Consider the following 57,671-nt stretch of genomic DNA (forward strand, 5'->3'; position numbering starts at 1 on the left):
GGTAGAGCGCGGTGTCGACGCCGCACGGGAGCATCTCCAGACCCGCCATCGGGCCGAAAGCGGCCGAAAACCGGGAGCGGGTGTACTTGCTGACGTACGTGATCACGTCGACGGTGTCGCCGATCCGCCGCAACGCCTGCCGGGAACCCGGGAGCATCGACCAGCCGACCTCGTGGCCGTGCGTCGACGCCAGCACCCGGCGGGCGCCCGCCGCCCGCAGCGGATGCCCCAGCAACGCGAGCGGCGCGGCGGCGCCGAACCAGACGGCCTCGCACTCGCGGGCCCGCATGATCTCCTTCGCCCGCTTGAGCACGTCCGGTGTCGGCAGCATCAGGGACGTCGGATGGCGCACCACCTCGAACGGCGCGGCGGCGTCGAACTCGCCGTGTGAACCGGTGCTCGATTCCCAGGACGGGGCGTAGACGACGAGGTCGTCCGCGGGCAGGCGGGTGGCCAGCGAGTTCAGGTAGTTCTGGATGCCGCCCGGCCGGGGCGGGAAGTCGTTGGTCACCAGCAGGGTCCTCAGCACCACTGCAGGCTACTGGGCGCCGGACACGCGAAAGGGGCGGCACCGCCTGCGCGGTACCGCCCCTTTTCTCGCTGTTCGTCAGGCCGTCGGGCGACGGGCTCCGACGTAGTTGTTCTGCAGCGGCGACACCTTGACGACGTCACCGGTGGTCGGCGCGTGCACCATCATGCCGTTGCCGACGTACATGCCGACGTGCGAAACCGGCGAGTTGTAGAACACCAGGTCGCCCGGCTGGAGCTGCGACCTCTGCACCGGGGCGCCGAAGGTCGACTGCTGACGGCTGGACCGCGGCAGGCTGACCCCCGCCTGCTTGTACGCCCACAGCATCAGGCCCGAGCAGTCGAACGACGACGGGCCGACATCGCCCCAGCCGTAGGGGCTGCCGAGCTTGCTCTTCGCGGCCGAGAGAGCCGACGCGGCGGCGGGACCCGGAGCGGGCAGGTTGGGGAACGCCCCGCCCTTGTCCTTCTGGGCGTTCTTGTCCGCGGCGCTCAGGTTGCCGCTGGCCCGCTGGATCTCCTTGAGCTGGTCGTCCAGCGTCTTCTTGCGCGCCTCGATGTCCGTCGTCAGCTTGGCGGCGGTGTCACGGGCGGCGGTGGCCGCGCCCTGAGCGTCCGACGCCTGCTTCGCGGCGGCCGCGGACTGGGCGACAGCGCCGCTCAGGTTGTTCAGGGCGGTGTTCTTGTTCGCGGCGAGGACCTCGAGCGCCGAGGAGCGCTCCAGGAAATCCTGGGTCGACGCGCCCGACAGCAGCGAGGACAGCTTGTTCAGCTGCACACCGCTGGTGAACGACGCGCCGGCGAACTTGTTCACCTCGGTCTGGAAGGTCTTCTCGTCACCGGCCGCCTTGACACCGAGGTCCTTGGCGGAGGCGGCGTCGGTGGTGGCCTTGTCGAGCTCACCCTGCTTCGCGGCGAGGTCGTCCTTCGCCTTGAGGAGGTCTTCGTTCGCCTTCTCGGCCTGTGCCGCGAGGTCGCGGTACTTGGCGAGGGCGTCCGAGCCGGAAGGGGGCTGCTGGGGGGCGGGGGCTGGGGCTGCAGTGGCAACAGGCTGGGCGACCGTTACTGCGGTGATCACCGCGGCCGCGGCCAAAGCTCCTGACACCACGCGCTTGACTGGATGCGACTGCACGGTCGCGCGTGTCTCCTTTGCTGTCGGCCACCGACGCAGAACCCGGGACGAAGAGGTCGGGGGCCCTCTTCCGCGAAGCCGCGTCGCCGACCGTGAGGTCCGCGCGGTTCCCCGCGTTCCCGCCTTGCGCCTGGCCGAGTGCTATCGCAACAGGTTTGGCGCACGGCTGGTTCTGGTGCAGCTCCCCGACAAAGCTGCTTCAGTGGCGATCCCGTGTCGTCGTCTGGCGACGACTTCCGGCCACGAGATCTCGGACAGGTTACGAAACCACGGGCACCGCGTCCACCATGGCAGGCGCAAAAACTCTCCGTGATGCGCCGAAACACCTTCGGACCAGCATGAGCGGAAAGTTGTGACGGGCGTTACATCCTGGGGCTGGTCGCGACTACCTACCGTTCACCCGATCGGATCGACCACTCGTCGAATGCCCCGGTCGCGGCGTGTCTCAGGCCGACTTCCGGCGCTCCTGCCCGACGATCTCGACCATCCGGAGACGCGGGACCATCCCGGCTTCCGCGAGCGCGTCGACCGCTTTCCGCTCGTCGGCGTCCCATTCGAGCGCGAGTGGCGCGCCGAGGAGGACACTGACGACACAGTCATGACATGCGTCACCGCGGACCGCGCATCGGTCGCAATCGATGACGAGTGTCTCTATGTCCGCTATATCGGCGATGGCCTTGTCGTCCATCTCGGGCTCCTCACTTTCAGTGGTGAGGTGCACATTAAGAGCGACCACCGACAGTTTCGGGCTCGTGAGTGGCAGGACGCTTCTAACCACTCACGAGACTTGAGTTGTCCACAACCGGCCCGTCCATCCACAACTTTCGCCCGCGGTCCCCTTTGGCCGCCTTTTCCGGGCCACCGTGGACGGGTGCCCCTACACAAACGCTGGTCGGAAGAAGCCATCCCGGCCGACCGAAGACCGAGCTGGCCGATCCTGCTGCGGGAGCAGCACGGGATCGTGACCAGAGCCCAACTCCTGGCCTACGGACACACCGGGGCGGACATCGTCGCCAATCTGCACGCGGGGCGCTGGCAGCGCGTGCTGCCGCGCGTCTACGCGACTTTCACCGGTCCTCTCCCGAGGGCGGCCGGAATCCACGCCGCTCTCCGTTACGGAGGCGGGCACGCGGTGCTGAGCCATCGCACCGCCGCCGAGGAATGGCATCTCCTCCCGGTCGCGGAGGGGCCGATCGAGATCACCGTGCCTTATTCCGGTTCGGCGATCTCCCAGCCTCCGCTGGTGAAGGTGCACCGGTCACGAGCGCTCCCGTACTCCGCCGCGGAAACCTGGCCGCCCCGCACCAAGCTCACGGACACGATCGTCGATCTGGCGGTTTCCCAGCACACCGCGCACGAGGCGGTGAACGTCGTCGTCGATCTGGTGAGCCAAAGCAAAGTCCCGGCGTCCGAGATGCGGGACTGCGTCTCGATGCGCCCGCCGTACCGCTTCCGCGCCGAAATCCGGCAAGGACTCGAACTGGTCGCCGGAGGTCTCATGCCGGCGCTCGAAGTGGAGTTCAAGAAACAGGTCGAGGAAAGGCACGGGCTGCCGCCGGGAGACCGGCAGACAGCCGTCGAGGTCGACGGGAAGACGTTGTGGGAGGACGTCACCTACGACACGCACGGGGCGGGCCTGACCGTCCGCCTGGACGGGCGGGCGACCCACGCGATGGCCGCCGTCGCGTTCCGGTACCGGCGACGGGACAACGCCGCGGAACTCGCCGGCCGGGCACGCCTGGTCTACGGCTGGCAGGACGTCCGGAACTCGCCGTGCCAGGTCGCGGCCGAGGTCCGCGAGGTCCTCGTCCGGGAGGGGTGGCGGCCGGCGGCCAACCGCGTCGTCTGCCTGACGTGCTCGTGAGGTTCTGTTGGGGTTAAGGCAAAGGTGTCGCGCGGGTCAAGTTGGTCGTGAGTGGCGATTCGGGTTAGCGCGGACCGGAATTTGCCTACCTACGCCTGACCTGCGCGAAGGTGGCGATTCAGGAGAGCGCCGGGCCGACGATGGAGGAATCGGGACGTTCAGCGTCCCAAATCCTCCACCGTCACGAGGACACCCGGCCGACAGTCGAGAAGGGAATATTCCGGACGTTCAACGTCCGAAATATTCCCCCGTCACACCTTCCACCCAGCACGAAGACACCGGATCCGAATCGCCACTCACGAGCCCAGACGCCTTGCCGCAGCCTTAAACCCGGCTGAGCCGCGACACCAGCACCGCGGAGGGCACCGGATGCGCGCCCTTCCGCCGCACCGAGTCCGCCACCGCCCGGTCCGTGCTCGCGACCACCATCGGCCGCCCTGGCGGCTCGGCCGCGACCAGGGAGCGGATGACGTCGTCCGCGAGGACGCCGCGTTCGGAGAACAGCACCCGCACCCCGCGCGGCACCGCGGCGGGCACGGAGAGCACACCGGCGCCGTCGAACACCACGGTCACCTCGGCCGAGGTCCGCGCGGCGAGCGCGGAAAGCTGGTGGATCAACCGGTCCCGCTGGTCGGAAAGCGCCATCTCCGGGTAGCCGGTCTTCGTGACGTTGTAGCCGTCGACGATCAGGTGCACATTGGGCAGTGCGAGATGCCTGTCGAGCGCGGTGACGTCCTGGATCTTGCCGCCCGCTCCCAGGCCCGACGTCGCGCCGCGGACCATGTCCGCCGGACGCTGGCCGTGGGCGCTCACCGAAAGTTCCCGGCGCAGCCCGCCGACTGCGCCTTCGATCGTGTCCAGCAGCAACCCGAGCCTGACTTCGTCCGCCTGACGCGCCTCACGGGCGGACTGACGGGCGATCTCGGCGTCCGTGACGGCCTTCTCCGCCCGCGCCCGCTCAGTCGCGACACGCTGCCTCTCACGGTCCAATTGGGCCTTCAGCGCTTTGATCTCCTCGGCGCGCTCGGCGCCGCCGCTCTCCAGTTCGGAGTGCGCCTCCGCGACCGAGTCCCTCGCCTGGCGCAGCTGGACACCTTGTTCCCGCAGGCGCTTCAGCAATTTGTCGACTTCGGCGTCGCGTTCGCCCCGCGCGCCACCGGCGATCTCCTTGGCCTCGCGCAGTTCCACGCGCAGTTGGGCCAGTTCGGTTTCGAGCCGCTGGTTGCGGGCCAGCGCGGCGTCGCGTTCGGCGCGCAACGCCGTCTCCTCGGCGTTCTTCGCCACCAGCCGGACCCGTCCAGCCGCACCGGCCTCGCCCAGCAGCACGGCGGCGGCCGCGGCGGCGACGGAATCGGGGGCGTTCGGGTCGAGGGCGTCCTTGCGGTGGTCGCGCAGCCATTCGGTGACCGCGACCCGGAACTGCGAGGACTCCCCCAACGCGGCGAGCAACGCCGTCCCGCCGAGTTTCGCGCGTTTCGCCGGGGCGAACTTGGCGACCGGGCGCAGCTGCCTCGGCACATCGGCGATCGGCAGCTTGCCGACGGCGGCGGCCGCCAGCTCGGCGATCCGCTCCCGCACGGTCTCCGGCAAGGCCGTCCAGCCCTCGGCCGGCACCTCTTCCGACGTCTCCTCCGCACCCGCCGACGCCACGACACCCGAAGGGCCGCCGGTGGCGTCCTCGGGCGATTCGGGCACTGCGGGCTGCGGTTGCATCGCTCCAGCGTAGGCCCCATGGGCTCGGGCCGCGCTCAATGGGACGGCGTGTGCGGATCCCGGGATTGTCGGTGCCCACCCCTACTGTGCCCGATCATGGACACCGGACGGCGGCCCGGCGCGGCGCAACTCGCCTTCGACGAGCTGGGAACCCCTTTGCGGGACATCACTTTCGTCGTGTTCGACCTGGAGACCACCGGGACGAAACCCGGCCCGGACGGGATCACCGAGATCGGCGCGGTCAAGGTCCGCGCCGGCGAGATCGTCGGCGAGTTCGCCACCTTCGTCAACCCGGGGATGCCGATCCCGCCGCAGATCGTCGAGCTCACCGGCATCACCGGCGCGATGGTCTACGACGCTCCCCGCATCGAGCGCGTGCTGCCGGCGTTCCTCGAGTTCATCTCCGGTGCCGTGCTGGTGGCGCACAACGCCGCCTTCGACACCGGCTTCATGCGCGCGGCCTGCGAGGGCCACGGCTACCGCTGGCCCAAGGCCGCCGTGGTCTGCACGGTCCGGCTCGCCCGCCGGGTCATCTCCCGTGACGAGACGCCCAGCTACCGGCTTTCCGCGCTGGCCGCGTTGTTCGGGGCGCGCACGACGCCCAACCACCGCGCGCTCGCGGACGCGCGTGCCACCGTCGACGTCCTCCACGCGCTGCTCGAACGCGTGGGCAACCTCGGCGTCCACACCCTCGAAGAGCTGCTCGACTACATGCCCGAGGTCACCCCGGCCCAGCGTCGCAAACGGACGCTGGCCGAGCACCTGCCGTCGAGGCCCGGCGTCTACCTGTTCCGCGGTCCCAGCGACGAGGTCCTCTATGTCGGGACGTCGTCCGACCTGCGCCGACGGGTCCGGCAGTACTTCACCGGATCGGAGAGCCGCGGGCGGATCCGGGAGATGGTCGCGCTGGCCGAACGGGTCGACGCGGTCGAATGCGCGCACGCGCTGGAGGCCGCGGTCCGGGAGCTGCGGCTGATCGCCGCCCACCGGCCCATGTACAACCGCCGTTCCAAGAACCCACGGCACGCCTGGTGGGTCGCGCTGACCGAGGAGGCCTTCCCACGCCTGTCGGTGGTCCGCATGCCACGAGACGGCATGCTGGGGCCCTTTCGCAGCCAGACCGACGCCCGGTCGGCCGCGGACACCCTCGCCGGCGCCTCGGGGCTGCGGACGTGCACCCAGCGCATCTCGTCCACCGCGCCGAACGGGAAGCCCTGCGTCCTCGCCGAACTCGGCCGCTGCGGAGCGCCGTGCGACGGCACGCAGACGATCGAGGCGTACCAGCCCGGCGTGCTGGCGGTGTCCGGTCTCATCGCCGGGACGGACGGGCGGCCGCTGCGGGCCGCCGCCGATCAGCTGGCCCGGCTCGCCGAGGCCGAGCACTACGAACAGGCCGCCCAGCACCGCGACCAGCTGGCCGGGCTGATCCGCGCGGTCGGCCGGGCGCACCGGCTCTCGGCGCTGGCGGGCATCCCGGAGCTGATCGCCGCCGGGCCGGACGGGAAAGGCGGCTGGGAGCTGGCGGTGATCCGGCACGGCAGGCTCGCGTCGGCGGGTGTCGCGCGGCGCGGGGTGCCGCCGATGCCGGTGGTCGAACTGCTCGTGGCGTCGGCGGAGACGGTGATTCCCGGCCCCGGGCCGCTCTTCGGCGCGATCTCGGAGGAGGTCCGCATCCTGCTGCGCTGGCTGGCCCGCCCCGGCGTCCGGCTCGTGCGCACCACGCACCCCTGGGCGGAGCCCGCCGCCGTGGCGGGCGGCTGGCGGGAGTGGCTCGACCTGGCGGCGAGCGCGACGGCGCTGGAGCAGGTGGCGGGATAGGATCGCGGCACCGGATTCACTGAAGTAGGAGGCGCTGTAGTGATCACCGCGATCGTGCTGATCCAGGTCGAGGCCGATGCGATCCCCGAAGCGGCGCAGGCGATCGCGGACATCGAGGGCGTCCGCGAGGTCTACTCCTGCGCGGGCGACGTCGACCTGATCGCTTCGGTCCGCGTCGCGGCTCATGAAGACCTCGCGGATTTGATCCCGGCGAAGATCGGCAAGGTACCCGGCGTGCTGAGCACGGTCACGCACATCGCGTTCCGCTCGTATTCGAAGGCCGACAGCGAGTCCGCGTTCGACATCGGCGTCGAGGGCGCCTGAGCTTCCCTCGCAGATACGTGAAAGGCCCCCTTCCCGCGGGAAGGGGGCCTTTCACGTACTTCTGTCGAAGCTAGTGCCCGGAGGTGATCTCCTTGCGCTCCTGCGAAGGCTCACCGCCGATGTCGTCGACCTTGCCGTTGCCGTTCGAGCCGTGCCCGTTGGACCGGGCGCGCTCCAGCGCGATGGTCTCCTCGACCGGGTCCGGCGACCAGGTCGAACCCGCGACGGCGTGTCCGGCCGAACCGAGCTTGTTCATCTTCTTCGGGACCGACGCGCCCTGGTACTCGAGCGGGATCGCGTGACCGTGGTCGTCCACCGGGCCGAGCGGCTGGTGGATCTCGATGAACTCACCGTGCGGCAGGCGCTTGATGATGCCGGTCTCGACACCGTGCTCCAGCACCTCGCGGTCGGCCCGCTGGAGGCCGAGGCAGATCCGGTATGTGATGTAGTACGCGATCGGCGGCAGCAGCAGCACGCCGATCCGGCCCGCCCACGTCGTCGCGTTCAGCGAGATGTCGAAGGCGAACGCGATGATGTCGTTGAAGCCCGAGAGCATGATGACCGCGAAGAACGTCAGGCCCATGATGCCGAGCGAGGTACGGACCGGGACGTCGCGCGGACGCTGCAGCAGGTTGTGGTGCGCGGTGTCCTTGGACAGCTTTCGCTCGATCCAGGGATACATCACCAGCAACCCGATCAGCAGCGGCATCCCGACCGCGCCGGGGAAGAACACCGCGGGGACCGTGTAGTTCCCGAGGTAGAGCTCCCAAGCGGGCCAGATCCGCAGCATGCCGTCGGCCCAGGCCATGTACCAGTCAGGCTGCGAACCCGCCGAGACCTGCGCCGCGTTGTACGGGCCGATGTTCCAGATCGGGTTGATCTGGAAGAGGCCCGACATCAGCGCGATGATGCCCGTGACCAGCGCGAAGAACGCACCGCCCTTGAGCGCGAAGACCGGCATGATGCGGACGCCGACGACGTTGGTCTCCTTGCGGCGCACGCCCGGGAACTGCGTGTGCTTCTGGTACCAGACCAGCGCGAGGTGCGCGCCCACGAGCGCGAGCATGATGCCCGGCAGCAGCAGGATGTGGATCGTGTACAGGCGCGGGATGATCTCGTTGCCGGGGAACTCCCCGCCGAACAGTGCCCAGTGGAGCCAGGTGCCCATGACCGGCACCGAGAGCACGATGCCCGACAGGGTCGCGCGGATACCGGTACCGGAAAGCAGGTCGTCCGGCAGCGAGTAACCGAAGAAGCCCTCGAACATGCCCAGGACCAGCAGCAGCGCGCCGATGACCCAGTTCGCCTCACGCGGACGGCGGAACGCTCCGGTGAAGAAGATCCGGAACATGTGCACCATCATCGACGCGACGAAGATCAGCGCGGCCCAGTGGTGCAGCTGGCGGACGAACAGACCGCCGCGGACGTCGAACGAGATGTCGAGCGTGGTCGCGAAGGCCCGCGACATCTCGACGCCCTGGAGACCGGTGTAGCTGCCGTTGTAGACGACCTCCTCCATGGAGGGGTCGAAGAACAGCGTGAGGTACACACCCGACAGCAGCAGGATGATGAAGCTGTAGAGCGCGATCTCGCCCAGGAGGAACGACCAGTGGGTCGGGAACACCTTGTTGATCTGGTGCCGCATGCCCTTGGCCAGGTGATACCGGTCGTCGGCCCACTTGGCACCCGCACCCGCGGCCTTCTCGACCGGGTTCGTCCCCTTCGTCGGGGTGGTGAGTGAACTCATGACTTACGCTCCCAAAAGGCCGGTCCGACGGCCTCGTTGAAGTCTCCGCGCGCGATCAGGAAGCCCTCTTTGTCCACTGTAATCGGAAGCTGGGCCAACGGCCGTGTCGCCGGACCGAAAATCGGCTTGGCGTAGTGGAGCGCGTCGAACTGCGACTGGTGACAGGGGCAGAGGATGCGGTTGGTCCGCTGCTCGTACAGGGAGGTCGGGCAGCCGACGTGGCTGCAGATCTTCGTGTACGCGTAGTAGTCGCCGAAGTTGTAATCCTCCTGCTTCGCCCGCTTGACGACCTTGGCGGCGTCGGTGGGGCGGAGGCGGATCAGCATGACCGGGTTGTCGACCCGCTTGAAGGCGGCGGACAGGGCGTGCTCGTCCTCCCGCTCCGACTCGCGGAACGGGAACACCGTCTCCATGGCGCCCGCGTCGAGGTCCTCGACCCTGACCAGGGAGACCTCGTGCGGACGGCCGGTGTTGCGGCGCAGGTAGACGACCTCGTCCGGGAAGTTCTTCTTCCAGCCCGAGTGCCACAGCGAGTCGCGGCCGTCGGTGTCCTTCCAGGGGTCCTTGATGAAGGACGCCACCGGCAGGGCGGCCACGGCGAGCCCGAGCACACCGGCGCCGGCACCCGCGGACCGCTTGATCAGCGAGCGGCGCGCGATGGTGCTGTGGCTGCCCGAGTGGGCCAGCTGGGCGAGGATGGTGGCCTTGTCGACCTCTTTCGACCCGCCGTCCCCGCGCTCCTGCACCGCGACCTCGGCCGGGATGAACTTCTTGGTGTAGAGGACAGCGCCGATGCCGATGCTGAGCACGGCGAGGCCGAGCGTGATCCCGAGCAGCGGCGTGTACAGCGTGTACTTGGTGTAGCCGGTCGTACCCGGCTCCTTGTACTCGAACCAGTGCGGCCACGCGATGAGGACCACGAACGCGAGGCCCGCGATCGCGGCCAGCACGAACCAGAGGGCGACAGCGCGCTCGGCGCGCTTCTCCGCCTTCGTCCCCTCGACCGGCCACGGCGTCGGGTACTCCACGATCTCGACACCGTCGAGCGCGGTACCCAGCTTGACCAGCTGGTCGCGATCCATGTCCGCCAACTCCGCCTCTGTCGGCGGCTTCGGCCCTTCGGCGCTCATGCCTTCGATCCAATCCACAACGTCACGCCGATCAGCGCGGCGATCCCGACGATCCACGCGATCGCGCCCTCAGAGGCCGGGCCGATACCGCCGAGCGAGCTACCGCCGGGCGAGTTGTTCCCGTCACTCACGGACTTCACGAACGCGATGATGTCCTTCTTCTCCTCCGGCGACAGCTGCCGGTCGGAGAACTTGGGCATGTTCTGCGGCCCGGTGAGCATCGCGGTGTAGATCTGCTCTTCCGTGGCCGGGTCCAGGTTCGGGGCGAACTTGCCCGACGAGAGCGCGCCGCCGCGGCCGGTGAAGCCGTGGCAGGAGGCGCAGTTGAGGCGGAAGAGTTCGCTGCCGCGCGCGACGTCCTCGCCGCGCAGCGCGTCACCCTTCTCGGTGGGACGCTGCGCGCCACCGCCGTTGGCCTGGATGTAGGCGCCCAGCGCGTTGATCTCGGCCTCGGACAGCTTCGGCGGCTTCCGCTGCGCCTGGGCTTCCTGACGCACGGCGGGCATGCGGCCGGTCGAGGTCTGGAAGTACACGGCCGCGTCGCCGATGCCGATGAGGCTCGGGCCACGGTCGGTGACACCTTCGAGCTTCGGCCCGTGACATTCGATACACGTGTTGTTGTAGAGCTTCTCGCCCTCGCGCAGGAGGGCGGACTCGCCCTGCGCCTGCGCGGTCTGCGGCTCCGGAGCGAAAACGGCGTACAGCCCGCCCACGCTCAACAGCGCGATCCCGAGCGCCAGCGCGCCGGCGAACCGCTTGCGCGCCTTCGAGCGCTTGCGGAAGCGGCGCTCCGTCTTGTCCTTGCTGGAGGTCATCTTGCGGCAACCCTTGCTGTCAGTTCAGGCCGATAGGTCGTGGTGGCGGCTTGGTTCACGGAAGGATGTAGATCACCGCGAACAGGCCCACCCACACGATGTCGACGAAGTGCCAGTAGTACGACACGACGATCGCCGAGGTGGCCTGGGCCGGGGTGAACTTGCTCAGCTTGGTGCGGATGAGCAGGTACACGAACGCGATGAGCCCGCCGATGACGTGCAGGCCGTGGAACCCGGTCGCGAGGAAGAAGACCGTGCCGAACGGGCCGGACGGGATCGTCATCCCCTCGTCGATCAGGTGGAGGTACTCGTAACCCTGGCCGCCGACGAAGATCGCGCCCATGATCAACGTGATGATGTACCAGCGGCGCAAGCCGAAGACGTCACCCTTTTCGGCGGCGAACACGCCGAACTGGCAGGTGAACGAGGACGCCACGAGGATCACCGTGAACGGGATCGCCAGCGCGACGTTCAACTCGAAGGGCTCGCCGTGCAGTGGCGGCGGCCACTGACCGGTGGCGTTCTGCGCCTTCACGGTGAAGAACATGGCGAACAGTCCGGCGAAGAACATCAGTTCGCTGGACAGCCACACGATGGTGCCGACGCTGACCATGTTCGGCCGGTTCAGCGAGTGGACCCGCTGGCTGATGGTGGGAGCTGCCGTTGTCACGCGTCGCATTATGTCCTCTCACGCATGGGGCCCGCCGGGTGGGTCCACGGCAAGTCGCGTGCGTGTCGGGTCACATCTGAACGAAAGTGGGAACAGGGCTACTCATGGGTTTACTAGATCGGCTCCGTGACCTGGTCAAGAAGCCGAAGATCCCAGGTCTGACCGTCGACACGCCCGGCGTGGAGATCGTCGCGGAGGCCTTCGATCCGGCCGAGGCGGACTCTTCCGTGCTCGCGAGATCACCCGCTTGGGTCGCCGAAGCACCCGCGATCCTGCGCCATCACTTGAAACTTCCGCCCGAAAAGGTGGCGGAGGCGGCCGCGATCCTCGCCCAGGACGGCTGGGAGCTGCGGGAACAGGGTCCGGACGGAGACTTCACGACGGCGCACGCTCTGCGCGTCCAGACCCTCGACGCGCTGCACTGCGCTCAGGAACGGTCACGGATGGCGGGCCTCGCGCAGCGGTTCGGCGGGGACTCGCTGGGCTGGGACGCGCTCCAGCCGTCGGGGGCGGCCACGTGATGTCGGTCATGGCGGATAACATCGCGGGGTCGACACGACTAAACGAGGCGGAGGCGCGCTCATGGGCGAGCAGGCGATGCGGATCCTGGTGTTCAGCCACAAGGCGGAGGTACGCGAGGCGATCATCAACGCCGTCGGCCGCCGGCCCGCCGCCGACCTCGGCCGGGTGGACTACACCGAGGCGTCCGGCATCTCCGAGGTGCTCGTCGAGATGGACGCGGGCAACGTGGACCTGGCCATCCTCGACGGCGAGGCGCAGCCGACCGGTGGCATCGGGCTGACCCGCCAGCTGAAGAACGAGATCGAGGACTGCCCGCCGATCGTGGTCGCGGTCCGGCGCAAGGACGACCGCTGGCTGGCGACCTGGTCGCAGGCCGACGCGGTGCTGATCCACCCGCTCGACCCGCTGACCGCCGCCGAGACGGTCGCCGACGTGCTGCGCGCCCGCCGGGTGCCGGCCGTGCACGGCTGAGCCGATGAGCGCGGCCGCGAAGACTTGGCCGTCCCTGCTCAACCAGCTCATCGCGCGCGCGGATCTGTCCGAGGAGGACACCGCGTGGGCGATGGACCAGATCATGAGCGGGGCGGCGACGCCCTCCCAGATCGCCGGGTTCGCCGTCGCGCTGCGCGCGAAGGGTGAGACACCGGCGGAGATCTCCGGGATGGCCGACGCCATGCTGGCGCACGCCAAACGCGTGACGATCGACAGGCCGTCGGTGGACATCGTCGGCACCGGCGGCGACCGGTCCAACTCGGTCAACATCTCCACCATGGCCACGGTGGTGACGGCCGCGGCCGGCGCCCCGGTGGCCAAGCACGGCAACCGGAGCGCGTCGTCGAAGTCCGGCGCCGCCGACGTGCTGGAGGAGCTGGGCGTCACCATCGACCTGCCGCCCGAGACGGTCCAGCGCAGCGTGAACGAGCTGGGCATCGGCTTCTGCTTCGCGCCGAAGTTCCATCCCGCCCTGCGCCACGCCGGTCCGACGCGCGGCGAGCTCGGCGTGCCGACGACGTTCAACCTGCTGGGCCCGCTGACCAATCCCGCGCAACCGCGCAGTTCGCTGATCGGCTGCGCGTACGAGGACAAGACCCGCGTGCTGGCCGAGGTGTTCGCGCGGCGCGGGATGACCGTGCTGCTCGTCCGCGGCGACGACGGGCTCGACGAGATCACCACCACTACCACCAGTTCGGTGTGGGTGGTCTCCGGCGGCGAGATCACGGAGCGGAGCTTCGACCCTTCGGCACTGGGGATCGCCCGGGCGACCGCGGACGACCTGCGCGGCGGCGACGCGGCGCACAACGCCGAGGTGTTCCGGCAGGTGATGGCCGGGAAGGCCGGGCCGGTGCGGGACGCGGTCCTGCTCAACTCGGCGGCCGCGCTGGCGGCTTTCACCGGATTCTCGGGGTCGCTGGAAGACGATCTGGCGGCCGGGCTCACGCGGGCGGCCTCGGCGATCGATTCGGGTGCGGCGGCCGACCTGCTGAACCGGTGGATCGCCTTCGCTTGACCCTCCGTCCCCTCTCGCAAGTGTCATGAAGTGGTCGTTCAGGACAAATTTTGTCCTGAACGACCCTTTCATGACATCCAGAGGGGCGCTACGAAGCGGTACTGAACCGCGCCCGGTAAGCCGTGGGCGTCAGCCCGGTAGCCCGCCGCAGCTGGGTGCGCAGGTTCGTCGCGGTACCGAAACCCGAAGCCCGCGCCACCGAGTCCAGCCGCTGCTCCCCGCGCTCGATCAGCCGGCACGCCAGCGCGATCCGTTCCGTGGTGAGCCAGGCCAGCGGCGTCGTCCCCAGTTCGGCCCGGAACCGCCGGTGCAGCGTCGCCTGGCTGGCCGCCGCCCGCGCGGCGAGGTCGGCGACGGTGAGCGGCCGGTCCAGCCGTCCGCGCGCCCATTCGAGCACCGGCGCCAGCGAGGTGTCGGGAACCGGCGGCAGCGGGCGCTCGACGAACTGCCGCTGGCCGCCGTCGCGGTGCCCGGCGAACACCAGCCGCCTGCTCACCGCGTTGGCGATCTCGGCGCCGTGGTCGCGGCTGATCAGGTGCAATCCCAGGTCGAGCGCGGCCGCGCTGCCCGCCGCGGTCAGGATGTCGCCGTCGTCGACGAAGAGGACGTCGGGCTCCAGCAGCACGTCCGGATACGACTCGCGGAACCGCTCGGCCCATTTCCAGTGCGTCGTCGCGCGCCGCCCGTCCAGGACGCCCGCCTGCGCGAGGGTGAAGGCGCCGGTGCAGAAGCTCACCAGCCGGGCACCCCGGGCGGCCGCGGCGCGGATGGCCGCCAGCACCGGCTCCCGCGCCGGGCTCTCCGGATCGGGCCGGTTGGGCACGATCACCGTGTCCGCGGCCTTCAACGCTTCGAGCCCGGCGACCCCGGTGAGGGTGAACATCCCCAGGTGCATGCGCACGGACGGCTCGGCCGCGCAAAGCGTGAAGCCGTACCAAGGCCGGCCGAGTTCCGGCCGCCGCAGGCCGAAGAGTTCGGTCGCGACGCCCATTTCGAAGGGATTGGACCCCTCGTCGACCAGGACGGCGACCTCGTGCGAGGAATCATGCGACATATGCGATTCCTAGCACTCACCGCTCGACCGGTCCAGTGGCCAGGATCGGCTCATGAGCAAGCAGCCGATCGACCTGAAGACCGTGTTGGCCGGATTCGACGAGATCTGGAGCCCGCGGATCGTCGCCCACGTCAACGATTACGACGTCCGGCTCGCCAAGGTCGCGGGTGAGCACGTCTGGCACGTCCACGAGAACACCGACGAGTTCTTCCTCGTCCTCGACGGCACCTTGGACATCGCGTTGCGCGAGGCGGCGGGCGAACGGGTCGTCACGCTGCCGCGCGGCTCGGTGTTCGTCGTCCCGCGCGGGACCTTTCACAAACCGTCCTCAGTGGAGGGTGCGGAGCTGTTGCTGTTCGAGCCGACGGGGACGCTCTCCGTCGGCGACGAGCACGACGAGGTCCCCGATCATGTCCAGGTCACCGTCGGACAGGAGATCTCCTTCTAGCCGACGGAAAACGTCTTGCGGTAGGCGCTCGGACTGGTTCCGCGCAGCTTGCCGAACTGGTGCCGCAACGCCGCGGCGGAGGCGTATCCGCACGCGACCGCGATGTCCTCAATGGACAGTCGACCCTCTTCGAGCAACGACTGCGCGCGATCGAGACGGCGTTCGGTGAGCCACCGGTGCGGGGTCGTCCCGGTGGCCGCCGAGAACCGTCGCAGGAACGTACGTTCCCCCAAACCGCTGCGACGGGCGAGCTCCGCGACGGTGAACGGCTGATCCAGCCGCCGCTCGATCCATTCGAGCGCCTCGGCGAGCACGGTGTCGTCCGGCGCGGCGGTCTCGGGCACCGGCGCCTGCACGAACTGCGCCTGCCCGCCGACCCGATGCGGTGCCGCGACCATCCGCCTGGCCAGCGTGGTGGCCGCGGCGACCCCGCGCAGTTCGCGCACCAGATGCAGGCAGAGGTCGACGGCGGCGACGGTCCCCGCGCTGGTGAGGATTCCGCCGTCGTCGACGTACAACGCCTTCGGGTCGACCTTCGCCGTCGGGAAGCGCGACCGGAACTCCTGCTCGTAGACCCAGTGCACGGTGCAGTTGCGCCCGTCGAGGAGTCCCGCGTAGCCGAGCGAGAAGACGCCCGCGCAGAAGCCCGCGACCCAGGCGCCCCGGCTCGCCGCGTCGCGCAGGACCTCGACGACCGGTTCCGGCGGGCTCGCGCTGCGCGGCGCGCAGGTCGGGACGATCAGCAAATCGGCGGACGCCGCGAAGTCCAGGCTCTCCAGCCCGTCGAGCCCGAAACCGGACCAGCTCCGGACGTTGCCGCCGCCGGGCGAGCAGACCGCGAAATCCCAGCCCTCGATGCCGTCGGCGCTGCGATCGGTGCCGAAGACCTCGCACGCGACACCGAGTTCGAACGGCGAGACCTGGTCGGCGAGCACCACCGCGACCTTCTTCACATCCATCCGGGCAGTGTGTCACAAGTTTTGCGGCCACTGTCATCTCTGACACTGGTCGAGCGCGGGCGCGAGGGCGAAAGTGGTGCCCATGAACAAGAACAACCCCCTGCTGCAGTGGACGGCCGCGATGGCGCTGTCCGGCACGATCGGCGCCGTCGTCCTGGAAAGCGGCGCCGACGCGCCCGCCGTGGCGTTCGCGAGGAGCCTCGTCGGCGGCCTGCTGCTCCTGGTGTGGAGCGCCGCTCGCGGCTGGCTCCGCCCGTGGACACTCACCCGCCGCGACCTCCTGCTCGCCGTCCTCGGCGGGCTGTTCCTGGTCGGGAACTGGGTGCTGCTCTTCGCGTCGTACGCGCTGTCGTCCATCTCGGTCAGCACCGTCGTCTATCACACGCAACCTTTGATGCTGGTCGGTCTCGCGGCAGCGTTCCTCGGCGAGAAGATGGCGAAGAGCCAGCTGATCCGGGCGCTGATCGCGTTCGGCGGAGTGACGCTCATCTCACTGTCCGCGCACGGCGCCGACGGCGAGCCCGTGCGGCTGGAGGGGATCGCGCTCGCCCTCGGCGCGGCCGCGCTCTACGCCGGCGCTTCGTTCGTCGCGAAGCAGCTCAAACACCTGCGCCCGCACGTCCTGGCGGCCGTCCAGCTGGTGACGGGCACGATCGTGCTGGCGCCTGCGCTGCTGGTCACGCCGTTGCCCACGGACACCTCGGGGCTGCTGTGGCTGGTCCTGCTGGGGACGGTGCACACCGCGCTGATGTACGTCCTGATGTACGCGAGCATCGGCAAGCTGCCGACCACGACGGTGGCGCTGCTGTCCTACATCTATCCCGTGGTCGCGGTGGTGGTGGACATCCTCGCCTACGGGCACCGCCCGACCTGGCCGGAGGGCGTGGGGATGCTGGCCGTGCTGGCGGCCGCCCTGGCGCCGAAACGCGCGGCCAAGCCCGAAGCCACAGATGCGGAGCGAGAAATGGGGCAGGCGGCGGTGGCCGGTCGGTCCAGCGGGTCGTGAGTGGCGATTCGGGTAAGGGCCAAGCGTGTCTCAGCTACCTACAGTCGGGCGCTTTCGCGTGATTGGACGGGCAACTCCCGTGACTGGACGGGTCACACGCGGCGAGACCCCGGCCGCGCGTGTGTGGCCCGTCCAATCACGCGTGTGGCCCGTCTGATCACGAGAGTTGCCCACCCAGTCACGCGAAGTACCGAGTTGAAAGGCCACGCACCGACCCCATCCGGCCCAGCCCGCCCGCGTTCAGTTCACTGAATGCGAAAAGCGGCGCCCCGGTCCGAAGACCAAGGCGCCGCTTCAGGCGTCGGAACGTCAGTCGTGGTTAGGACCGGTGTGGTACTCGAACACCAGCCCGCCGATGGCGACGATCACCAAGCCCAGCGCGATGATCAGCAGCCAGACGTGGAAGAACGCGAGCGCGACACCGGTCAGCGCGGCGGCCGCCGCGAGGGCGATCGGCCAGTAGCTGCCAGGGCTGAAGAAGCCCAGCTCACCGGCACCGTCGCTGATCTCGGCGTCTTCCCGGTCCTCCGGCCGCGGCTCGATGCGCCGCGCCACGAACTGCAGGTAGCTCCCGGCCAGGAAGGCCAGGCCACCGGTGAGGATCAGGGCCACCACACCGACCGGCTCGACGCCGTCGCGGGTCATCGTTCCGGTCATGTACGCGTAGATACCCGCGACGATGACGGAGAAGACCGCGACGAGGAAGAAAATCCGTCCTTCGACCTTCATGGACGTTGCCTCACTCCTGTTTCGGGCTCGAACAGCCGGGTCAGTTGGACGCGACCCGCGCGGTGCGGTCGGTGTTGAACGGGGTGGTGGTGACGGCGTAGGGCGAGCACAGGTCGCCGCAGTTCATCGCCGTCAGCGCCTCGGAAGCCGTGTTCGGCTTGCCGCTCTTCGGGTTCACCGTGCCGCGAAGCTGGATGTACTGCGCGTACTTGTCCGGCGACAGGGCCCTGACCTCGAAGTTCATCCCCGAGTGGTAGGTGCCGCACAGTTCGGCGCAGCGGCCGACGAACGAACCTTCCTTGTCGATCGAGTTCTGGAAGGTGAAGTCCTGGTTGTTCTTCTCCGGGTCCGGCATGACGTCCCGCTTGAAGTGGAACTCCGGCACCCAGAAGGAGTGGATGACGTCGGCCGACCGCAGGTTGTACTGGATCGTCTTGTTCGTCGGCAGGACGAGCAGCGGGATCTCGGTCGAACTGCCGACCGTGGTGATCTCGGGGTCGTCGTGGTTCTTGGAGTCGCTCTTGTACTTGAACTCCCAGTTCCACTGGAACGCGACGATGTCGACCGTGACGTCCGGGTTGTCCGTCTCGGCGAGCACGCGGTTCTCGGTGGTCGCGGTGAAGAAGAACAGCACGCAGACCATGATCGTCGGGACGACGACCGTGAAGAGCTCCAGCGGGATGTTGTACTGGAACTGACGGGGCAGTTCCTCTTCCGCGCCGTCGGCGTTCTTCTTCTTGCGGTGGAAGATCGCGGTCCAGAAGATCAACGCCCAGACGATGACACCGACGGTCAGCGCCGCGACGACGGTCCACGTCCACAGGGTGCGCATGTCGTGCGCCTGCGGGGTCACCCCGACCGGCCAGCCGAAGCGGAGGATCTCGTCCCCGGAACAGCCCGTCGCGGTCAGCATCACCAGCGCCGCGAGCGCTGCGATGCGACCAGCCCGTTTAACGGGGGTGCGCTCTGGATTTCCCACTGCGCCTTGCCCTTTCACCCAGAGCCTCCTAGACCGATCTTCGTGTTCACGCGGAGCCTAGCCGAGTTGCGGCGCCACGCTGACCAAGGGGTAACCCCAACTCGCGTATCCCCCACCACATCCGGGTGTATCCGCACCCGGGCATACTGAGCCCTTCTCCCCCGCTCGGCCAACAAGAGGTGTGTGAACTAGACGTGTGCGGCCTGCTTGGACTGATCTGTTCGACCGAAGCCGACGCTGCGAGCGCCCGTGACGCCGTCGACGCGGCCATGCGCTGCCAGCGGCACCGCGGCCCCGACGAGCACGACACCTGGGCCGACGCCGAGGTGGTCTACGGCTTCAACCGGCTGGCCTTCATCGACGTCGACCACGCCCACCAGCCGCTGATCTGGGGTCCGCCGGAAGCGCCCGAGCGCTACACGCTGAACTTCAACGGCGAGATCTACAACTACAAAGAGCTGCGCGACGAGCTGGCCGCCGAGCACGGCGCGAAGTTCGCCACAGAGGGTGACGGCGAAGCGATCGCCGCGGCGTACCACTACCTCGGCGACGACGCGGTGAAGAAGCTGCGCGGCATGTTCGCCTTCATGATCTGGGATTCCCAGGAGAAGGTCGTCTTCGGCGCGCGCGACCCGTTCGGCATCAAGCCGCTGTACTACGCCGCCGGCCCCGGCAAGGTCGCCTTCTCCAGCGAGAAGAAGAGCCTGCTGGAGCTTTCGAGCGTGCTCGGCGTCGAGGACGAGCTGGACAAGACGGCCCTGCAGCACTACCTGGTGCTGCAGTACGTGCCGGAGCCCGAGTCGATGCACACCGGGATCCGCCGCGTCGAGTCCGGCACGTCGTTCCGGGTGGTCCCCGGCGGCGACGTCGAGTTCACCCGCTACTTCCACCCGCAGTTCAGCGCGAAGCCGGTCAACGGCCAGGCCGAGGCCGACGCGCTGTACGAGCGCATCGCCGATGTGATGCGCGACTCGGTCGGCAAGCACATGATCTCCGACCCGGACGTCACGGTCGGCGCGTTCCTCTCCGGCGGCATCGACTCGACCGCGACCGCGACGCTGGCCAAGGAGCACAACCCGAACCTGATCGCGTTCACCACCGGGTTCGAGCGCGAGGGCTACTCCGAGGTCGACGTGGCCGCCGAGACGGCCGCCGCGATCGGGGTGAAGCACGTGGTCCGCACGGTGTCGCCGGACGAGATGATGGAGGCGCTGCCGCTCATCGTCTGGTACCTCGACGACCCGGTGGCCGACCCTGCGCTCGTACCGCTGTGGTTCATCGCCCGCGAAGCGCGTAAGCACGTCAAGGCCGTGCTGTCCGGCGAAGGCGCCGACGAACTCTTCGGCGGCTACACCATCTACAACGAGCCGATCTCCCTGGCGCCGTTCGAGAAGATCCCCGGCGGGATGCGGAAGATCCTCGGCAAGGTCTCCACGAAGATCCCCGAGGGCACCCGCGGCAAGGACCTGCTGCGGCGCGGGGCGCTGCCGCTGGAGGACCGCTACTACGGCAACGCCCGCAACTTCCGCGACGACCAGCTCCGCAAGGTGCTTCGCACGTATGAGGAAGGTGTCGGCTTCAAGGACGTCACCGCGCCTTGGTACAAGATCTCCGAGGGCTGGGACCCGGTCGCGCGGATGCAGCACGTCGACTTCTACACCTGGCTGCGCGGCGACATCCTGGTCAAGGCCGACAAGGTCACCATGGCGAACTCGCTGGAACTGCGCGTGCCGTTCCTCGACTCCGAGGTGTTCAAGGTCGCCGCGAGCATCCCACTCGACCAGAAGCTCGCGCACGGCACCACGAAGTACGCGCTGCGCCAGGGGCTGGCGAAGATCATCCCGGCGCACGTGCTGAACCGGCGCAAGCTGGGCTTCCCGGTGCCGATCCGGCTGTGGCTGCGCAACGAGATGTACGACTGGGCCAAGGGCATCATCGCGGACTCGCAGACCGACGCGCTGCTCGACAAGAAGGCCGTCCTGGCGCTGCTCGACGAGCACAAGGCCGGGCAGCTCGACCGCAGCCGTCAGCTCTGGGCGCTGCTGGTGTTCATGCTGTGGCACGGGATCTTCGTCGAGAACCGCATCAAGCCCGAGGTGCCGGAACCCGTCTACCCGGTGAAACTCTAGTCACGACTCGACATGCCGGCCTTCACCGTTGACCCGGTGAAGGCCAGCATGGACGGATGGACTTCGTCCTCGTGCACGGCACGACGCAGAGCCCGGCGGGCTGGGACCGGGTGGCCAAACTGCTCAGGGCCGCCGGGCACCGCGCGATCGCGGTGGACCTGCTGACCCCATCGGACCTGCCTGTCGAGGGTTACGCGCAGCACGCGCGGGACCAGTACGACGGCGAGCGGCCGGTCGTGGTGGCCCATTCCGGGGCGGGTGTCCTGCTTCCCTCGATCGCCGAAGCGCTCGACGCGCGGGCGATGGTGTGGGTCGCCGCCTACATCCCCGACTTCGCCGGTGGGCGGAGCCTGCGCGACGAGGTCCCGGCCCTGTTCGCCCCCGAGTGGATCGGGGTGGACCCGACAGCGGATCCCGCGAAGGCGTCGGAGTTCCTTTTCCACGATTGCGATCCCGAGACCGAACATCTGGCGTTGGACAGCCTGCGGCTGTTCAGTCCCGCGGTGCTCGCGGCACATCACGCCGGACCCGCGCCGGAGATCCCGTCGACGGTGCTCGTCCCCACGCGCGACCGCACGCTGAAACCGGAGTGGATGCGCCAGGCCGCCAGGGAGCGGCTCGGCGTCACCGCGATCGGGATCGACGCCGGGCACTGTCCCCACATGTCCCGCCCGGCCGAGGTCGCCGCCATCCTGACCGGACGAGGCTGAAGGGGCCCTTTACCGCGTCTCACGCGGTGAAGGGCCCCTTCGCTGCATCACATGCGGGGAAAGTCCCCTTCAGGTCCCTCAGGCAGGCAGGATCGCCGCGATCTCCTCGGCGGGCTCCGGGCCGAAGGCCTCCTTGAGACGGCCCAGGACGTCGGCGCGATCGAACGCCCACTCCTGCGTGCCCACGGTCTCCAGCACCAGCACGGCGATCAGCGAACCCAGCTGCGCCGAACGCTCCAGGCCGAGCCCGCCGTCGAGGCCGGCGATGAACCCGGCGCGGAAGCCGTCGCCGACGCCTGTCGGGTCGACCTTGCCCCGCTCCGGGACGGCGCCGACCTGCAGCGAGAGGCCGTCCTTGCCGATGATCTCGACGCCCTTCTCCCCGAGCGTGGTGATCCGCATGCCGACGCGGTCGAGCACGTCGGCCTCGGTCCAGCCGGTCTTCTGGAGCAGCAGTTCCCATTCGTAGTCGTTGCTGAACAGGTACTTCGCGCCTTCGATGAAGGCACGCACCTGCTCGCCGTCCATCCGCGCCAGCTGCTGCGAGGGGTCGACGGCGAAGGTGTAGCCACGCTGGCGGCACTCCTCGGCGTGCCGGACCATGCCTTCGGGGTCGTCCGGGCTGATCAGCACGAGCGACAGTTCCCCGGCGTGCGCGGCGACCGGCTCCAGCTCGATGTTGCGGGATTCGGACATCGCGCCGGCGTAGAAGGTGGCGATCTGGCAGAGGTCCTCGTCGGTGGTGCAGACGAAGCGAGCGGTGTGCGCGACGTCGGAGACCAGCACGCCGGCGGTGTCGACGCCGTGCCGCTCGAGCCACGAGCGATAGTCGGCGAAGTCGGAGCCCACGGCGCCGACCAGGATCGGGCGCTTGCCGAGTACGCCGAGGCCGAAGGCGATGTTCGCGCCGATCCCGCCCCGCCGGACAACGAGATCGTCGGCCAGGAAGCTCAGGGACACGCGATGCAGCTGCTCGGCGATGAGCTGCTCGGCGAACCTGCCCGGGAAGTGCATGAGATGGTCGGTTGCGATACTGCCGGATACTGCGATCCTGGCGCTGTCTGCCACCGGTTCTCCTTGATCGGTCGGCCTCGCGAAGGCGAGGACGGCTAAGTTACCCGCAGGTCATGCCCCATACGGGTTGCTTCAGGCACGGCCATCAACACTACCGGTTGGTAGTGGTGTCCTACTCGAACATGAGTCATTAACTTGTCGTTCGTGACCACTTCCGCGTATCACCTCGAACCGGAATCGATCGGCGAACTCATCGCCGACTGCGCCGGCATCCCGTCGTCCCTCCAGGCCGAGAACCTGCCCCTGCCCCGGCAGATCGCTCCGCCCTGGACCGTGGACGAGCGGTGCCTCGCCCAGGTCGCGGATCTGGACGCCTACGTCTGATCCCGCTCCGTCATGAAGAGGTCCGTCATGAAGAGCTGCGGGCATGAAGAAGGGCCGCGACCTGGGTGAGGTTCGCGGCCCTTCTTCATGCCTCGACGCGCGTCAGTGGAAGCTGTCGCCGCAGGCGCAGCTACCGGTCGCGTTGGGGTTGTCGATCGTGAAGCCCTGCTTCTCGATCGAGTCCACGAAGTCGATCACGGCGGTCGACACGTACGGCGCGCTCATCCGGTCGACGGCCACGCGGAGCCCGTCGAAGTCACGGAACAAGTCACCGTCGAGCGTGCGCTCGTCGAAGAACAGCTGGTAGCGCAGGCCCGCGCACCCACCGGGCTGGACGGCGATGCGCAGGTGCATGTCGTCGCGGCCCTCCTGCTCGAGCAGGGCCTTCGCCTTGACGGCGGCGGCGTCGGTCAACGTGACGCCGTGGGTCTCCTCGGCGGCTTCGGCCTGAGCTGCGGCTGCCTGCTCAGCGGTCGTCATGGTTCTCCCTCTGGTCGAACTCGCTGCGGGTACTCGTCTTGCACATGGTCCAACACGTCGGAGTCCCGATCTGTTCCCCTCCATGGTGACATATCGCTCGGCCTGGTGCGTGGCACCGTGACGCCTGCAACTACCCTGGTGAGGTGAGGTTCCTGCGCCGTAGCACCACAGACTCCGCCACGACGGACACCGAGACGCCCGACAACGAGGGTGTCGAGGTCCAGGCCAAGGCGTATACGCCCGGAAAGGGCAAGGCCACGCCCAAGCGGCGTGAGGCCGAAGCCAAGCGCCGTGGCCCGGTGGCGCCCCCGCCGACCACCATGCGGGAGGCGATGAAGCGCAACAAGGAACTCCGCAAGTCCGCGAAGTCCGACCCGGAGTACAAGTCGAAGCAGCGCAACGCCGCCAAGGAACGCCGCGAGCGGATGATGGCGGGCGAGGACAAGTACCTGCTCCCCCGTGACCGCGGTCCGGTCAAGGCGTACATCCGTGACCTGGTCGACTCGCGGCGCAACCTGCTCGGCCTGTTCATGCCGCTGGCGATCCTGGTGTTCGTCGCGCTGATCCTGCCGTACCCGGAGGTGCAGCGGTACGCGACGCTGCTGTGCACCGTGATGCTGCTCGGCATGATCGTCGAGGGCTTCCTCAGCGGGCGCCGGATCGCCAAGATGGTCCGGCTGAAGTTCCCGGACGAGACGGTCAAGGGCACCTCCGTCGGCTGGTATTCCTTCATCCGCGCGAGCCAGATCCGCAAGCTGCGGGTCCCCAAGCCGCGGGTCAGCCCCGGCGCCAAGGTCTGACCTCTCACCAGGCGAAACCCAGGTCGTTAGCCTGCCTAACGGTCTGGGGTAGAGTCGCGCCATGGAGTTTCGACGCCTAGGCCGCAGCGGCCTCAATGTCAGTGAGATCTCGTACGGCAACTGGCTCACCCACGGGTCCCAGGTGGAAGAGGACCAGGCCCAGGCCTGCATCAAGGCGGCGCTCGACGTCGGCATCACCACGTTCGACACCGCCGACGTGTACGCGAACACGGCCGCCGAATCGGTGCTCGGCCGCGGGCTGAAGGGCCTGCGCCGCGAAAGCCTGGAGATCTTCACCAAGGTCTACTGGCCGACCGGTCCGAAGGGTCCCAACGACAAGGGGCTCAGCCGCAAGCACATCATGGAGTCGGCGAACGCTTCGCTGAAGCGGCTCGGCACCGACTACGTCGACCTCTACCAGGCGCACCGGTTCGACCGGACCGTGCCGCTCGAAGAGACGTTCCTCGCCTTCGCCGACCTCGTCCGCCAGGGCAAGGTGCTCTACGTCGGTGTCTCGGAGTGGACCGCCGAGCAGATCACCCGGGGCGCGGCGATCGCGCGTGAGCTGAAGGTGCCCCTGGTCTCGAACCAGCCGCAGTACAACGCGCTGTGGCGGGTCATCGAGGCGCAGGTCGTCCCGGCTTCCGAGCGCGAGGGGCTCAGCCAGATCGTCTGGTCGCCGATCGCGCAGGGCGTGCTCACCGGCAAGTACAAGCCCGGTCAGCCGCTGCCCGAGGGCTCCCGCGCGACGGACGAGAAGGGCGGCGCCAACATGGTCGCCCGCTTCCTCAACGACGACGTCCTCGAGCGCGTCCAGCGGCTTCAGCCGCTCGCGGACAAGGCGGGCCTGACGATGGCCCAGCTGTCCGTGGCGTGGGTGCTGCAGAACCCGAACGTCGCTTCGGCGATCATCGGCGCTTCGCGGCCGGAGCAGGTGCACGAGAACGTGAAGGCGGCCGGCGTGAAGCTGGACGCGGATCTGCTCGCCGCCATCGACGAGGCCCTCGACGGCGTCACCGAGACCGACCCCACCCTGACCCGCTCGCCCTGACCCCCTGCACGCATTTAGTCGACTAATTGCGGACGCTTTTCCCGCAATTAGTCGACTAAATGCGACGGTCTCCGTGCGTCAGTCGCCGTGGACCCGAGCCTGATACGCGATCTGGCCGTCGAGGTCGAGGGCGTCGCCGGGGGCACGGAAGGGGTCGATTCCCAGGCCCCGCAACAACCTGCTCGCGCCGGCGACACGGTCACCCGTCCGGCCGTCGAGCCGCTCCGGCCGGTGGCCCCGCTGGATCAGCAGGCCCTCGACGTCGTCGATCAGCCGATACGGGTCGTAGACCTGCTGTTCAGGCATGGTCACCGCCGGATACCCAGGTCTTCCCGGTGATCCTCTCGTAGACCTCGGTGTAGCGCTTGCGGGTCGCTTCGACGATCTCGTCCGGGATGGCGGGGCCGGGTGGTGTCTTGTCCCAGCCGGTCGTCGTGGACCAGTCGCGGACGAACTGCTTGTCGAACGCGTGCTGCGTCCGGCCCGGCTCGTAGTCGTCGGCGGGCCAGAACCGCGACGAGTCCGACGTGAGGACCTCGTCCCCGAGCGTCAGCACGCCGTCGGCGTCGAACCCGAATTCGATCTTGGTGTCGGCGATGATGATGCCGTTCTTCGCCGCGTGCTCCGCGCCCTTGGTGTAGACCTCCAGCGTCAGGTCCCGGATGCGGTCCGCGGTCTCCTGGCCGATCTCGTTCACGACGTCGGCGAAGGTCATGAACTCGTCGTGGCCGGTGTCGGAGATCTTCGTGGTGGGCGTGAAGATCGGCTCTGGCAGCTTGTCGGCCTCGACGAGACCGGCGGGCAGTTCGACACCGGAAACCTTGCCGTCACGCCGGTACTCGCGCATCCCGAGACCGGTGAGGTAGCCCCGCGCGATGCATTCGACCTGGATCATCTTCAGCGGCTTGCAGCGCGTGGCGCGACCGGCGAATTCCGCCGGGACGTCGGTCGTGGAAATGACGTGGTTCGGCACCACGTCGGCCATCTTTTCGAACCACCAGGCGGAAAGCTGGTTCAGCAGCGCGCCCTTGTCCGGGATCGGGGTCGGCAGCGAGACGTCGTAGACCGAAACGCGATCCGACGCGACGAGCAGAATGTCGCCGTCGATTTCGTAAAGGTCCCGGACCTTACCCGCGTGAATGTGCTTCATGCCCCGTCCTCGATGTTGTATTCGTAGAAAATCCAGTGGTCCGGCAATGCCGCCGATTCGCCGTACTCGAGTACGTCTCCTCCGGCGGACAAGAACCTGTTACGGCTCAACAAAATCGCCGAACCTTCGGCCACACCGAGTTCCTTCGCCTCCGCAGCACCCGCCAGCCCCGCGGCGTGCTGAGAATGAGTCGACGTCAGAACCCGGCCCGTCCGGTCCGCAACATATTTGACCGTGCCTTCGACGATCCGCACCGGTTCGAACAGCAACGGCGCCTTCGCCGCGACAGCGCCGTCGAACCACGAGACGGACGTCGAAACCGGCACGTCCTGTCCCGCGTACGTGGTCCGCCGCCGCCGGATCGCGGGAGCGCCCTCTTCGATGCCGAGGGCGCCGGCCACCCGCTCCGGTGCCGGGACGAGCCCGGCCTCACGGATTTTCGCGTAGTGGCCCGGTGGATAGACCTTGCCGGTTCGCGCGATCGAGATCGTCCGATCGTGCGCGGAGCGGTGCAGCGCCCTGGTCTGCACCACTGTCCCGATCCCGCGGACCGCGCGGACCAGACCTTCGGCCCGGAGCGTCGAGAGCACCTTCATCGCCGTCGCCATCGCGACGTTCCAGTTCCTGGCGATCTCCCGCGCGGACGGGACCGTGTCACCTTCCTTGAGCCTGCCCGAAACGATGTCGTCACGAATGTTTCCCGCGATCTGGAGATACGGCGGTTCAGGTCGGTCGACGGCGGGCAAGGTGACTCCTCACAAGGTCGCGCGGTGCGCACAAGCGTTCTAGCACACCAATGGGCGAGCACCAAGGATCCTGCTCACACCCCATTATTACGTACTAGTACACATTCTGGACGGTGCTCTAGTACACCTGTTACTCTCCGCAGAGTTCCCGAAACCCGTTGGGGGGCTCGATGAACCATCTGAGCATCGACGAACTGCTCGAAGAGCTTCGAAGACGCCGGTGGGTCGTCTACATCTTCGGCCCCCGGGAGGAGCCCGAAGTCTGTGCCGCGGTGTTCCAGTGGGACACCTGCGCCGACGTCCTCATCCTGCGCGGTGAGGAACGGGCGACCGCGTACCGGGTCGCCACCCTCGCCGACACGGACGTCTTCCGGCCGGCGCTCGTCTCGTGGCAGTACCACTCGACGGCCGACTGGACCCTGCGCGCGGTGCTCACCATCCCGGCTCCCGGCGAAGCCGCCGCGCCGATCCAGCTGCTGCAACCACATCCGGACTGCGTGATCCCCATGGAGGCGCGCCAGCCGGTCACCATCTTGCCCGCCAACGGGACCAAGGCCGGCCAGGGAGATCCCTAACCTCGGCCGATCACCTGCTCGGCGACAACGAGGTCGTGCGGGTAGGTGATCTTGAGGTTCTCCGCGCTGCCTGGAACCCACCGCACCGGCAGCGCGGAGAACCTTTCCATGCACGAAGACGTGTCCGTGCCGACGAAACCGTCCCGTTCGGCCGTTTCGTACGCCTCCAGCAACGGGGCGGCGCGGAACCCCTGCGGCGTCTGCACCCGGATCGCGCCCGGGAGCGCACCGGAAACGGTGTCGCCGTCGACACGCACGATGTCGTCGGCCGCGACCCCGGGCACCGCTCCCCCGTACCGCCGCGTGTCGGCGAGGACGTCCGCGATCAGTCGCGGGGTGACGAGCGGGCGGGCCGCGTCGTGCAGCAGGACCGCGTCGATCTCGCCGCTCTCGATGCGGGAAGTCAAGTGGCGCAAGGCGTTCAGCTCCGAACCCTGGCGCGTCGCACCGCCGTGGACGAGTTCGACCTCGCCGGGATGCGCGGCGAGCACCTCTCGCGCGAGTTCGGTGTCCTGCGGCCGGATGACCAGCACGAGCACGTCGATACCGGGCACCCGGGCGAAGGCGTCGAGCGACCACGCGACGACCCGCTTGCCCGCCACCGGCAGGTACACCTTGTTGAGTTTGGCGCCGACCCGGGTGCCCGCTCCGCTCGCGAGCACCACCCCGGCGGCCTTCGTCTGAGCCACAGGCAACTCTGGCACAGGCGGGTGGGTAGGTTGGGCGCGGCCACCGAAGCGATCCGAAGGGGCAGGGCGTTGGACGACGAAATCCTCGAGTTCGCCGAAGTCGAGCAGCCGGATGAACACGCGCGTTCGGCAGCGATCGCGCTGCACTCGAAACTGATCAAGCCCGCGGGCTCGCTGGGCAGGCTCGAAGAACTGGGTGTCTGGGTCGCGGCCTGCCAGGGGCAGTCGCCGCCGCGTCCGTTCACGCGGCCCCGGGTCGTGGTGTTCGCCGGAGACCACGGCGTCGCCGCGAAGGGTGTCTCGGCGTATCCGGGCGAGGTCACCGCGCAGCTCGTCGGCAGCATGCTGACCGGCGGCGCGGCCATCAACGTGCTGGCGGCGTCGGCGGGCGCGAGCGTGCGGGTCGTCGACATGGCCGTCGACAGCGACGCCCCCGCCACACGATCGATCGGCGAGTTCAAGGTGCGGCGCGGATCCGGCTCCATCGACGTCGAGGACGCGCTGACCGATGACGAGGCACGGGCCGCCCTCCGCGCGGGCCGGGCGATCGCCGACGCCGAGGTCGACGGCGGCGCCGACCTGCTCATCGCGGGCGACCTCGGGATCGGGAACAGTACGCCGGCCTCGGTGCTGGTCGCGGCGCTGACCGGCAGCGAACCGGTGGCCGTCGTCGGCCGCGGTTCGGGGATCGACGACAACGCCTGGATGCGCAAGGCCGCTGCGGTCCGGGACGCGCTGCGGCGGGCGAGGACCGTGCTGGCCGACCCTGTCGCGCTGGTGCGCACCTCCGGCGGCGCCGACATCGCCGCGATGGCGGGCTTCCTCGCCCAGGCCGCGCTCCGGAAGACCCCGGTGATCCTGGACGGCCTGGTCGCCTCCGCGGCCGCGCTGGTCGCCGAGGAACTCGTCCCGGGCGCTCGGCAGTGGTGGGCCGCAGGGCAGCGTGGCGGCGAACCCGCGCACGCGCTGGCGCTGGAGCACCTCGACCTGGAGCCGATCCTGGATCTGGACGTGCGCCTCGGTGAGGGGACGGGCGCCGTCGCGGCGCTGCCGCTGCTGTTCATGGCGACGCGGGTGCTCGCGGAGATGGCGACGCACGAGCAGGCCGGGGTGAGCGGGCCACTGATCGAGGCTCCCGCTTCCTGACGCCCTCCCGCGTTTAGTCCTCTGAATGCGGAAGAGAGAGGCGCGGCGGTGGCGCCTCGGTACAGGACCTCGTGAGTGGCAAGTGGGGTTAGAACGACACTTGCCACTCACGAGGTCTGAGGCTCAGGCCAGCGGGTACATCCAGCCCTCGGGAGCGGGCCGGGTGCCCTCCTGGATCCCGGTCAGCGCGCCGCGCAGCTTCATCGTCAGCTCGCCGGTCTGCCCGCCCGCCACGGAGAACTCGCCGCCCGCGTGCTTCACGTGCCCGACCGGGGTGATGACCGCCGCGGTGCCGCAGGCGAACACCTCGGTCAGCTCACCCGAAGCCGCCGCCCTCTCCCACTCGTCGGTGGAGATGCGTCGCTCCTCGACCTGGTGCCCGAACGACTTCGCCAGCTCCAGCAGCGACTTGCGGGTGACGCCCGGCAGCAGCGACCCGGTCAGTTCCGGGGTCACGACGCGGGCCTCGTCACCGGAGCCGAAGACGAAGAACAGGTTCATCCCGCCCATCTCCTCGATCCAGCGCCGCTCGACGGCGTCGAGCCACACGACCTGGTCACAGCCCTTTTCCACGGCCTGCGCCTGCGCCACGAACGACGCCGCGTAGTTGCCGGCGCATTTGGCCTCGCCGGTACCGCCGGGGACCGCGCGCACGTACTCGGTCGAGAGCCACACGCTCACCGGCTTCACGCCGCCGGAGAAGTACGAGCCGGCGGGCGAGCCGATCAGCGCGTAGAGGTACTCGTTCGCGGGCCGGTTGACGCCTAGCCCGGCTTCGGTGGAGATCATGAACGGGCGCAGGTACAGCGACTCGCCCGGCTTCGTCGGGACCCAGCGGCTGTCGACCGCGATGAGCTCGCGGATCGAGTCGAGGAAGACCTCCACCGGCAGCTGCGGCATGGCGAGGCGCTCGGCCGAGTTGCGGAACCGGATCGCGTTCGCGTCGGGCCGGAACGCGGCGATCGTGCCGTCGGGCTGGCGGTAGGCTTTGAGGCCTTCGAAGATCGCCTGGCCGTAGTGCAGCACGGAGGTCGCCGGGTCGAGCGTCAAGGGTGCGTACGGCCCGACGGTCGCGTCGTGCCAGCCCTGCTCGGCGCTCCACTTCACGGTCACCATGTGGTCGGTGAAGTGCAGCCCGAAGCCGGGTGCGGCCAATACGTCCGCGACGCGTTCCGGGCTCGCGGGGCTCGGGTGCGGGAGGTGGCTGAACTGCGTCGAGGTCGTCATGTCTAAGACGATAACGCTTGGTCGGACCCACGTTAGTCGGACGTCCGCATATCTTTACCGCCGTCGAACTGTCCGTCAGGACGAACACGCGAGGGCCCGCGCCCCTAGGATGGCGGCGTGACGTACAACCAGATGCAGCCCGCCACCCCGGCCCAGCCCGCCACCCCCGGCGCGGGGGCCGACGTCAAGACCTTCGCGACGGCGGTGCTGCTGACCTTCGGCACCGGCCTGCTGATGATGGACGGCTGGGCCCTGCTGGACAGCGGCTTCGGCGCGTTCCTCGGCCTGGTCGGAGGCGGTTTCGGCATTTTCTGGTGGCGCCACATCCACGGCAAGGCGTTCCCGCGCGAGCTGTCCACCAAATCGGTGGTCGTCCTCGCGGTGATCAACGTCGCGCTCGCGGCGCTGCTGCTGCTCCTCGTCGGCTAAAGCAGCCCATCGGGCAGACCGGGCGCCGGCCAGCCCGGGTCCGGCCGGAAGTCGGTCCACGTCCCGTCGAAGGGGAACCGCCCGGCCGTCGCGAGCGCCCCGATCCGCTCGCCCTCGGCACGCAGCCTCTCCAGCTGACCCGCGGTGATGCGCCCGGCCAGAACGGCCTCCTCGGCCTCGTCCTCGTCCTTCCACTGCCAGCGCCCGCCGGGCTCGACGGCGACGTCCAGGATGCCGTCGATCCGATCCGGCCCGGACGGTGTGCGCCCCAACGGGACCTCGAGGTTGACGTACCAGTTCAGGAAGTCGCCGCCGGCGTCGAAGAACCACCAGACCGACGACCATTCGTCGTCGGCGATCCGGCGCAGCGTCGAGGTGTCTCGCCAGAAGTCGGCCACGCGCACCCGCGGCACCCGGAACCGCTCCTCGAGCGGCGCCTCACGGAAGAGCCGCCCGTCGGCGAGCCTGCTGCCGATGATCGGGGTGTCCGCGGGAAGCCAGCCGAGCAGCACGGCGCCGTCGTCGGCGATGACTCGCAGCGGATGATGCTGGCCGATCGAGCCGTCCGGTCGCAGGAACCGCTCGACGACCGTGTCGCCTGGAGCCCAAAGAGGATCACGCACACCTTGAACGGTCACTCCTCGAACGGTACCGACGGGCGCGGACCCGCAGAACCAGTTCGGCGAGCGTTCCCACTCCCGCGAGCCCGAGGGCCACTACCGGCCCAGCGAAGGCGGCGGCGACGGCCACGATCAGTCCACAAGCGAGTGTCGTCTTCGGACGTTCCGGGGAAAGCCGTTCCCGGCCGTCGGTGAAGGCGTCCACCGCGACGGGGACGGTCGCCACGGCGACGATCACGGTCAGGACCGGCAGTAGCGAGACCGCGTCGGCCGCCGCGAGGAGTTCACGGAACGACGTCGCCGAAAGCCCCAGCCGGACCGGTCCCAACTGGTAGAGGGCGACGGCGATGATCGCCACGGCCACAGCGCCCACCGCGGCCGCGCGGCCGGCGCCGGGACGGCGGGGCACCAGGAACGGCAGCAGGACCAGCACGGCGAGGCCGAGACCGGGTACGGACGGCGGATCCGGTGCGATGAACTGCGCCAGGGGCGGGATGCCGACGCAGATCGCGATCAGGGACGCGGCCGCGACCAGCAGGAGCCCGGTGACCCAGCGGGCGGCGTAGTCACCGAGACGGACCCCGGCGAGGTCGGCGGCGCCCACCACCACGGCGAACACCGCGGCGGCGACTCCCGGGGCGGCGGGGAAGACGTACTGCCCGAACGTCGTCGCGAAGACCACGACCAGGCCCAGGCGCGAAACGGAGCCCGCGATCCGCTCGGGCCCGGTGTCCCCCAGCGGCGGCAGCAGTGCCTCCGACGCGACGGCGAGCAAGGCCGCCACGACGGCGGCGAAAAGTACCCAATAGTCCGCTCCGGAGGTACCCACCGCCAGTGCGATGAGCAGACCGCCAGCCAGCCGCACGCCGTCTCCCTTCCTGTACACCGAGTGACCCCGTCGGCCCCGCTGTTCCCCCTGGTCCCGCTGTCATTAGCATGGCTCACGATCCAACCGGGCGGACGCCCGGTACCACCGCGAACGCGCGAGGAGCCAGAAGTGACCGTGCCGAAGCTTGCCCTGACCGAGAACGCCGAAGCGGCGCTGGCCAAGACGCGCGCCGACGTCGTCGTCATCGGCACGTGTGAGGGCGAGGACGGTCTGGCGCTCGCCGCCGGTTCCTCCGTTGCCGACACCGCCTTCGACGGCAAGCTCGCCGAGGTCCTCGGCACGCTCGGCGCGTCCGGCAAGGCCGACGAGGTCGTCAAGGTACCGACGCTGGGCAAACTGTCCGCCGGCGTCGTGCTGGCCGTCGGCCTCGGCAAGGCGGGCGCCGACGGCGTCACCGCCGAGCAGGTCCGCCGGGGCGCCGGTGCCGCCGCGCGGGCACTGAACGGCACCGAGCGCGCGTTCGTCACGCTGTCGGCGATCGACCTGCAGGCCGCCGTCGAGGGCACCGCGCTCGGCGCGTACTCCTTCACCGAGTACCGCTCCGAGAAGGGCGACGGCCCGGTCGCCAAGGTCGACTTCGTAAGCCCCGAAGAGGGCACCGCCAAGGACCACAAGGCGACGCTGAAGGCCGCCACCCTGATCGCGGAGTCGGTCATCATCGCCCGCGACCTGATCAACACCCCGCCGAACGACCTGTTCCCGGCCTCCTTCGCCGACCGCGCGAAGACCCTGGCCGAGGCGAACAGCCTCGAGTTCGAGGTCCTCGACGAGAAGGCCCTCAAGCGCAAGGGCTTCGGCGGCATCCTCGGCGTCGGCGGCGGTTCCTCGCGGCAGCCGCGCCTGCTGCGCGTCGCCTACAAGCCCGCGAAGGCGGTCAAGAAGGTCGCGCTGGTCGGCAAGGGCATCACCTTCGACTCGGGCGGCATCTCGATCAAGCCCGCCGCGAACATGGACCACATGACCTCGGACATGTCGGGCGCGGCCGCCGTGCTCGCCTCCGTGGTGCTGGCCGCGAAGCTGAAGTACCCGCTCGAGGTCGTCGCGCACATCCCGCTGGCGGAGAACCTGCCTTCGGCCACCTCGTACCGGCCGGGCGACGTGCTCAGCATGTACGGCGGCAAGACCGTCGAGGTGCTCAACACCGACGCCGAAGGCCGTCTCGTGCTGGCCGACGCGATCGTGCGCGCGGGCGAAGAGAACCCCGACTACCTGATCGAGACCTCGACGCTGACCGGCGCGCAGGTCGTGGCGCTGGGCAACCGCACCGCGGGCGTCATGGGTTCGGACGAGTTCCGCGACCGGATCGCCGGCATCGCGCAGGCGACCGGCGAGGGCGGCTGGGCCATGCCGCTGCCGGAGGAGCTGCGCGCCGACCTCGACTCGCGTCTCGCCGACCTGGCCAACGTCACCGGGCACCGCTGGGGCGGCATGCTCGCCGCGGGCATCTTCCTGCGCGAGTTCGTCACCGAGGGCCTGCCCTGGGCGCACATCGACATCGCGGGCCCGTCGTTCAACACCGCCGGACCGTGGGGCTACACCGGCAAGGGCGGCACCGGTGTCCCGGTCCGCACCATCGCCGCGGTCCTCGCGGACATCGCCGCGAACGGCTGACCTCTGGTCAGGTCGGCGCACGTAGGCATCGGTCCAGGGTCGTGAGTGGTAAGTCGCGTTAGAACGACACTTATCACTCACGACCCGCCGGACCGAACGGCCACCGGCCCGCCGCGCGTCACGGCATCGGAGTGTCCACCACCAGGTCGAAGGCCAGCCCGCTGGAGCCCTCTCCCCGGCCGACACCGCGCCGCGCGCTGAGCCAGACGACGGCGCGCCCGTCGTGCCAGCGCGTCCGGTTGTAGGCGAGGGTGACCCGCGTGCCCGCGCGGGTCACCTCCTCCTCGTGGAGGAAGTACTGCGGCTTCTCACCGGCCTGCCGTTCGTCGAGCCCCACCCGGAGCAGGCTCGTCCGCGGCCTCACCGGCGTCGCGTCGACCACGCTCGGCATCGCCGCCCGCTGCAGCCGGATCTCGCGGTTGTCCCCCGGTTCGTGCACCGGGATGAACGGGATCCAGTGTCCGGGCACGGAGTTCATCGCGAAGTACGAGATCGGCGCGCGCGGCGGGTCCGCGTCGGCCGTGGCGGGGGCCGCGTCGTGCAGCCGTTGCCGGAACGTCGTGACCTCCGCGGCCGCCTCGCTTCCCCGGCGCGGTTCGCCCAGCGGCGTGCTCACGGTCTGCTCGATCCCCCAGACGAGGTTCGCGTTCTCGTCCCGGATCAGCAGGACCTCCTCCAGAGCGGGTCCCTCGGTCACCTTCGGCACGCTCGGCGGCAGGAAGAGGTCCGTGTCCGCCCGGACGTCTTCGGGGCCGAGGGTGTCCAGGGTGAACATCGACCACCGCTTCCATTCCTCGTCGCGTCCGTCGCCCGCCGGGGTGATCCACTGTTTCTCCCCGAACACGTCGGTGACGACCAGCCCCTGGATCCTGGACAGCGTCCCCGCGGGCAGGTCGCACGGCACCTGGTACCAGTCGTTGGAGAACACCAGGGCGAATTCGAGGAAGACCAGCCGGGCGAGATCGGTGCTGTCCGGGCGGACGGCGGCGAAGTTGGTCTTCCCGTCCTCCTGTGCCCACCAGCGCGGCAACGGCATCCCGGAATAGCGGACCGGCGCCGGGAACACCGTCCGGGTGAGCGTCGGCTCCGTCGGTCTGGTCCCGCCGAGCGGTTCCTTGGGGTCGACCGAGAACGCGTGCCACTCCAGGGTGCCGCCGGGGTACTCGGGGGCGGCCAGTTTCTTCTCCCCGCCCGGCGTCGAAGCGGCGACCGAGAACCGGTGCTCGAGCCTGCCCGGATCCCAGGTCGCGTCGGCGGGCGCGGGCTGGTCGACGAGTTTCCCGTACCAGGCCACCAGCCGCTTCCCCAGTTTCCGCAACGTTTCGCGGAGCGAGGGGATGAAGATGGTGAGCCCTTCGTCGGCGTCACGTCCGGCCTTGAGGTGCAGGTAGAACAGGTAGCCGTCCATCCGGCGCCCGGAGATCGCCTGCATCGTCGACCAGACCTCGGGATGCGCCAGCTTCGCGACGTCGTCGGCCTTCGCGGGATCGGGCAGCGCGATGGGGTACCGCTCGATGTAGAACTTCTTGAACCCCAGCACCTGACCGAGCACGCCGGCGGCGGAGTCCAGCAGCTTCAGCCACTGGCGGCCGATCGCGAGCCGCAGATCGAACCCGATCGTCTCGCCGCCGGAGGTGCCATAGGCCAACGGCAGCCGTCGCCGCTCCGCGACCGTCTCCAGTGGACGGTCCGACGCCAGGTCCTGCGGCGGCCCTTGCGGCGACTTGAACCGGGTGGGCCGCGAGGGCGAGACGGCGTAGGTCACGGTGACCGGGCTCCCCGCGTTCGCGCCGTGGAACTCGCCCAGCTGCCACTGCCGCGTGAGCATCCACAACGGATCCCGGACCTCCACGCGCAGCGCCCGGTCGAAACCGACGGTGCGGGGTCTGCCCTCCAGCCTGGTGAACGACGGCGTTTCGGTCATGACGTGGCCTTCCGACGCAGGGTCTCGGACAGCTGGGTCTCGGACAGCACCGTCGCCGGGAGCAGATGCCCCAGCTCGGTACTCGCGAGGTGATCCGGTTCGACAGCGCGCGTCTTCGCCAGGCCGAAGGTTTCCGTGATCGCCTCGACGAGCAGTTCCGGGGTCCAGTTCCCGCCCGGTTCCAGCACCGGCGGGACGACGAGCAGCATGGTCTGCGGCGGTTCGGAATCCGGGCCGTCGTAGTGCAGCGCGATCCCGGTGGTCTCGCGGACGGCGGGGATCACCTCGGTCCATTCGTCGAGCAGGAGCCCGCACTGGCTGTCGCCGCCCAGCGAGGTCTTGTAGTGCGCGGTGTACAGCAGCCTGTCCTGGCCGAGCTGGTCGCCCACCTTGGCGGGGTCGAAGAACTCCATGGCCAGCCAGTGGTCTTCCTCGACGTACGGCAGCTGCACGGGGGTCAGTTCCGGCTCGTTCCAGCCGAGGATGTCGGTGCCGAGCAGTCCGCCGGGGGCGAGCAGCGCGCCCGCCAGCTGCACCGTTTTCTCCCACAGGCGCGGCTTTTCGCGGACCCGCGCCATTCCGTGCAGCCAGTCGTCCACCGGGAAGTCGCGACCTCGGAGGTCGTCGAGGTCCCTGGGCTTCAGATGGGCGATGAGGTCCCGGCTGTCGGCGCGCGCGTCCCGCCAGCGGTCGAGGACGTCTTCCGACGGTGTGAACTCGGGGACGACCAGGACGTCCTCGCCGAGCAGTGCCTTGAGGACGTCGATCCCGGTTCGCACCCGGTCCGGCCCGGTCACGGCCTTGTCGCGCAGCGCCAGCAGCTTCTCGGCGGCCGGTTTCCGGCCGCCTTCGCCGACGAGCTCGGCCTTGAGCTTTCCCGCTCGTGCCAGCAGTTCCCGGCCGTAGGCGACGGCCTGATCCTCGAACGGCTTCAGCGAGAGACCGGCCGGGTCGATGTCGGCCAGCGGCAGCTGACGCGCCACGTCGGCGAGCAGTCCGCCCAGGGTCGGTTCCGACGTCTCCTTGAACCCGGTCAGCCGGTCGAGGCGGATCTTGAATCTGGTGCGGGCCTGCCGCACCCGCGCCCGCATCCCGAACGGCGTCTGCTCACGCGGCACCGGTTTGGTGACGAGCAACCGTTCCGCCTGCTCCAGTATCCTGAACCGCTCACCGTCCGTTGTGGACGGAGGCAGGTTCTCGTACCGGTCCAGCAGGAGGTTCGCGGCCGTGAGCGCGCGTCCCATCCGGCCGGCGATCTCCGCGACGGCGGCGAGGACGGAAGCGAAAACACCGCCCCGCCACAGCGAAAGCTCACCCCAGCCGCTGACCACGACACCGAAGTCACCCGCGGCTTTGGCCAGTTTCGCGTACCGGGCGAGGAAAGCGTCGATCCCGTCGAGGATTTCGGCGCGGGCCGGTTCGCCTGTCGCCGGGTAAAGCGCGCCGAGATCGGCCAGGAACTCAGTGACTTCACCACCTAGATCCGTCAGGGATTCCAGTACGGCAGCCTGCCGTTCCCGGCTCAGCGACACGGCGTCGTCCGCCGCGCGCTCGATCCGCGCGGTCCCGGACGCGGGGATCAGGTCGGTCGGCCGCAGCGGCCGGGCCGTCGTCAGCAGCGACCGCAGGGCACCGATGAGCGGGGACAGTTCGAAGAAGCTGACCTTGCGATCGACCCTTCGCGTGTAGTGGATTTCGAGTTTGGCGTCCGGCCGCGGCCGCGACTTCTCGATGACCACGCCGAGGATCCGGTCGTCGAGGTCGGTCGCCTCGGCCTTCTCCGCCGGGGGCACCGCCCACAGCAGGTCGATCCGTTGCAGTCCCGCCTCGGCCTGGGTCACCACGCGGCTGCGCGGCTCGGCCTCGGGCGGGCGCGCCGGATCCTTCCAGGTGACCAGCGCGGCCACCTCCGACGGCGACGGCAGCACGTCGGCGAGCCACTGGTTCACCGCCGGTTCGGCCCTGGCCCTCGGGTTGTTCCGGCCCAGCAGCGGAGCGCCGTGGTCGGGACCGAGGCCGGGGGTGAACTGCAGGCCCAGCCGGTGGGTGAGCGTGGTCCCGCTGCGCGGGGTCTCGATCACCGCGGGCTCGGGCAGCACACCGCCCTTCGCGTAGGAGTCCAGCGTGGCCGCCGCGCGTTCGGTGTTGCCCTGCAGCACCTGATGCGCGCCCTCGGCGACGACGAGGTCGGCCAGCGCGTCGTGCGCGTTCCGCAGGGCGTCGACCTCGATGCCGATGTCCGTGAGCTCGCCAGGATCGGTCACCTTGGGGACGCCGTCGAGTTTGTAGGGATAGACCCGGTCGTCCTTCTTCAGGGTCTCCACGTGGCGGATCAGGGCGAGGCCGTCGATGACGTTGCCCGCTTCGACCTGTTCGATGCTCGTCGGCGCCCCCTCCCCCTTCGACGGTGGAGCCGTGTCGGCGATCTTGTTCGCCATCAAGGGGAACTTCAGCCGGAGCCCGGCGATGACCTTGTCGAGCCCGATCCGCCGGTCGTGCAGCCCGCGTTCGAAGCGGTACCCCAGCAGCGCGCCGGGCGACTGCCCCTGCCGCATCCCGTCCAAAAGGGACACCGCGACGCGAACCCGGTCCGAGCTCAGGTTCACCGCGAACGTGCTGTCCTCACGCGGCTTGCCGTTGGCGAGGAAACCCGCCCGCAGCACCGCCGCCGTACGCGCGTGGGCGGGTGACGGCGCGTGGACGTAGCCGCCGTTGTCCACGTCGTGCGGCAACGGCCCGGTGCCGAAGATCGGCGGCAGACCGGCGGGAAGGTCCTTCGTGGCCGGGGCCGGACCACGGGAGATGTTCTCCAGCCAGCCGTACGCGCCGAGATGCAGTCCCCGTTTCGAGGCGCCGCCGGCGGGATCCCGGCGCAGTTCCGCCAGCCGTTCGTTGACGAGCCCGAGCCGCCAGGCGTCGAGCCGGTAGGTGGCGCAGTCGAGATGCTCGGCGAACACCCGCTCCAGCCGCGCCGTCGGCAGGCCCGCGAGCAGTTCGACCGCGACGAGCTGCTCGGACCGGCCGGCCCCGGCCGCACCGAGCAGCACGGCCTGCCGCGCAAGCAGGTACAGCAGCGCCGTCGGCCGGACGTTGTCGGTGAAGCCGTCCTCCTTGCGGACCGTCTCCAGGTCGGTCCCTCCGTAATGCGCCAGCCAGGCCAGGTAGTTGCCTTCGGCCGCGTAGGGCCGGATCTTGTCCACTTCGGACAGTGGCCGGTCGTCGACGACCGGACGTTGCACCACCTGGGCATCCTCGGCGAACACCTGCCGCAGCAGGCCGGGATCCTCGGCGTGGTGACCGAACGCGGCCAGCGTCTCCCGCAGCGGCGTGCTCAGCTCGGCTTCGAGCCGTTCCGCGAACAGGTCATCGACGCTCTGGGCGTCGCGGAGGTGGTACTCGGCCGACGTCGGGTGCAGCGCGAGGATGTCGAGCAGCTTCTGGTGCGGGTCCCCGACGGCCGAATCGAGGTACTGGACCCGCCCGAGCGCGGCCTGCCAGTGCGTCGCCGCCTGCTTCAGGAGCTCGTTCAACGCCGTCCGGTGCCCGGCGGTGGCGGGAAAGGCGAGTTTGGTGAACACCGTCGTCGGCAGGATCCCGTAGGGCTGCCTGCCGATCTTGACCACCGGCAGCGGGCCGCGTCCGGAGACGTGGTCAAGGAAGAACTGCCGCGTCTGCGCGATCTGTTCCTCGGTCAGCACTCCGTCGAGCAACGCCGGGAGGTAGTAACCCCAGGTGGCGGGCCACAGCGCGGTGTGCGCCGCACGGGCGTCGCGACGGTCGAAGCCGTCGGCGTTCGGGACCCCGGCCAGGACCGCCGGGTCGATGCCCAGCAGTTCTGCGAACCACTCGCCGTCGTTCTTGTCCCCGGCGGCTGCCGTGAACCCGGCCGCGGTGGCGAGCGCGGATTCGGCCGCGGCCTTCGGATCCTGGCCCGCGGACGCCTGTTCGGAGTTGTTGGTCGGCGTGCCCTGCGGCAGGAACGCGAACCCGGCGGGCGTGCGGATCTGGTCGGCGAGCAGCCCGCCCCAGTCGGCCGCCGTCTTCTCCGGTGTCGCCTGCTCGCGCAGGCCGAGCACGACGAGCCTGTCTAGCTTCTCGGCGAAGGCCGCTTCCAGGGTGATCCGGATGCCCATCCCGACCGCTTCCGCGGCCTTGAACTCGGTCAGCCATTTCAGGGCGTCCGGGACCCGCAGCGCGCCGGTCTCCTCGGTGACCTTGAGCTGTTTGTCCTTCTCCGTCCCCGGGTCGGGGCTGACCGCGAGTTCGGGTTTGACCGGCTCGCCGTTCCTCGCGAACACGCGCGCGCCACCGACGTAGCCGTACGCGGTGAATCTGTCCGGCAGCAGCCTCGCCGTCGCGGCCACGGTCCAGGAGTCTTCCGCGATATCACCGGGCGGCAGCGGCGTGAGCTCCAGGAACGCCACCACCACCTCGGTGCCCGGCGTCGACGGCGCACTGTCCACACCGGACGGACGGCGGTCGCGGATCGTCTTGGCCCGCCCGGCCCCGACGGCGGCGAGCAACGCGATGTCGGCCTCACGCAGCTTTCCCTGGTCACCGTGCGCACGCCAGACGGCGGTCCAGTACGTCACCGTCGGCTGACGATCCTGCGCCACGACGGGCTGGGGCGTGACGACCACCAGCACCGCCGTACCGCGAGGAACCCCCGTCGGCCGGTCGGCCGGATTGGCGGGCTTGCGGGTCCGCAGCAGCCACGCGGCCCGCCCGGCGGGAACCCGCGCGACGAGCTGCTGCCACGCCGCCTGGTCCCCACCCGGAGCGCCCCCGGCGGCCCAGAGGGTGGTCCAGTACGCGTCCAGCGCGGCGAGTTCGGCACGGGTCGGTTTGGCTTCGAACTTGTCCACCGACCATTCGTCGGGGAACACCCGCACGAGCAGTTCCTGCCCGACGTACCGGGTCTCGACGCGCACCGGCCCGAGCAGCACCGGGAAGTCGAGCTTGAGATCAGGCATCCCGCACCATCTCCTGTGCGTGCACGGCCACCAGAACCGGTGCCTGGAAAAGGATGTAGGCGACGTCGGCGGCGCTGACGGCCGGCGCCCACTCGGTGATGAACTCGTCGTCTTCGCGCTGGCGGATCTTCTCCTGGTCGTCCTTTTCGAGGAACTCGTCGAGGTGGACCACGACCCCTCCGTCGAACCGGACGAAGCCGCTGCCGGGATTCCCGGGGTCGAGATGCCCCCAGGTGGCGTCGTTCCACACCTCGACTTCGGGCAGCGGGCCGGGCGGCGGTTCGTCCAGGCCGAACCGCGGGTCGCCGGGCCGTTCCTTGAGCACGAAGAACCAGCCGAGCTTGTCCGCCCCGCCGGCCCTGGCTTCGTCTTCACTCAGCGGGAAGCCGAGCAGATAGAGGTCCGGGGAGACCTTGGCCTCGTAGACCGGGAGCCGGACCAGCTCGTCGCTCAGCGGCACGTTCGCCGGGACGGGCGCGATGGTGCGCTCGCCACTGGTGTCCGGGGTGCCGTCCTTCTTCAGCGGCCAGACAGCCTTGTGCGCGTAGATCGACACGTTCGGATACTTCTTGAGCAGCTCGCCCCGGATCACCAGGACCAGGTCCTTCGCCTGTTTCTCACCCTGCTTCGGCGGAAGACGGCGATGGTTGTTCTCCCCGAGCTTCGAGGTCTTGGCCCAGCGATGGAGCGGCGGGATGTCGTACAGCCTTTCCCGCCAGGCTTCCCGTGACTCGCCCGGCTCCAGCGGCACCGGACGCGGATCCCAGAACTGCCGGAACGGCGTCCCGCGCTGATCGGTCGGGAACTCGCGCCAGAGCATCTCCCGCGCCATTTCGTGGTTGAGCCCGATCAGATAGGACTCGATGAACTGGCGGTTGTTCTCCAGCAGGGTGATCGAATTCTCCGGCAGGAGCCCGATGTTGGGCACGAAGGTCTCGACCGAGAACTTCAGCAGCTCCTCGTACATCGGCATGTCGAACACCGGGTACGCGAGGATCTCGACCAGGTCGCCCACCGCGATCCGCAGCCGCTCCGGCAGGTTCATCGACGCCACCAGGTTCTCCAGCACGGTCTTCTCCGCGCGCAGGCCGTCGAGCATGTCGTCGATGGTTTCGATCACGCCGAGCTGCTCGTCGACAGGGTCGGCGGCGAGATCAGCGGCGGCTTCGCGCCGGACCAGGCCCAGCGAAGCGGTGGTGACGGGCGGCGCGACCTTCGGCCGGGCGGCGAAGACCTCCTTACGGTCGATCCGGTCCACCAGCAGGTCGAACTGGTCCCCCGCCGTCAGCAAACGTTTGCGCAGCCGCGAACCCGGCCGGGTGATCCGGCGCATCGGCGCGGACATCGGCGCGGCGGCCACCCGGCTTCTGTCCACTTTGTACCCGACGGCGAACAGCTCCGGCGCTTCTCCTTCGGCGGCGCGCGCGAAAGCGGTCGAGGCGCGTTCGACCACCCGCCCGTGCGCGGGCGCCGTCAGCGTCAGCGCCTTCGCCGGCACAGGCCTGTCGTCGACGGCCGCCGTCTTGGGGGCGTACGGCTCGACATGCTTGCCGTGCAGGGCGTTCCCGACCTGACGGCCCAGCTGCGCGGCCCGGATGAGCGCGTTCGCCCGCTGGATGTCCCCGAGCTGGTTCCACGCGGCCGCCATGAACTCCTCTTGCCGCGCCTGGACGACCTTGGTGCCGAACTGGGCGGCGACACGGTGGCGTGGGTCGAGGTTCAGCCGGTGCACCCAGTTGCGCAGTTGCTCCGGCGGCACCGGCTGCCCGTTCTCGGTCAGCAGGGTCTGGGTCAGCGCGGGCCAGCAACCGTAGAGCGGCGGGGTGATCACCGGATCGGGCTGGTCCTCCACCGCGGAGACCCCGGCTTCGGCCGCCTCCGCGTTCGCGGTCGTCGGCGGCTTCTGCCGGTACGCGTTCGCCAGGTTGACGAACCCCGCCATGGCCCGCTGCCACTGGTTCGGATACGGCGACACCGGCTTCGTGTGGTAGCCGTCCCAGTTCTCGAAGGAGTCGGGATGGTCGTCGGTGTCGGGGATCTGGAGCGCCCCGCCGAGTTTCAGCACCCCGTCCGGCGCGGTCGGCGTGGTGAGCGGGGGCAGGTCGTAGATCCTGCGATGCGCGTCCAGGTCACGCCTGCCGACGGGGTTGCCCGCCTCGTAGGGCTTCAGCAGCCGCACCAGGTATTCGAAGTCGCCGACCGTGCTCGTGGTGAAGGACCAGCGGTGGTAGTACGGGAGCACGACGTCACCGGTTCCGGTGCCCCAGCTCGGTTTCGTCGCGGAGAGGTCGTCGGGGACGGCCTCGCCGAGCCCCGCCAGCCTGCCGGCTTCGAACGCGGGCACCAGGAAGGCGTGGTAGGTCGTGCTGGGTTTCAAGTGCCGTGGGCAGAGCACCCGCGAGCAGGCGCTGTCCGGCGCCTCACGCAGCACCCTGCCCAGGTTTCCCAGCGTCCGCGCCATGTCCTCGCCGTCGACGGCGATCCTGCCGTCGAGCTCCCCGTTGACGTGGACGTGCGCCCACGCGCCGAGTTCGTCCTGCGGCTGGAGCGCCTGCGGGTTCTTCACCTTGACGAACGGCAGCGGCTTGTCCGGAAGGAGGCCGTCTTCGAACTCCACCGGGGCCTCGGACAGCACGACCAGCGCGAGCCACGGTGCCAGCCGCTTCTTCGTCTCGTCGGGCTTCGCGGGGCTGTACCGCCAGGGGAAGTCCTCGTCGTAGAACTCGATGTGCGCCAGGTAGTTCGGTTCGAAATTGGTGATCCCCGGCTTCGGCTCGGTCCGGGAAACGGCCCGCGGGTCGACGCCGACGACGTCGCCCGGACCGTAGAGCTGCACCGGCTGGGTGAATTCGCGGCGCAGCGCGGGCTTTCCGTCCTCGATCGCGTCGCCGGTCAGCCTCAGCCCGATCGGGACGGTCGCGCGCGGCCCGGTGGCCTGTCCCTTGATCAGGGTGGTCAGCCCGGTGCGCAGCCACGGGAGGAAGGAGTAGGCGTTCGCGCTCACGAACCGCCTCCGAACTTCTCGGCGGTCTTCGTCAGCTCGGTCTTCTGGCCCGCCGCCGCCTGCCCGGTGCGCGCGACGCCACCGGCGACGAGCACGGTGTTCCCGGAGGCCACGGCGGCGAAGCCCCACCGCCCTTCGGCCAGCCCCGGCAACGGTTTCCACTCGCCCGCCGCGTAGCGCAGCGCGCTGCGGTACCCGGCCTCGTTCGCGAGGTCGTCGGCGCCCCCGATGACGACGACGGCTCCCGCGCCGACCGCGACGGCCCGATGGAACGCCCGCCCGCCCGGCAGGGGTTTGGCGTCCTTCCACGTCCCCGCCGCCCCGGTCAGGTCGAACACCTCGGCGGTGTCGCGGGCGAACGGGTCGAACGCGCCGCCTTCGGTCACTCCCGGCGCCTTGCCGCCGGTGACCAGCACGGAAGTGGCGGACAACGCCGTCGCCGTATGGCCGCTGCGGGGATGGCGCATGGTCGCGGCGGGTGTCCACGCCGAAGCACCGGCCGCGGCTTCGGAGTCGTAGAGCTCGCAGAAGGCGAGCGCCGGGTCGTCCGCCGTGCCGACAGGCACGTTTCCCCCGCACACCAGCACGTTCTTGCCGAGGACCACGGCGGCGTGCCCGGTGCGCGCGTCGGTCATCTCCCCCGCCGTCGCCCAGGACCCCGCGCCCGCCGGGTCGAACAGCTCGGCCGAGCGCAGTGCCACGGCCTTCCCGTCCGGCCGGAGCGTGCTTCCCCCTGCCACCAGTACTTTGCCGCCGACGAGCACCGCGCTGTGTCCCCAGCGCGCCGTCTTCATCGGCGTCGCGACCGGCGTCCACTTGCCCGTCCCCGGGTCGAACAGCTCGGCCGTCGCCAGCGCCGGACCGCCCACCGCGCCGATCCCGCCGGTGATCAGCACTTTCCCGCCGGGCAACAGGGTCAGCGCGTGCAGCTGCCGCGCGGTGCCGAGGGGGCTGGGATCCGACCACTTCCCCGTGTCGAAGTCGAAGACGGCGCTCTGTTTCACACTGACGGACGAGGCGTCCGCGCCCCCGGCGACGAGCGCCTTCTTCCCGCCTTCGAGCAGGACGGCGGCGTCGTGCTGGCCCGCCCAGGTCACGGCCGTCAGGTAGTCGGGCGCGGTCGGTTCGGCCGCGAGCGTCGGAGTGGTCATGGAAGCGGTCCCTTCGCTGGTCATGACAGGTAGATCTCGGCCGTCGGGGAGAGTTCGGCGGGATCCGGTCCCGGCGCGGAGGCCCCGGCGCGCACCAGCCCGCCCGCGACGAACACGCGGCCGTCGGCCAGGTCGGCGGCCGGGAAGTCCCAGCGGCCGTCGGCGGGTGCGCCGGTCGCCCGCCAGCCGCCGGAATCGGGGTCGAAGGTCACCGTGGCCCGGTAGCCCGCGGTCGCGCCGGGACGGCCGACGCCCCCGACGACGACCGCGCCGATCGGCGTCGCGACGCAACGGTGCCCGCTCCGGCCGCCGCCGGGCAGATCGGCGACCCGCTTCCACGTTCGGTCGACCGGGTCGTAGATCTCCGCCGTGGCGACGTTTTCCGGCCGGTACGGGAGCCCTCCGACGGCGTCGCCGCCGGTGACGAGCACGCGTCCGTCGGGCAGCACGGTCGCCTGGTGTCCCTTGCGGGGCACCGAGAGACCGCCTGTCGGAAGCCAGGTCTCCGTCGCGAGGTCGTAGATCTCGCAGGTGGCCAGCGCCCGCTCGCCCTGCCCTGTCGGCACCGCGCCGCCGACGACCAGTACGCCCGTGACCTTCTTGGTCTTCTTGTCGGTGAGGAGGACCGCCTGGTGCCCGGTGCGGGCGTCGGTCATCGGCCGGAGCGGAGTCCACTGGAGCGTCCGGGGGTCCAGCAGTTCGGCCGAGACCAGCGCCGCGCCCCATGCCGACACCCCGCCCGCGACGAGCAGCTGGGCACCGACCGGCGTCGCGGTGTGGCCGGACCGGGCGGTGGTCAGGTTTCCCGCGTCGGCCCAGGCCTTGACGGCCGGGTCGAACACCTCGGCCGAGGCCAGCGGCGCGCCGTCCGCGCCGAGTCCACCCGCCGCCACGACCCTGCCGTCGGCGAACCGCGCCGTGCTGTGCCGCCGCCTCGCGGTCTTCAGCGGCAGGACGCCGGCTTCCCAGGCCACCGCGACAGGGTCGAACAAAGCCGTGGTGGCCACCGGCTTCCCCGAAGCGTCGGCCCCACCGGCGACGAGCACCTTGCCCGCGACGAGGCGGACCGCGTCGGTGCCGGAAACCGGTGACGGCGGCCGCCCGGCGGGCGACCACGTGCCCGGCTCGGCCACTCCCGCGCCCCCGGCCTCGGTGCGGCGCAGGATGTGCAGCTGTCCGGCCAGGCTGCCGTCGGCGGTGATCCAGTCCGCCATCGCGTCGGCCGCGCTCGCCTCGCTGCGGAAGTTCGCCAGCGTCGACCCGGCCTTCGACGGCGGGAACGCCTGCAGGTTGTTGCGGCGATAGGCGACGACGAAACTGTCACCGGTGACGCGCACCGTCTCGTCCGGGGTGAACGGCTGACGCAACCGGGTTTCGTGCCGGGACAACGGCGAACGCGCGGTACTGCTGCCATTGAGGAGTGCCCCGAACACCGCGGGCGGCGGGCTGTACAGCTTCGGCGCGGCGGGCGCCTTGGCCGCCATCCGGACCCGGCGGCGGCGCATGCCGAGCGTGGTCACCGTTTCCGGCGGTTCGTTGTCCACTATGTACAGTTCGTAGCGGGCGCTGCGGCGCACCGCCCTCGGCGAAGCGATCGCGCCCTTCTCCGCGACCAGCTCCAGTCCGGCGTTCTGATCCTCGTAGGCGGCGCGGGAAAGCTTCGCCGCGTCGTCGGAATCCTGGAACTGGCCCATGGCGAACTTGTCGCCGGTGATCGACGCCCGTTCCATCCCGCTGCCGGGGATCGGGACGACACCGAACCGCTTGCCGTCACTGGGCCGCTGCGCGCCGACGCGGTCGAGCCGGACGTCGAGCGGGATGGCGCGCTGGTGGATGAACAGCGAACCGAGCGGGTGCAGCACCGGATCGCCGGTGCCCGGCAGCTGCCGCAAGGTGACCAGCGGGTTGAACCCTCCGGCGGGCAGCCGGGTCCGCCAGCCCTCGGTCTTGCGGACCTCGGTCTCCAGCAGCCCGAGCACCGCCACCGGCGGCAGCGCCGTGTCGCGCTCCTCGCCCCAGGTGATGTCGAAATCCGCCGAGATCTCGAAGAACAGCAAGGAGATCGACCCGCGGCCGTGCGCCCGCCACGGCGTCGGCCCCTCCAGCCGGAAGTCGAGGTCGATGCCGAACACCCCGACCCCGAACGCCTTCAGCGAGACACCGGCGGAGATCTGGATGATGAACGAGAACGGCGAGAACCGGAACAGCGCGTCGAAGGCGAGATGCCCTTCGATCCCGAACCCGCCGAAGCCCAGCCGGAGTTCCGCCTTCGCGCCGAACTGGGCGGTGTTGCTGGTGACCGCGAAATAGCCGGACACGCGGATCAGCCGTCCCGGCGAGTTCAGGATGTCGATCGAAAGCCGGGGCGGCACGGGGAACGGCAGCGGCGGCGGCGTGAAGGACGGGTGGAAACCGCCGACGCTGAGCACGAAGTCCGGGTTGTCGCTCCAATCGACGAGCAGGCCCATCCCGCCCTCGATGGTCATCGTCAGGATCCGCGAGTCGAAGAGCTGGGCGTAGAACCAGAGCCTCGACCTGTCGACCTGGAGCGCGCCGACGAAGTTGACCTGCAGCTTCAGCAGGGCGACGTCTTCACTGGGCAGCACGCACTTCAGCACCCCGAGGATCGCGACGTTGCCCGGCGGGATCTCCACGATCACCCCGAGCGAGACGGTGACCAGCGCCGGGGTCCCCCAGCCGATCTTCGCCATCGGCCCGATCAGGAACCGGCCGTCCTCCGGCGGGAAGAAGCGCCTGAGGTCGCTGATGATCCGCGGCGCGTTCGCGATGACGTCCTTGGGGAACATCACCGATTCGATGCCCCCGTTGATCACGCCGTCGAGCAGCGCGGCGAAATCCATCCGGCGGTTGAGCCCGAGGACCCCGCCGACCCCCAGCAGCGTGAACCCGAAGCCGAGCTGGACACCGCCGCCCCCGAACTCGGTGGCGATCACGATCAGCAGCGAGAACCCGTCGGAACCGTCCGGCATCCGCGTGGTGATCAGCCCGATGGCCTTGAGCTCGACCAGCCCGGCGAACTCCAGCTCCAGCGCGCCCGCGTACTCGCCGCGATCCGGGTCGAAGTACAGGTATCCGCCGCCGGACACGATGCCGGCGTCGACCGACAGCCCGACTCCCTTCGGCGGTTTGAACCCCAGCGAGAGGTCGACAGGCCCCAGGTTGCCGTCGTTGCCGGGTTTGAAGGCGAGGTCCGCGGTGAGCCCGATCTGCTCCACCACCGCCGTGATCGGGCCGAGTTCCGCCTTGAACGTCGTCCCCAGCCCGATCGGGATCCCGTCCCCCGACGGCGACGCGGAGATAGTCAGCCCCTGGATCTCCAGCGGCCCCACCTTCAGATGGGCCGCGATGTTCGCCTCGAGGTTGGCCGAGCCGCGGAAGTAGAACCCGTGCGCGTGCGAGATCCCGACGACGAGGTCACCGCCGACGGTGAACCCGCCACCCGGGAGCAGCTTCCCGATGAAGCCGTCGGCCCCGCCCGCCGTGAAGACGAACTCGATCCCCTTGACCTCGAACTCGGCGAAGACGTCCACACCGTCGGCGATCCGCACGCCTCCGGTCGCGGCGATCTTGCGGAACTGCAGCCTGGTGCCGTCCTTCGAGCCGATCAGCAAGGTGGGCTCGGCAGCCTTCTTTCCACGCTCGACGACCACCTCGATGGCGCCATCGATCTTGGCGGGCGAGCCCTTCTCGAACCCGACGACGGTCTCGATGCCTTGGCCGGGGCGGATCAGCAGTGCGACGCCGCCCTTGAGGTCGAGATCGCCGCGGATCACGACCGTGAGGTCCTCGGCGAGCGGGAGTTCCGCGCCGATCGCGCCGTCGAACGACGGCAACAGCGCCAGCCCCGGCGGCCCGCCGCCCACGCCGGGCACCCGGACGAGCCTGATCTCGGCGGACATCCGGTTCTGGGGCGAAGGGACGCGTTCGAAGAAGACACCTTTGACCGCTTTGACCGGCTGCGCCGAATCACCCACGACGGCGTCGGCCGCGGCGTCCCCTAGGTCTTCGACCGAGACATGGACGCCGAGGGTCATGAGAAGGTCGTCGATCCGTGAAGCGAGGGCGCCGAAGCGGAAGTCGGCACCGCCCCAGCCGAAGGCGTCCTTGAAGACTCCGGTGGGGTCGGACAGCAGCCGCGGCAGGTCGGCGAGGTCGAACGAAACGCGCATGTACTGCGGCCGGTTTCCGGCCGCGGGAACGAAACCGTTCTTGATCACGCCGACCGCGTGCAGGCCACGGCCGAGGGCGGGGTGGAACCTGTTCAGGTAGGTGACGATCAGGTGGTCGACGAGCTGCCCCGGGAACTTCTCCAGAAAACCGTCGGCCCGCAAGGATTCCGGGATGGCCGACGCCGGGGCGTTCTTGATCGCCCGGATCCCGCCGACAACGGCTTGGACCGCGCCGAGGACACGTCCGACGGCGTCGGGCGAGACGCTGACGCCCGCTCCGCCGTCACCCACCGAACCGCCGACGCTGATCCCGCCGTCGCCGAGCAGGCCCCGCAGCCCGTCGTACAGGATCTCGACCTGTGCCCCCAGCTCGGTGAACGGCTGCGGGATCGTGTCGATCCGCCAGCCGAGCTTCCACAGCAGGACGGAGAACTCGTCGGGCGACTTCAGGGCCGTCCGCAGCGGCAGCAGCGCCTGCCCGATCTCGGCGAGGATCTTCTCGAAGGTACCCAGTTCAGTCATTCCCGCCTCCCGGGTAGTACTTCGCGCTCAACAAGGCGTGCATGCCGGGGTCGACCCGGTTGACGATCAGCCACTTGCAGACGAAGCAGAACTCCCCCGCCTCGTTTCGGCCACCGCTGTCGCGCATCTTGCAGGCCCCGGCGGGCCGGTAGCTTCCGCCGGCGAATCGGCCGGCGCCTTCGTAGATCCCGATGAGGGTGCTCGGCTCACAGGGAATGAGCCCGCCGTCGATCGGCCGCGGGAAGTCGGCGCCGGTGTTGACCTCGGTGATCCCGGTCTCGACGTTGAGCGGCTCCTGGCTGGACCGCAGGAACGCCAGAGTCTCCTGGCGGACCGCGAGTAGAGGCACGCCCGCCGGATCCTTCGCCGGTACGTACAGCGCGGACCCTTCTTCGAACACGGGGAACGGCGAAGGCGGCAAGGACGGCCCATTGAGGACGATGGTGCCCGCGGCCTTGTCGACCTTGAAGACCCGCAGGTCTTCCAGAAGGCCGGGGGCGAGCTTCGCCAAGGGCAGTTGAGTGCCGCCCGGCCCCGGCTTGAAGTTGCGCAACCGCACCGAAACGGTGGTTCCTTCGAGGACGGCCCAGTTGCCGACCTCGGTGATCCCGATCGACACCTGGATGCCGAACGGGACGTTGACCGACGGGGCGAGCAACCGGGCGGCCAGTTTCATCCGCGGCAGGATGAGCCATTTGACCAGGTCGATGTCGAGCTTGCGGCTCGGCGGTGCCCCCGACCGCAGGAAGGGCAGCACCGCGAGATTGTCCGAAGTGGAATCCGGTGCGGTCACGGGTAATGCCGGATTGTCGCCGCCTCGTTCCTCGTATTCGTCGCCGAGGTTGAAACTGTGCCCGAACTCGTGGGCGATCGTGTCGGTCACCCCGTCGAGATCGGCGTCGACCGGGCCGGAATCGCGGCGCATCTCGAGTTCGTCGTGACCGGGAGTACCCGGGCCCTGGTAGTCGAATTTCAGCTTGATCCGGGAATTCACCGTCTGGGCCGTGACTGTTTTCGCGTTGAAGTTGGTGCCGCCGTCGAGGTCGTCGTTGACGATCATCGCGATGAGGCCGCGGCTGCGCCGGAATCCGGCCGTGTCGGCCTTCCACTCGTCCCCGAGCGGATACACCGTTCCCGCCTTGGTGAACCGCAGCGCCACGACGAACCGCAGGATCGGGTCGCCGATGTTGACCGCCCCGCGGCGGTAAAGCTCGGGTGGATGCCGCCTCGGGTCGGGAATGAGCAGCCTTGTCACATCCGGGCGGTAGAACTCGTAGACCCTGGTGAGGAAAGCCCTGAGCACCGGATCACCGGCGGTGTCGTTCACGGGCCTCGGCGCGTGGTCCGTCGACTCGCCGGAGACGCGATCACCGAGCCGCTGTCCCAGATTCAGGCCGAAGAAGGTGTCCCGGGCGTGCAGAATTCCCTTGGCCTGCTGTGCTTTCCAGGCGTCGGTCAGCGGCTTGTCCACCTTGGCCGGTTTGAAGTCGTGGAGGTCCTGCCCGTTCCACTCGGCCAGCAGGTCCTCGAGTTTCCGTTGTTCGTTCCGTTTCGGAAGTCCCACGCGCGCTGTCAGCTCGACCAGGGTGTACATCTTCTCGTCAGGACTGGCCGCTCCGTTGAAGGGGATCGGTGAGCCGATGCCGACCTTGCCGCTCGCGGTGTCCGTGACCCGGAACCCGGTCGTCACCTTGTTCTCCCGTGACGGGGTGAAGTAGCTGAACATGTTGAACCGCGAGCCGAGGATCCCGTACGGCTGATGCCGGGGCTTCTCGAACAGGTTGTAGGCGGCGTCGGCGACGGCGCTTTCGAAGCCCGGTTTCTCGCCGTCGGTGAAACCCTCGCCCACGAAAAGGATGTTCTGCATCCTGGCCGCGCCGGCGGCGTCCTTGGCTTCGACGGGGAAAAGGTCGGCACGGACCCTGGCGTAGTCGACGACGTGGACCGGCAACTCTTTGACTGGTCCACCTTGGAAGGAACCGAGAACCTTCACCACCGCCGGTGACGGCGGCGGCGGGGTCACGACGGAGCCGCCGACCCTGCCCTGCGACGAAACCGTGAGCTTCGCGGGGTCGCTCGACGACAGCGTGATGTAACCGTGCCCGGTGATGTCGCCGACGAGATCGGTCCCGCTCGCGACGTCGTCGTCGAATCGCGCGTACAACGACGGCTGCGAGTGCGGGACCACCGGATCCAGTGCCGTGGTGAGGGAGTCGTTCCCGAACCACCAGTTCTCGATCTTCCTGTGCACCTGGAGCCTGCCGACCAGATAGCGGTCACCCGCCCGGACGTGGAACAGATAGACGCCGGTCTTCGTCGCCTTCACCACGCCGGACGTGTCGACGGTCGGCAGATCGTCGAACCGATGGCGGAGCGGGGCGTGCGGCGCGAAGAACTCGATCACCCGCTCGGACGCGCCGACCGGGGTGAGGGGGTACCGGCCGGTGACCGGATCGGGATCGCCCCTGAGGAACAGCCTCAGCTCCAGCGCGGACGCGCCGGTGAGCACGAGATGGAGATCGCAGTGCGGGAAAAGCACGAGATCGGTCACGACCGGCACTTCCTATCCACGCGGCGGACGGCAGGAAGAACCGCGGCTGCCGAAGCACCCTTTTCGTTTCCCCGCCTCGAAAGTCTCGCGAACACAGCAAGCGTGGCGGCCGAATGGATCAGTCGTCAACGCATGGCCCGATGAACTGCCCCATGAGGCAGCGCGCCGGAGGGGAACCCGGTGTGGCAAGGTCGGTTCCGTGGACAGGGACGCGTATCTCGAAGGCGCGATCAGGGACGTGCTCAGCGGCGACGACACGACGCTCGACGACCGGATCGGGCACACGGCGCTGATGTTCGCCACGTCCGGCGCGATGGCGGACGCCGACAGGTTGATCACGCACTGGCACGCGCTCACCGAACGCCCCGTCCCCGCACTGCTTCCCGGCGCCGTGCAGGCCCGCGCGTGGGCGATGCTCTTCGAAGCGCGGGAAGCGTGGCCGGAGTGGGCCGCGGCGATGACCCCGCTCGACCTCGACGCCGAGGAGCGCGCTCACGACGCGTACCTCGCCCGGCGGGTGTCCGATCTCGACGGTCTGCTCGGCGGGTCCCCGATCGGCGAGACCGTCTCGCACCTCGGGCCGTCGCGGCCGGATCGGTTGCGCGAGGCCGTCGCGCGCGGCGACCTCGACGCCTGGGCGGAGATCGCCTCAAAACAGGCCCGCCCGGACGTCGCCGTGCTCGCCGCGACCCGGCGGCTCGCGCCGCGCCTGGCCGCGGGAGCCGACCCGCTGGGTCTCGGCGGCTGGCCGGAGCTGTGCGCCGGTTCGCTGGTCGCGGCACTGTACGAGCGCTACCCACCGGACACCGGTTCGTGGCGCGAGATGATCTCGGGCGTCCTCCGGCTTCGCGGCGTCGGCACCGCGCCCCCGGCGGCGTCACTCCGCACCATCGGCGCGGCCGAGGCGCGGCTCGGGCTCCGCCTGCCCGACGACTACCGCGAGTTCCTCATGACCTGCGACGGCTTGCCCGCCGACGTCGTCTTCCCCCGGCTGCTCGGGACGGCTGAACTGCGCGCGGAAGGCGGGGTCGTCGTGATCGCCGATCCGGCCGTAGTGCTGCTCACCTCGGCGGGCGAGCAGTGGCGGACGGTCGAGATCGACCCCGCGCTCGGCACGACGGTCCATCCGACGTTCCGTGCGCTGCTGGAGCGGCACCTGCTTCTTTTGGCCCAATCCGCGTGACGGTCCGGGTGGTCGTGAGTGGCGATTCGGGTTCTAACCCGAATCGCCACTCATGAGCACACCGAGACACGGCCCGGTTCCAGCGGGTAGCCAAACACCGGTCCGCCGCCTTCACACAGAGTCAGACTTCGCCGCGCTTCTTCCGCTCGGTGTACTCACGCATCCGCTTCGGGTAGCCGACCCGCGCCACCTCGTACACGGGGATCGACCGTTTGTGACCGAACTGCTGCGCCGCGTCAAGGCTGTCGACCCGCCGCCGCGTCCACTCGCCGTCATGGGCGATGAGGACCACTGTGGTCTCCGTGACGTTGGTCTTGGGCTCCACATAGGCCTCGACACCGGTCCGTGAAGAGGACCACTCTTCGAGATGCTTGAAGTCGTTTGACGAGGCTTTCCGCAGCGTACCGGGCTTTTGCCCACCTTTAGAGCGCCGGCGCAGCGAGTCGAACAGACCCACTCCGACCACCTCACTTCCCACTCGCGTCCGGTGTCCATTATCCCGACACGGGCGTGTGCTCGCCGTCGCATACCCGGCTAGGTCGCAGGCTCTCCACACGTAGTGACAAGATGGCAAGTGTCCGCGCGCGCGTATACCGCGCGAAGCGGCGCCAGAGCACCACCCCTACCGCTTGCCGAGGAGTTATTGAAGTGACCGACACCTCCGCCGACCTTGTGATCCTGGGTGGCGGATCGGGCGGCTACGCCGCCGCGTTCCGCGCGGCCGAGCTGGGCCTTTCCGTCACCCTGATCGAAAAGGACAAGCTTGGCGGGACGTGCCTCCACCGAGGCTGCATCCCGACCAAGGCCCTCCTGCACGCGGCGGAGGTCGCCGACGAGACCCGCGACGCCGAGACCTTCGGCGTCAAGGCCGTGCTGGAAGGCATCGACATCGCCGGGGTCAACAAGTACAAGGACGGGATCGTCTCCCGCCTGTACAAGGGCCTCCAGGGCCTGGCCAAGGCACACAAGGTGAACCTCGTCGAGGGCACCGGGACGTTCGTCGGCGGCACGACCGTCGAGGTCGACGGCACCCGCTACACCGGCAAGAACGTCATCCTCGCCACCGGCTCTTACTCGAAGACGCTGCCGGGCCTGGAGCTGGGCGGCCGCATCATCGCGAGCGAGCAGGCGCTTTCGCTGGACTACATCCCGAAGAAGGTCATCGTCCTCGGCGGTGGTGTCATCGGTGTCGAATTCGCGTCCGTCTGGGCGTCCTTCGGCGTCGACGTCACCATCGTGGAGGCGCTGCCCCGCCTGGTCCCGAACGAGGACGAGTACGCGTCCAAGCAGCTCGAGCGCGCTTTCCGCCGCCGCAAGATCGCCTTCAAGACCGGCGTCCGGTTCACCGGCGCCAAGCAGGACGACAACGGCGTCAGTGTGTCGCTGGAGTCCGGCGAGACGCTGGAAGCCGACCTGCTGCTGGTCGCCGTGGGCCGCGGCCCGAACTCGGCCGGGCACGGGTACGAGGAGGCCGGCGTCAAGATGGAGCGCGGTTTCGTCCTCACCGACGACCGCCTGCGCACCAACCTGCCGAACGTCTACGCCGTCGGCGACATCGTCCCTGGCCTGCAGCTCGCGCACCGCGGGTTCCAGCAGGGCATCTTCGTCGCGGAAGAGATCGCCGGCCAGGAGCCGCGCGTGATCGACGAGAGCGGCATCCCGCGCGTCACCTACTCGCACCCCGAGGTCGCTTCGGTCGGTCTCACCGAGTCGCAGGCGAAGGAGAAGTACGGCTCCGACGTCACCACCTTCACCTACGACCTCGGCGGCAACGGCAAGAGCCAGATCCTCAAGACCTCCGGTGGGGTCAAGCTGATCAAGGCTCCGGAAGGGCCGGTCGTGGGCGTGCACATGGTGGGCGACCGCGTCGGCGAGCTGATCGGCGAAGCGCAGCTGATCTACAGCTGGGAGGCGTTCCCCGAGGACGTGGCTCCGCTCATCCACGCGCACCCCACGCAGACCGAGGCCCTCGGTGAAGCGTTCCTCGCCCTGGCGGGCAAGCCGCTGCACGTCCACAGCTGACGTCTCACCGTCGAAGAACCAGAAGACCAAGCAAGACATATCAAGGGAGTCAGCGAACGATGGCCTACTCCGTCACGTTGCCGGAGCTCGGTGAGAGCGTCACCGAGGGCACCGTCACCCGGTGGTTGAAGCAGGAGGGCGACACCGTCGAGGTCGACGAGCCGTTGCTCGAGATCTCCACGGACAAGGTCGACACCGAGGTCCCGTCCCCGGTCGCCGGCAAGGTCGTGAAGATCAGCGCCCAGGAAGACGAGACCGTCGAGGTCGGCGGCGAGCTCGCCGTCATCGACGACGGGACCGGCGGGGTGCCGGAGTCCTCCGGCTCCGCCGCGCCCGCCGCCGAAGAGGCGCAGCCCGAACCCGAGCCCGAGCCGGAGCCCGTGCAGGAGCAGGCGTCCGCGCCGTCCCAGCCGGACACCGCGCCGGCTTCGGGTGGCGAAGGCACCGAGGTGAAGCTGCCCGAGCTGGGCGAGAGCGTCACCGAGGGCACCGTCACCCGGTGGCTCAAGCAGGTCGGCGAGAGCGTCGAGGTCGACGAGCCGCTGCTCGAGATCTCCACGGACAAGGTCGACACCGAGGTCCCGTCCCCGGTCGCCGGCACCGTGCTGGAGATCCGCGCCGGTGAGGACGAGACCGTCGAGGTCGGCGGTGTCCTCGCGGTGATCGGTGCCGCCGGGTCCGCGCCGAAGGCCGAGGCGAAGCCCGAGCCCAAGCCGGAACCGAAGCCCGAGCCGAAGCCGGAACCCAAGCCCGAGCCCAAGGTCGAAGCGGCTCCCGCGCCGAAGCCCGCCGAGGCGCCGAAGCCGGCTGCCCAGCCCGCGCCGAAGCCCGCCGCGGCGAGCAGCGACAACGGTTCGGACAACGCGCCGTACGTGACGCCGCTGGTCCGCAAGCTCGCTTCGGAGCACGGCATCGACCTGTCGTCGCTGACCGGCAGCGGTGTCGGTGGCCGTATCCGCAAGCAGGACGTGCTCGCGGCCGCCGAAGCCAAGCAGAAGGCCGCCCCGGCTCCCGCCGCGCAGCCCGCCGCCGCCGCTCCGGCCCCCGCCGCCGCCCCGTCGGCTCCGCGCAAGGCCGCGGTTTCGCCGGAGCTCGCGGCTCTGCGCGGCACCGTGCAGAAGGCCAGCCGGATCCGTCAGATCACCGCCGTGAAGACCCGCGAGTCGCTGCAGCTTTCCGCGCAGCTCACGCAGGTACACGAGGTGGACGTCACGAAGATCGCCAAGCTCCGCCAGCGGGCGAAAGCGGCCTTCAAGGAGCGCGAGGGCGTCAACCTGACGTTCCTGCCGTTCTTCGCGAAGGCCACCGTCGAGGCGCTCAAGCAGCACCCGAACGTCAACGCGTCCTACAACGAGGACACGAAGGAGATCACCTACCACGGTGCGGTGCACCTGGGGATCGCGGTGGACACCGAAAAGGGTCTGCTGTCGGTGGTCATCCACGACGCGGGTGAGCTCAGCCTCGCCGGTCTCGCGCACCGCATCGCCGACCTGGCGGGCCGCGCGCGTTCGGGCCAGATCAAGCCGGACGAGCTGTCGGGCGGCACCTTCACGATC

The 57,671-nt window shown here is 69.5% G+C and carries 48 protein-coding genes (2 of these 48 cut by a window edge); 20 read left to right on the forward strand and 28 right to left on the reverse strand.

The window, feature by feature from the left end:
• From ACFOSH_RS41330 to ACFOSH_RS41340, 3 genes are all read right to left on the reverse strand, one after another.
• Positions 1-529: the beginning of a glycosyltransferase family 4 protein gene (locus ACFOSH_RS41330; RefSeq protein WP_378246779.1), read on the reverse strand. The gene continues 629 nt to the left of window position 1, outside the view; 529 of the gene's 1,158 nt are visible here — the first part of the coding sequence; it begins with the start codon at positions 527-529; its stop codon lies beyond the left edge, outside the window.
• Positions 530-607: 78 nt separating this feature from the next.
• Positions 608-1,660 carry a C40 family peptidase gene (locus ACFOSH_RS41335; protein WP_378246781.1) on the reverse strand — a complete coding sequence of 351 codons (1,053 nt, stop codon included), beginning with the start codon at positions 1,658-1,660 and terminating at the stop codon, positions 608-610.
• Between the two features lie 445 nt (positions 1,661-2,105).
• Positions 2,106-2,348 carry a hypothetical protein gene (locus ACFOSH_RS41340; RefSeq protein WP_364214220.1) on the reverse strand — a complete coding sequence of 81 codons (243 nt, stop codon included), beginning with the start codon at positions 2,346-2,348 and terminating at the stop codon, positions 2,106-2,108.
• A gap of 183 nt (positions 2,349-2,531) precedes the next feature.
• Here ACFOSH_RS41340 and ACFOSH_RS41345 point away from each other — a divergent pair, with 183 nt between their 5' ends.
• The gene (locus tag ACFOSH_RS41345; protein ID WP_378246784.1) at positions 2,532-3,524 is read left to right on the forward strand and encodes a hypothetical protein; all 993 of its coding nucleotides are present in this window, start codon (positions 2,532-2,534) and stop codon (positions 3,522-3,524) included.
• A gap of 324 nt (positions 3,525-3,848) precedes the next feature.
• Here the strand turns inward: ACFOSH_RS41345 and ACFOSH_RS41350 are convergent, their stop codons facing one another.
• Positions 3,849-5,237 carry an NYN domain-containing protein gene (locus tag ACFOSH_RS41350; RefSeq protein ID WP_378246786.1) on the reverse strand — a complete coding sequence of 463 codons (1,389 nt, stop codon included), beginning with the start codon at positions 5,235-5,237 and terminating at the stop codon, positions 3,849-3,851.
• A 96-nt stretch (positions 5,238-5,333) separates the two neighbouring features.
• On the opposite strand from ACFOSH_RS41350, the gene ACFOSH_RS41355 reads away from it, so the two are divergent.
• Together ACFOSH_RS41355 and ACFOSH_RS41360 are read left to right on the forward strand one after the other, a co-directional pair.
• Positions 5,334-7,055 carry a DEDD exonuclease domain-containing protein gene (locus tag ACFOSH_RS41355; RefSeq protein ID WP_378246788.1) on the forward strand — a complete coding sequence of 574 codons (1,722 nt, stop codon included), beginning with the start codon at positions 5,334-5,336 and terminating at the stop codon, positions 7,053-7,055.
• 39 nt (positions 7,056-7,094) lie between these two features.
• Positions 7,095-7,379, forward strand: coding sequence for an Lrp/AsnC family transcriptional regulator (locus ACFOSH_RS41360; RefSeq protein ID WP_005154220.1), 285 nt, complete (start codon positions 7,095-7,097; stop codon positions 7,377-7,379).
• Positions 7,380-7,449: 70 nt separating this feature from the next.
• Here the strand turns inward: ACFOSH_RS41360 and qcrB are convergent, their stop codons facing one another.
• Genes qcrB through ctaE form a run of 4 tightly spaced genes read right to left on the reverse strand, consistent with a single transcriptional unit; the run spans position 7,450 to position 11,750 of the window.
• The gene (qcrB, locus tag ACFOSH_RS41365) at positions 7,450-9,126 is read right to left on the reverse strand and encodes a cytochrome bc1 complex cytochrome b subunit (RefSeq protein ID WP_378246790.1); all 1,677 of its coding nucleotides are present in this window, start codon (positions 9,124-9,126) and stop codon (positions 7,450-7,452) included.
• On the reverse strand, positions 9,123-10,256 hold the full coding sequence (gene qcrA, locus ACFOSH_RS41370; RefSeq protein ID WP_378246792.1) for a cytochrome bc1 complex Rieske iron-sulfur subunit: 1,134 nt from the start codon (positions 10,254-10,256) through the stop codon (positions 9,123-9,125). Before qcrA ends, qcrB begins: the two co-directional genes overlap by 4 nt.
• Positions 10,253-11,071 carry a cytochrome bc1 complex diheme cytochrome c subunit gene (qcrC, locus tag ACFOSH_RS41375; protein ID WP_378246794.1) on the reverse strand — a complete coding sequence of 273 codons (819 nt, stop codon included), beginning with the start codon at positions 11,069-11,071 and terminating at the stop codon, positions 10,253-10,255. Before qcrC ends, qcrA begins: the two co-directional genes overlap by 4 nt.
• Positions 11,072-11,126: 55 nt before the next feature.
• Positions 11,127-11,750, reverse strand: coding sequence for an aa3-type cytochrome oxidase subunit III (gene ctaE, locus ACFOSH_RS41380; RefSeq protein WP_005164165.1), 624 nt, complete (start codon positions 11,748-11,750; stop codon positions 11,127-11,129).
• A 95-nt stretch (positions 11,751-11,845) separates the two neighbouring features.
• On the opposite strand from ctaE, the gene ACFOSH_RS41385 reads away from it, so the two are divergent.
• From ACFOSH_RS41385 to trpD, 3 genes are all read left to right on the forward strand, one after another.
• Positions 11,846-12,262 carry a hypothetical protein gene (locus ACFOSH_RS41385; protein ID WP_378246797.1) on the forward strand — a complete coding sequence of 139 codons (417 nt, stop codon included), beginning with the start codon at positions 11,846-11,848 and terminating at the stop codon, positions 12,260-12,262.
• 61 nt (positions 12,263-12,323) lie between these two features.
• Complete coding sequence (locus tag ACFOSH_RS41390) at positions 12,324-12,734, forward strand: hypothetical protein (protein ID WP_378246799.1); 411 nt, start codon at positions 12,324-12,326, stop codon at positions 12,732-12,734.
• 4 nt (positions 12,735-12,738) lie between these two features.
• Positions 12,739-13,770, forward strand: coding sequence for an anthranilate phosphoribosyltransferase (gene trpD / locus ACFOSH_RS41395; RefSeq protein WP_378246801.1), 1,032 nt, complete (start codon positions 12,739-12,741; stop codon positions 13,768-13,770).
• Between the two features lie 88 nt (positions 13,771-13,858).
• Here the strand turns inward: trpD and ACFOSH_RS41400 are convergent, their stop codons facing one another.
• A complete protein-coding gene (locus tag ACFOSH_RS41400) occupies positions 13,859-14,824 on the reverse strand; it encodes a helix-turn-helix domain-containing protein (protein WP_378246803.1) in 966 nt (321 codons plus the stop codon).
• Between the two features lie 52 nt (positions 14,825-14,876).
• On the opposite strand from ACFOSH_RS41400, the gene ACFOSH_RS41405 reads away from it, so the two are divergent.
• Complete coding sequence (locus ACFOSH_RS41405; protein WP_378246805.1) at positions 14,877-15,272, forward strand: cupin domain-containing protein; 396 nt, start codon at positions 14,877-14,879, stop codon at positions 15,270-15,272.
• On the opposite strand, the gene ACFOSH_RS41410 is transcribed toward ACFOSH_RS41405, so the two are convergent.
• Positions 15,269-16,231 carry a GlxA family transcriptional regulator gene (locus ACFOSH_RS41410; protein WP_378246807.1) on the reverse strand — a complete coding sequence of 321 codons (963 nt, stop codon included), beginning with the start codon at positions 16,229-16,231 and terminating at the stop codon, positions 15,269-15,271. The genes ACFOSH_RS41405 and ACFOSH_RS41410 overlap by 4 nt on opposite strands.
• An 82-nt stretch (positions 16,232-16,313) precedes the next feature.
• On the opposite strand from ACFOSH_RS41410, the gene ACFOSH_RS41415 reads away from it, so the two are divergent.
• A complete protein-coding gene (locus ACFOSH_RS41415; protein ID WP_378246809.1) occupies positions 16,314-17,237 on the forward strand; it encodes a DMT family transporter in 924 nt (307 codons plus the stop codon).
• A 309-nt stretch (positions 17,238-17,546) separates the two neighbouring features.
• On the opposite strand, the gene ACFOSH_RS41420 is transcribed toward ACFOSH_RS41415, so the two are convergent.
• Both ACFOSH_RS41420 and ctaC read right to left on the reverse strand, forming a co-directional pair.
• Positions 17,547-17,966: a cytochrome c oxidase subunit 4 gene (locus ACFOSH_RS41420; RefSeq protein ID WP_020630406.1), complete on the reverse strand. Its 420-nt coding sequence runs from the start codon at positions 17,964-17,966 to the stop codon at positions 17,547-17,549.
• A 40-nt stretch (positions 17,967-18,006) separates the two neighbouring features.
• Positions 18,007-18,945: an aa3-type cytochrome oxidase subunit II gene (ctaC, locus tag ACFOSH_RS41425; RefSeq protein WP_378246812.1), complete on the reverse strand. Its 939-nt coding sequence runs from the start codon at positions 18,943-18,945 to the stop codon at positions 18,007-18,009.
• 194 nt (positions 18,946-19,139) lie between these two features.
• On the opposite strand from ctaC, the gene asnB reads away from it, so the two are divergent.
• Positions 19,140-21,074: an asparagine synthase (glutamine-hydrolyzing) gene (asnB, locus tag ACFOSH_RS41430; protein ID WP_378246814.1), complete on the forward strand. Its 1,935-nt coding sequence runs from the start codon at positions 19,140-19,142 to the stop codon at positions 21,072-21,074.
• A gap of 56 nt (positions 21,075-21,130) precedes the next feature.
• Entirely contained in the window at positions 21,131-21,784 is a 654-nt protein-coding gene (locus ACFOSH_RS41435; protein WP_378246816.1) for an alpha/beta fold hydrolase, read from the forward strand.
• A gap of 78 nt (positions 21,785-21,862) precedes the next feature.
• Here ACFOSH_RS41435 and ACFOSH_RS41440 read toward each other — a convergent pair whose 3' ends face one another.
• Complete coding sequence (locus ACFOSH_RS41440) at positions 21,863-22,852, reverse strand: carbohydrate kinase family protein (RefSeq protein ID WP_378246818.1); 990 nt, start codon at positions 22,850-22,852, stop codon at positions 21,863-21,865.
• Between the two features lie 141 nt (positions 22,853-22,993).
• On the opposite strand from ACFOSH_RS41440, the gene ACFOSH_RS41445 reads away from it, so the two are divergent.
• Positions 22,994-23,182: a hypothetical protein gene (locus ACFOSH_RS41445; protein ID WP_101609500.1), complete on the forward strand. Its 189-nt coding sequence runs from the start codon at positions 22,994-22,996 to the stop codon at positions 23,180-23,182.
• Positions 23,183-23,284: 102 nt separating this feature from the next.
• Here the strand turns inward: ACFOSH_RS41445 and ACFOSH_RS41450 are convergent, their stop codons facing one another.
• Positions 23,285-23,662, reverse strand: coding sequence for a HesB/IscA family protein (locus ACFOSH_RS41450; RefSeq protein WP_378246820.1), 378 nt, complete (start codon positions 23,660-23,662; stop codon positions 23,285-23,287).
• A 143-nt stretch (positions 23,663-23,805) separates the two neighbouring features.
• Here ACFOSH_RS41450 and ACFOSH_RS41455 point away from each other — a divergent pair, with 143 nt between their 5' ends.
• Positions 23,806-24,462: a DUF3043 domain-containing protein gene (locus ACFOSH_RS41455; RefSeq protein WP_378246822.1), complete on the forward strand. Its 657-nt coding sequence runs from the start codon at positions 23,806-23,808 to the stop codon at positions 24,460-24,462.
• Positions 24,463-24,523: 61 nt separating this feature from the next.
• Positions 24,524-25,513: an aldo/keto reductase family protein gene (locus ACFOSH_RS41460; protein WP_378246824.1), complete on the forward strand. Its 990-nt coding sequence runs from the start codon at positions 24,524-24,526 to the stop codon at positions 25,511-25,513.
• Positions 25,514-25,591: 78 nt separating this feature from the next.
• Here the strand turns inward: ACFOSH_RS41460 and ACFOSH_RS41465 are convergent, their stop codons facing one another.
• From ACFOSH_RS41465 to ACFOSH_RS41475, 3 genes are read right to left on the reverse strand one after another with little or no spacing between them, the layout of a single operon-like run.
• The gene (locus ACFOSH_RS41465) at positions 25,592-25,819 is read right to left on the reverse strand and encodes a hypothetical protein (protein ID WP_378246826.1); all 228 of its coding nucleotides are present in this window, start codon (positions 25,817-25,819) and stop codon (positions 25,592-25,594) included.
• Positions 25,812-26,663, reverse strand: a complete 852-nt coding sequence (locus tag ACFOSH_RS41470) for a phosphoribosylaminoimidazolesuccinocarboxamide synthase (RefSeq protein WP_093938721.1) — start codon at positions 26,661-26,663, stop codon at positions 25,812-25,814. The genes ACFOSH_RS41465 and ACFOSH_RS41470 overlap by 8 nt, the downstream gene beginning before the upstream one ends.
• Positions 26,660-27,409, reverse strand: coding sequence for a GntR family transcriptional regulator (locus tag ACFOSH_RS41475; RefSeq protein ID WP_378246828.1), 750 nt, complete (start codon positions 27,407-27,409; stop codon positions 26,660-26,662). The genes ACFOSH_RS41470 and ACFOSH_RS41475 overlap by 4 nt, the downstream gene beginning before the upstream one ends.
• A 170-nt stretch (positions 27,410-27,579) precedes the next feature.
• Here ACFOSH_RS41475 and ACFOSH_RS41480 point away from each other — a divergent pair, with 170 nt between their 5' ends.
• Positions 27,580-27,984 (forward strand): hypothetical protein, encoded by a 405-nt coding sequence (locus tag ACFOSH_RS41480; protein WP_378246830.1) that lies wholly within the window; start codon positions 27,580-27,582, stop codon positions 27,982-27,984.
• Here the strand turns inward: ACFOSH_RS41480 and ACFOSH_RS41485 are convergent.
• On the reverse strand, positions 27,981-28,649 hold the full coding sequence (locus tag ACFOSH_RS41485; RefSeq protein WP_378246908.1) for an IspD/TarI family cytidylyltransferase: 669 nt from the start codon (positions 28,647-28,649) through the stop codon (positions 27,981-27,983). The genes ACFOSH_RS41480 and ACFOSH_RS41485 overlap by 4 nt on opposite strands.
• A 93-nt stretch (positions 28,650-28,742) precedes the next feature.
• Here ACFOSH_RS41485 and cobT point away from each other — a divergent pair, with 93 nt between their 5' ends.
• Positions 28,743-29,819 (forward strand): nicotinate-nucleotide--dimethylbenzimidazole phosphoribosyltransferase, encoded by a 1,077-nt coding sequence (cobT, locus tag ACFOSH_RS41490; RefSeq protein WP_378246832.1) that lies wholly within the window; start codon positions 28,743-28,745, stop codon positions 29,817-29,819.
• Positions 29,820-29,942: 123 nt separating this feature from the next.
• Here the strand turns inward: cobT and ACFOSH_RS41495 are convergent, their stop codons facing one another.
• Positions 29,943-31,046: a branched-chain amino acid aminotransferase gene (locus ACFOSH_RS41495; protein ID WP_378246834.1), complete on the reverse strand. Its 1,104-nt coding sequence runs from the start codon at positions 31,044-31,046 to the stop codon at positions 29,943-29,945.
• Between the two features lie 117 nt (positions 31,047-31,163).
• Between ACFOSH_RS41495 and ACFOSH_RS41500 the strand changes: the two genes are divergently transcribed.
• The gene (locus ACFOSH_RS41500) at positions 31,164-31,475 is read left to right on the forward strand and encodes a hypothetical protein (protein ID WP_378246836.1); all 312 of its coding nucleotides are present in this window, start codon (positions 31,164-31,166) and stop codon (positions 31,473-31,475) included.
• Here the strand turns inward: ACFOSH_RS41500 and ACFOSH_RS41505 are convergent.
• Both ACFOSH_RS41505 and ACFOSH_RS41510 read right to left on the reverse strand, forming a co-directional pair.
• Entirely contained in the window at positions 31,472-32,098 is a 627-nt protein-coding gene (locus ACFOSH_RS41505) for a DUF402 domain-containing protein (protein WP_378246838.1), read from the reverse strand. The genes ACFOSH_RS41500 and ACFOSH_RS41505 overlap by 4 nt on opposite strands.
• Entirely contained in the window at positions 32,091-32,960 is an 870-nt protein-coding gene (locus ACFOSH_RS41510; RefSeq protein WP_378246840.1) for a hypothetical protein, read from the reverse strand. The genes ACFOSH_RS41505 and ACFOSH_RS41510 overlap by 8 nt, the downstream gene beginning before the upstream one ends.
• A gap of 132 nt (positions 32,961-33,092) precedes the next feature.
• Here ACFOSH_RS41510 and ACFOSH_RS41515 point away from each other — a divergent pair, with 132 nt between their 5' ends.
• The gene (locus tag ACFOSH_RS41515; RefSeq protein WP_378246842.1) at positions 33,093-34,595 is read left to right on the forward strand and encodes a leucyl aminopeptidase; all 1,503 of its coding nucleotides are present in this window, start codon (positions 33,093-33,095) and stop codon (positions 34,593-34,595) included.
• A gap of 118 nt (positions 34,596-34,713) precedes the next feature.
• Here ACFOSH_RS41515 and ACFOSH_RS41520 read toward each other — a convergent pair whose 3' ends face one another.
• From ACFOSH_RS41520 to ACFOSH_RS41545, 6 genes are read right to left on the reverse strand one after another with little or no spacing between them, the layout of a single operon-like run.
• Positions 34,714-36,519 (reverse strand): hypothetical protein, encoded by a 1,806-nt coding sequence (locus ACFOSH_RS41520; protein ID WP_378246844.1) that lies wholly within the window; start codon positions 36,517-36,519, stop codon positions 34,714-34,716.
• Positions 36,516-41,492, reverse strand: coding sequence for a hypothetical protein (locus tag ACFOSH_RS41525; RefSeq protein ID WP_378246846.1), 4,977 nt, complete (start codon positions 41,490-41,492; stop codon positions 36,516-36,518). The genes ACFOSH_RS41520 and ACFOSH_RS41525 overlap by 4 nt, the downstream gene beginning before the upstream one ends.
• Complete coding sequence (locus tag ACFOSH_RS41530; protein ID WP_378246848.1) at positions 41,485-44,496, reverse strand: hypothetical protein; 3,012 nt, start codon at positions 44,494-44,496, stop codon at positions 41,485-41,487. The genes ACFOSH_RS41525 and ACFOSH_RS41530 overlap by 8 nt, the downstream gene beginning before the upstream one ends.
• On the reverse strand, positions 44,493-45,647 hold the full coding sequence (locus tag ACFOSH_RS41535) for a Kelch repeat-containing protein (protein WP_378246850.1): 1,155 nt from the start codon (positions 45,645-45,647) through the stop codon (positions 44,493-44,495). Before ACFOSH_RS41535 ends, ACFOSH_RS41530 begins: the two co-directional genes overlap by 4 nt.
• Before the next feature lie 20 nt (positions 45,648-45,667).
• On the reverse strand, positions 45,668-50,359 hold the full coding sequence (locus ACFOSH_RS41540) for a DUF6603 domain-containing protein (RefSeq protein WP_378246852.1): 4,692 nt from the start codon (positions 50,357-50,359) through the stop codon (positions 45,668-45,670).
• Positions 50,352-52,910, reverse strand: a complete 2,559-nt coding sequence (locus ACFOSH_RS41545) for a hypothetical protein (RefSeq protein ID WP_378246854.1) — start codon at positions 52,908-52,910, stop codon at positions 50,352-50,354. The genes ACFOSH_RS41540 and ACFOSH_RS41545 overlap by 8 nt, the downstream gene beginning before the upstream one ends.
• Positions 52,911-53,109: 199 nt before the next feature.
• Here ACFOSH_RS41545 and ACFOSH_RS41550 point away from each other — a divergent pair, with 199 nt between their 5' ends.
• Complete coding sequence (locus ACFOSH_RS41550) at positions 53,110-54,093, forward strand: SMI1/KNR4 family protein (RefSeq protein WP_378246856.1); 984 nt, start codon at positions 53,110-53,112, stop codon at positions 54,091-54,093.
• Between the two features lie 121 nt (positions 54,094-54,214).
• Here the strand turns inward: ACFOSH_RS41550 and ACFOSH_RS41555 are convergent, their stop codons facing one another.
• A complete protein-coding gene (locus tag ACFOSH_RS41555) occupies positions 54,215-54,559 on the reverse strand; it encodes an oxidoreductase (protein WP_378246858.1) in 345 nt (114 codons plus the stop codon).
• A gap of 182 nt (positions 54,560-54,741) precedes the next feature.
• Between ACFOSH_RS41555 and lpdA the strand changes: the two genes are divergently transcribed.
• Complete coding sequence (gene lpdA / locus ACFOSH_RS41560; RefSeq protein WP_005164222.1) at positions 54,742-56,115, forward strand: dihydrolipoyl dehydrogenase; 1,374 nt, start codon at positions 54,742-54,744, stop codon at positions 56,113-56,115.
• A 59-nt stretch (positions 56,116-56,174) separates the two neighbouring features.
• Positions 56,175-57,671: the 5' portion of a 2-oxoglutarate dehydrogenase, E2 component, dihydrolipoamide succinyltransferase gene (gene sucB, locus ACFOSH_RS41565; protein ID WP_378246861.1), read on the forward strand. 267 nt of this gene lie beyond the right edge of the window; the window shows 1,497 of its 1,764 coding nt (coding positions 1-1,497); the start codon lies at positions 56,175-56,177; its stop codon lies beyond the right edge, outside the window.

Origin of the sequence: Amycolatopsis speibonae (genome assembly GCF_042647925.1) — a bacterium.
GTDB classification, from domain to species: Bacteria; Actinomycetota; Actinomycetes; order Mycobacteriales; family Pseudonocardiaceae; genus Amycolatopsis; species Amycolatopsis speibonae.

Coding starts and splice junctions, on each gene's coding strand:
- ACFOSH_RS41340 (WP_364214220.1), bottom strand. CDS start 2,348: ATGGACGACAAGGCCATCGCCGATATAGCGGACATAGAGACACTCGTC.
- ACFOSH_RS41400 (WP_378246803.1), bottom strand. CDS start 14,824: ATGTCGCATGATTCCTCGCACGAGGTCGCCGTCCTGGTCGACGAGGGG.
- ACFOSH_RS41465 (WP_378246826.1), bottom strand. CDS start 25,819: ATGCCTGAACAGCAGGTCTACGACCCGTATCGGCTGATCGACGACGTC.
- ACFOSH_RS41405 (WP_378246805.1), top strand. CDS start 14,877: ATGAGCAAGCAGCCGATCGACCTGAAGACCGTGTTGGCCGGATTCGAC.
- qcrC (WP_378246794.1), bottom strand. CDS start 11,071: ATGACCTCCAGCAAGGACAAGACGGAGCGCCGCTTCCGCAAGCGCTCG.
- ACFOSH_RS41350 (WP_378246786.1), bottom strand. CDS start 5,237: ATGCAACCGCAGCCCGCAGTGCCCGAATCGCCCGAGGACGCCACCGGC.
- ctaE (WP_005164165.1), bottom strand. CDS start 11,750: ATGCGACGCGTGACAACGGCAGCTCCCACCATCAGCCAGCGGGTCCAC.
- ACFOSH_RS41460 (WP_378246824.1), top strand. CDS start 24,524: ATGGAGTTTCGACGCCTAGGCCGCAGCGGCCTCAATGTCAGTGAGATC.
- trpD (WP_378246801.1), top strand. CDS start 12,739: ATGAGCGCGGCCGCGAAGACTTGGCCGTCCCTGCTCAACCAGCTCATC.
- ACFOSH_RS41355 (WP_378246788.1), top strand. CDS start 5,334: ATGGACACCGGACGGCGGCCCGGCGCGGCGCAACTCGCCTTCGACGAG.
- ACFOSH_RS41420 (WP_020630406.1), bottom strand. CDS start 17,966: ATGAAGGTCGAAGGACGGATTTTCTTCCTCGTCGCGGTCTTCTCCGTC.
- ACFOSH_RS41390 (WP_378246799.1), top strand. CDS start 12,324: ATGGGCGAGCAGGCGATGCGGATCCTGGTGTTCAGCCACAAGGCGGAG.
- ACFOSH_RS41415 (WP_378246809.1), top strand. CDS start 16,314: ATGAACAAGAACAACCCCCTGCTGCAGTGGACGGCCGCGATGGCGCTG.
- ACFOSH_RS41410 (WP_378246807.1), bottom strand. CDS start 16,231: ATGGATGTGAAGAAGGTCGCGGTGGTGCTCGCCGACCAGGTCTCGCCG.
- ACFOSH_RS41470 (WP_093938721.1), bottom strand. CDS start 26,663: ATGAAGCACATTCACGCGGGTAAGGTCCGGGACCTTTACGAAATCGAC.
- ACFOSH_RS41535 (WP_378246850.1), bottom strand. CDS start 45,647: ATGACCACTCCGACGCTCGCGGCCGAACCGACCGCGCCCGACTACCTG.
- ACFOSH_RS41450 (WP_378246820.1), bottom strand. CDS start 23,662: ATGACGACCGCTGAGCAGGCAGCCGCAGCTCAGGCCGAAGCCGCCGAG.
- ACFOSH_RS41525 (WP_378246846.1), bottom strand. CDS start 41,492: ATGCCTGATCTCAAGCTCGACTTCCCGGTGCTGCTCGGGCCGGTGCGC.
- ACFOSH_RS41520 (WP_378246844.1), bottom strand. CDS start 36,519: ATGACCGAAACGCCGTCGTTCACCAGGCTGGAGGGCAGACCCCGCACC.
- ACFOSH_RS41435 (WP_378246816.1), top strand. CDS start 21,131: ATGGACTTCGTCCTCGTGCACGGCACGACGCAGAGCCCGGCGGGCTGG.
- ACFOSH_RS41495 (WP_378246834.1), bottom strand. CDS start 31,046: ATGACGACCTCGACGCAGTTCAGCCACCTCCCGCACCCGAGCCCCGCG.
- ACFOSH_RS41385 (WP_378246797.1), top strand. CDS start 11,846: ATGGGTTTACTAGATCGGCTCCGTGACCTGGTCAAGAAGCCGAAGATC.
- ACFOSH_RS41480 (WP_378246830.1), top strand. CDS start 27,580: ATGAACCATCTGAGCATCGACGAACTGCTCGAAGAGCTTCGAAGACGC.
- ACFOSH_RS41540 (WP_378246852.1), bottom strand. CDS start 50,359: ATGACTGAACTGGGTACCTTCGAGAAGATCCTCGCCGAGATCGGGCAG.
- qcrA (WP_378246792.1), bottom strand. CDS start 10,256: ATGAGCGCCGAAGGGCCGAAGCCGCCGACAGAGGCGGAGTTGGCGGAC.
- qcrB (WP_378246790.1), bottom strand. CDS start 9,126: ATGAGTTCACTCACCACCCCGACGAAGGGGACGAACCCGGTCGAGAAG.